This window comes from Roseateles sp. (assembly GCF_039595595.1).
Classification (GTDB): Bacteria; Pseudomonadota; Gammaproteobacteria; order Burkholderiales; family Burkholderiaceae_C; genus Roseateles.
The window spans coordinates 168,159-222,403 of sequence record NZ_JBCNLG010000008.1; the positions used below are offsets into that span (position 1 = coordinate 168,159).

40 protein-coding genes and 2 riboswitches (1 of these 42 only partly in view) are annotated in these 54,245 nt (G+C 70.9%); of the genes, 19 read left to right on the forward strand and 21 right to left on the reverse strand.

The window, feature by feature from the left end:
* From ABDW61_RS12685 to ABDW61_RS12695, 3 genes are all read left to right on the forward strand, one after another.
* Nucleotides 1-195 carry the 3' portion of a LamG-like jellyroll fold domain-containing protein gene (locus ABDW61_RS12685; protein ID WP_343639088.1) on the forward strand. It extends 4,707 nt beyond the left edge of the window, so only the last 195 of its 4,902 coding nucleotides appear in the window; its start codon lies off the left edge, out of view; the stop codon is at nucleotides 193-195.
* 159 nt (nucleotides 196-354) lie between these two features.
* A complete protein-coding gene (locus ABDW61_RS12690; protein ID WP_343639154.1) occupies nucleotides 355-2,031 on the forward strand; it encodes a GMC family oxidoreductase N-terminal domain-containing protein in 1,677 nt (558 codons plus the stop codon).
* Between the two features lie 120 nt (nucleotides 2,032-2,151).
* Complete coding sequence (locus tag ABDW61_RS12695; protein ID WP_343639090.1) at nucleotides 2,152-3,228, forward strand: porin; 1,077 nt, start codon at nucleotides 2,152-2,154, stop codon at nucleotides 3,226-3,228.
* Nucleotides 3,229-3,239: 11 nt separating this feature from the next.
* On the opposite strand, the gene ABDW61_RS12700 is transcribed toward ABDW61_RS12695, so the two are convergent.
* Entirely contained in the window at nucleotides 3,240-4,682 is a 1,443-nt protein-coding gene (locus tag ABDW61_RS12700) for an MFS transporter (protein WP_343639092.1), read from the reverse strand.
* Between the two features lie 234 nt (nucleotides 4,683-4,916).
* Here ABDW61_RS12700 and ABDW61_RS12705 point away from each other — a divergent pair, with 234 nt between their 5' ends.
* A complete protein-coding gene (locus ABDW61_RS12705; RefSeq protein ID WP_343639094.1) occupies nucleotides 4,917-5,114 on the forward strand; it encodes a hypothetical protein in 198 nt (65 codons plus the stop codon).
* A 21-nt stretch (nucleotides 5,115-5,135) separates the two neighbouring features.
* Here ABDW61_RS12705 and ABDW61_RS12710 read toward each other — a convergent pair whose 3' ends face one another.
* The 4 genes from ABDW61_RS12710 to gcvT form a co-directional block, all read right to left on the reverse strand.
* Nucleotides 5,136-6,527 carry an L-serine ammonia-lyase gene (locus ABDW61_RS12710; RefSeq protein WP_343639096.1) on the reverse strand — a complete coding sequence of 464 codons (1,392 nt, stop codon included), beginning with the start codon at nucleotides 6,525-6,527 and terminating at the stop codon, nucleotides 5,136-5,138.
* Between the two features lie 205 nt (nucleotides 6,528-6,732).
* A complete protein-coding gene (gene gcvP / locus ABDW61_RS12715; protein WP_343639098.1) occupies nucleotides 6,733-9,621 on the reverse strand; it encodes an aminomethyl-transferring glycine dehydrogenase in 2,889 nt (962 codons plus the stop codon).
* A 69-nt stretch (nucleotides 9,622-9,690) separates the two neighbouring features.
* Nucleotides 9,691-10,062, reverse strand: a complete 372-nt coding sequence (gene gcvH / locus ABDW61_RS12720) for a glycine cleavage system protein GcvH (RefSeq protein WP_343639100.1) — start codon at nucleotides 10,060-10,062, stop codon at nucleotides 9,691-9,693.
* A 74-nt stretch (nucleotides 10,063-10,136) separates the two neighbouring features.
* Nucleotides 10,137-11,270, reverse strand: coding sequence for a glycine cleavage system aminomethyltransferase GcvT (gcvT, locus tag ABDW61_RS12725; RefSeq protein WP_343639101.1), 1,134 nt, complete (start codon nucleotides 11,268-11,270; stop codon nucleotides 10,137-10,139).
* Between the two features lie 64 nt (nucleotides 11,271-11,334).
* Nucleotides 11,335-11,453: riboswitch (glycine riboswitch) on the reverse strand.
* Between the two features lie 11 nt (nucleotides 11,454-11,464).
* Nucleotides 11,465-11,568: riboswitch (glycine riboswitch) on the reverse strand.
* A 101-nt stretch (nucleotides 11,569-11,669) separates the two neighbouring features.
* Here gcvT and ABDW61_RS12730 point away from each other — a divergent pair.
* From ABDW61_RS12730 to ABDW61_RS12760, 7 genes are all read left to right on the forward strand, one after another.
* Entirely contained in the window at nucleotides 11,670-12,434 is a 765-nt protein-coding gene (locus ABDW61_RS12730; RefSeq protein ID WP_343639102.1) for a hypothetical protein, read from the forward strand.
* Nucleotides 12,435-12,554: 120 nt separating this feature from the next.
* Nucleotides 12,555-13,745: a hypothetical protein gene (locus tag ABDW61_RS12735; protein ID WP_343639104.1), complete on the forward strand. Its 1,191-nt coding sequence runs from the start codon at nucleotides 12,555-12,557 to the stop codon at nucleotides 13,743-13,745.
* A gap of 39 nt (nucleotides 13,746-13,784) precedes the next feature.
* The gene (locus ABDW61_RS12740; protein ID WP_343639106.1) at nucleotides 13,785-14,444 is read left to right on the forward strand and encodes a response regulator transcription factor; all 660 of its coding nucleotides are present in this window, start codon (nucleotides 13,785-13,787) and stop codon (nucleotides 14,442-14,444) included.
* Nucleotides 14,441-15,844, forward strand: a complete 1,404-nt coding sequence (locus tag ABDW61_RS12745) for an ATP-binding protein (protein ID WP_343639107.1) — start codon at nucleotides 14,441-14,443, stop codon at nucleotides 15,842-15,844. Before ABDW61_RS12740 ends, ABDW61_RS12745 begins: the two co-directional genes overlap by 4 nt.
* Nucleotides 15,845-15,925: 81 nt before the next feature.
* Entirely contained in the window at nucleotides 15,926-17,515 is a 1,590-nt protein-coding gene (locus tag ABDW61_RS12750) for a DegQ family serine endoprotease (RefSeq protein WP_343639108.1), read from the forward strand.
* 183 nt (nucleotides 17,516-17,698) lie between these two features.
* A complete protein-coding gene (gene xerD / locus ABDW61_RS12755) occupies nucleotides 17,699-18,634 on the forward strand; it encodes a site-specific tyrosine recombinase XerD (protein WP_343639156.1) in 936 nt (311 codons plus the stop codon).
* Between the two features lie 99 nt (nucleotides 18,635-18,733).
* A complete protein-coding gene (locus ABDW61_RS12760; RefSeq protein ID WP_343639110.1) occupies nucleotides 18,734-20,785 on the forward strand; it encodes a hypothetical protein in 2,052 nt (683 codons plus the stop codon).
* Here ABDW61_RS12760 and ABDW61_RS12765 read toward each other — a convergent pair.
* Nucleotides 20,782-21,270 carry an Lrp/AsnC family transcriptional regulator gene (locus tag ABDW61_RS12765; RefSeq protein WP_343639112.1) on the reverse strand — a complete coding sequence of 163 codons (489 nt, stop codon included), beginning with the start codon at nucleotides 21,268-21,270 and terminating at the stop codon, nucleotides 20,782-20,784. The two genes, ABDW61_RS12760 and ABDW61_RS12765, sit on opposite strands and share 4 nt — an antisense overlap.
* 117 nt (nucleotides 21,271-21,387) lie before the next feature.
* On the opposite strand from ABDW61_RS12765, the gene ABDW61_RS12770 reads away from it, so the two are divergent.
* Nucleotides 21,388-21,990, forward strand: a complete 603-nt coding sequence (locus tag ABDW61_RS12770) for a MarC family protein (RefSeq protein ID WP_343639114.1) — start codon at nucleotides 21,388-21,390, stop codon at nucleotides 21,988-21,990.
* Here the strand turns inward: ABDW61_RS12770 and ABDW61_RS12775 are convergent.
* Both ABDW61_RS12775 and ABDW61_RS12780 read right to left on the reverse strand, forming a co-directional pair.
* Nucleotides 21,969-22,553, reverse strand: coding sequence for a GNAT family N-acetyltransferase (locus tag ABDW61_RS12775; RefSeq protein WP_343639116.1), 585 nt, complete (start codon nucleotides 22,551-22,553; stop codon nucleotides 21,969-21,971). The genes ABDW61_RS12770 and ABDW61_RS12775 overlap by 22 nt on opposite strands.
* Before the next feature lie 19 nt (nucleotides 22,554-22,572).
* A complete protein-coding gene (locus ABDW61_RS12780) occupies nucleotides 22,573-24,630 on the reverse strand; it encodes a CHASE domain-containing protein (protein WP_343639118.1) in 2,058 nt (685 codons plus the stop codon).
* A 496-nt stretch (nucleotides 24,631-25,126) separates the two neighbouring features.
* Here ABDW61_RS12780 and ABDW61_RS12785 point away from each other — a divergent pair, with 496 nt between their 5' ends.
* On the forward strand, nucleotides 25,127-25,630 hold the full coding sequence (locus ABDW61_RS12785; RefSeq protein ID WP_343639120.1) for a diguanylate cyclase: 504 nt from the start codon (nucleotides 25,127-25,129) through the stop codon (nucleotides 25,628-25,630).
* Here the strand turns inward: ABDW61_RS12785 and ABDW61_RS12790 are convergent.
* From ABDW61_RS12790 to ABDW61_RS12800, 3 genes are read right to left on the reverse strand one after another with little or no spacing between them, the layout of a single operon-like run.
* Nucleotides 25,606-26,820, reverse strand: coding sequence for a carotenoid 1,2-hydratase (locus ABDW61_RS12790; RefSeq protein WP_343639122.1), 1,215 nt, complete (start codon nucleotides 26,818-26,820; stop codon nucleotides 25,606-25,608). The genes ABDW61_RS12785 and ABDW61_RS12790 overlap by 25 nt on opposite strands.
* A complete protein-coding gene (locus ABDW61_RS12795; RefSeq protein ID WP_343639124.1) occupies nucleotides 26,820-29,405 on the reverse strand; it encodes an FtsX-like permease family protein in 2,586 nt (861 codons plus the stop codon). The genes ABDW61_RS12790 and ABDW61_RS12795 overlap by 1 nt, the downstream gene beginning before the upstream one ends.
* A gap of 14 nt (nucleotides 29,406-29,419) precedes the next feature.
* Entirely contained in the window at nucleotides 29,420-30,079 is a 660-nt protein-coding gene (locus ABDW61_RS12800; protein WP_343639125.1) for an ABC transporter ATP-binding protein, read from the reverse strand.
* A gap of 171 nt (nucleotides 30,080-30,250) precedes the next feature.
* Here ABDW61_RS12800 and ABDW61_RS12805 point away from each other — a divergent pair, with 171 nt between their 5' ends.
* Nucleotides 30,251-30,634 (forward strand): hypothetical protein, encoded by a 384-nt coding sequence (locus ABDW61_RS12805; protein ID WP_343639126.1) that lies wholly within the window; start codon nucleotides 30,251-30,253, stop codon nucleotides 30,632-30,634.
* Here ABDW61_RS12805 and miaA read toward each other — a convergent pair.
* From miaA to mutL, 3 genes are all read right to left on the reverse strand, one after another.
* Nucleotides 30,612-31,571 carry a tRNA (adenosine(37)-N6)-dimethylallyltransferase MiaA gene (gene miaA / locus ABDW61_RS12810; RefSeq protein WP_343639128.1) on the reverse strand — a complete coding sequence of 320 codons (960 nt, stop codon included), beginning with the start codon at nucleotides 31,569-31,571 and terminating at the stop codon, nucleotides 30,612-30,614. The genes ABDW61_RS12805 and miaA overlap by 23 nt on opposite strands.
* Nucleotides 31,568-33,238, reverse strand: coding sequence for a pseudouridine synthase (locus ABDW61_RS12815; RefSeq protein ID WP_343639130.1), 1,671 nt, complete (start codon nucleotides 33,236-33,238; stop codon nucleotides 31,568-31,570). The genes miaA and ABDW61_RS12815 overlap by 4 nt, the downstream gene beginning before the upstream one ends.
* A gap of 84 nt (nucleotides 33,239-33,322) precedes the next feature.
* On the reverse strand, nucleotides 33,323-35,299 hold the full coding sequence (gene mutL / locus ABDW61_RS12820) for a DNA mismatch repair endonuclease MutL (protein WP_343639158.1): 1,977 nt from the start codon (nucleotides 35,297-35,299) through the stop codon (nucleotides 33,323-33,325).
* 163 nt (nucleotides 35,300-35,462) lie between these two features.
* Here mutL and ABDW61_RS12825 point away from each other — a divergent pair, with 163 nt between their 5' ends.
* Both ABDW61_RS12825 and ABDW61_RS12830 read left to right on the forward strand, forming a co-directional pair.
* Nucleotides 35,463-36,110 carry a DedA family protein gene (locus ABDW61_RS12825; RefSeq protein WP_343639131.1) on the forward strand — a complete coding sequence of 216 codons (648 nt, stop codon included), beginning with the start codon at nucleotides 35,463-35,465 and terminating at the stop codon, nucleotides 36,108-36,110.
* 225 nt (nucleotides 36,111-36,335) lie between these two features.
* Nucleotides 36,336-39,788, forward strand: coding sequence for a PDZ domain-containing protein (locus ABDW61_RS12830; RefSeq protein WP_343639132.1), 3,453 nt, complete (start codon nucleotides 36,336-36,338; stop codon nucleotides 39,786-39,788).
* 91 nt (nucleotides 39,789-39,879) lie between these two features.
* Here the strand turns inward: ABDW61_RS12830 and ABDW61_RS12835 are convergent, their stop codons facing one another.
* The gene (locus tag ABDW61_RS12835; protein WP_343639133.1) at nucleotides 39,880-41,355 is read right to left on the reverse strand and encodes an N-acetylmuramoyl-L-alanine amidase; all 1,476 of its coding nucleotides are present in this window, start codon (nucleotides 41,353-41,355) and stop codon (nucleotides 39,880-39,882) included.
* 37 nt (nucleotides 41,356-41,392) lie between these two features.
* On the reverse strand, nucleotides 41,393-41,917 hold the full coding sequence (gene tsaE, locus ABDW61_RS12840) for a tRNA (adenosine(37)-N6)-threonylcarbamoyltransferase complex ATPase subunit type 1 TsaE (RefSeq protein ID WP_343639135.1): 525 nt from the start codon (nucleotides 41,915-41,917) through the stop codon (nucleotides 41,393-41,395).
* A gap of 95 nt (nucleotides 41,918-42,012) precedes the next feature.
* On the opposite strand from tsaE, the gene queG reads away from it, so the two are divergent.
* Together queG and ABDW61_RS12850 are read left to right on the forward strand one after the other, a co-directional pair.
* The gene (queG, locus tag ABDW61_RS12845; RefSeq protein WP_343639159.1) at nucleotides 42,013-43,128 is read left to right on the forward strand and encodes a tRNA epoxyqueuosine(34) reductase QueG; all 1,116 of its coding nucleotides are present in this window, start codon (nucleotides 42,013-42,015) and stop codon (nucleotides 43,126-43,128) included.
* A 79-nt stretch (nucleotides 43,129-43,207) separates the two neighbouring features.
* Nucleotides 43,208-44,185, forward strand: a complete 978-nt coding sequence (locus ABDW61_RS12850; protein ID WP_343639137.1) for a tripartite tricarboxylate transporter substrate binding protein BugE — start codon at nucleotides 43,208-43,210, stop codon at nucleotides 44,183-44,185.
* A gap of 78 nt (nucleotides 44,186-44,263) precedes the next feature.
* Here ABDW61_RS12850 and ABDW61_RS12855 read toward each other — a convergent pair whose 3' ends face one another.
* Nucleotides 44,264-44,428: a hypothetical protein gene (locus ABDW61_RS12855; RefSeq protein WP_343639139.1), complete on the reverse strand. Its 165-nt coding sequence runs from the start codon at nucleotides 44,426-44,428 to the stop codon at nucleotides 44,264-44,266.
* A gap of 515 nt (nucleotides 44,429-44,943) precedes the next feature.
* Here ABDW61_RS12855 and aceA point away from each other — a divergent pair.
* Nucleotides 44,944-46,233 (forward strand): isocitrate lyase, encoded by a 1,290-nt coding sequence (aceA, locus tag ABDW61_RS12860; RefSeq protein WP_343639160.1) that lies wholly within the window; start codon nucleotides 44,944-44,946, stop codon nucleotides 46,231-46,233.
* 73 nt (nucleotides 46,234-46,306) lie between these two features.
* Here aceA and ABDW61_RS12865 read toward each other — a convergent pair whose 3' ends face one another.
* The 4 genes from ABDW61_RS12865 to ABDW61_RS12880 all read right to left on the reverse strand — a co-directional run.
* Complete coding sequence (locus ABDW61_RS12865) at nucleotides 46,307-48,394, reverse strand: hypothetical protein (protein WP_343639140.1); 2,088 nt, start codon at nucleotides 48,392-48,394, stop codon at nucleotides 46,307-46,309.
* On the reverse strand, nucleotides 48,391-48,567 hold the full coding sequence (locus ABDW61_RS12870) for a hypothetical protein (RefSeq protein WP_343639142.1): 177 nt from the start codon (nucleotides 48,565-48,567) through the stop codon (nucleotides 48,391-48,393). Before ABDW61_RS12870 ends, ABDW61_RS12865 begins: the two co-directional genes overlap by 4 nt.
* Before the next feature lie 121 nt (nucleotides 48,568-48,688).
* A complete protein-coding gene (locus tag ABDW61_RS12875) occupies nucleotides 48,689-51,007 on the reverse strand; it encodes a response regulator (RefSeq protein ID WP_343639144.1) in 2,319 nt (772 codons plus the stop codon).
* Nucleotides 50,998-54,245: response regulator (locus ABDW61_RS12880; RefSeq protein WP_343639146.1), on the reverse strand; the 3,248-nt coding region annotated here is incomplete at its 5' end. The genes ABDW61_RS12875 and ABDW61_RS12880, both read right to left, overlap by 10 nt.

Sequence of the window (54,245 nt, forward strand, 5' to 3'; positions counted from 1 at the left end):
GCGCTGGCGGGCAAGGGCCTCGACACGCCCACGCTGCGCGCGCTGTGGATCAACCGCCAGTACTTCCACAACGGCCAGGCTGCCTCCCTCGACGAGGTGTTGCTCACGCCTCGTCATGGCCAGGCGGCAGGCCGGTCCCAGGCCGAGCGCGATGCGCTGGCTGTCTACCTCAACTCACTGGACGGCACGCCCTGAGCCGCCCGTGCCGGGGCGGCCCGCGCGGCGCCCCGGCTTCTCTTTCCAAGGAGTATCCGCTTGAGCCTCTTCCCTCCCGAGACGGCCCGCACGGGCCCGTCCGCGGCCGGCCGTCCGCATCCACGGCCACAGCCCCCGGCGCACGCCACGGCCGCGCCGGTGGCGGGCACCTTCGACTACCTGGTGATCGGCGGCGGCACGGCCGGCGCGCTGATGTGCAAACGGCTGACCGACATCCCCCATCGCCAGACGCTGCTGGTGGAGGCGGGCGGCAAGGACCGCCATCCCTGGATCCACATCCCGGTGGGCTACCTGCACTGCATCGGCCATCCCCGCACCGACTGGCTCTACAGCACGGAGCCCGAGCCCGGCCTGAACGGGCGCAGCCTGCGCTATCCGCGCGGCAAGACGCTGGGCGGCTGCTCCAGCATCAACGGGATGATCTACATGCGCGGCCAGGCGCGCGACTACAACCTGTGGGCCAGCCTGCTGGGCGACGACGCCTGGCGATGGAGCCGGGTGCTGGAGGTCTTCAAGAAGCATGAGGACCATTTCGCCGGCGCCAGCGAATGGCATGGCGCGGGCGGCGAGTGGCGCGTCGAGCGCCAGCGCCTGCGCTGGGACATCCTGGACGCCTTCGCCGAGGCTGCGGAGCAGGCGGGCGTGCCGCGCACCGCGGACTTCAACCGCGGCACCAACGAAGGGGTGGGCTACTTCCAGGTCAATCAGCGCGGCGGCTGGCGCTGGAACACGGCCAAGGCCTTCCTGCGGCCCGCGTGCGAGGGGCGCGGCAACTTCCAGATGTGGGTCAACAGCCGCGCCACGCGGCTGCTGTGGGGCGTGGGGGAGCGCGGCCGTCCGCGCTGCATCGGCGCGGAGATCTGGGATGGGCGCCAGCGCGTGACGGTGCTGGCCCGGCAGGAGGTGATCCTGTGCGCTGGCGCCATCGGATCGCCGCAGCTGTTGCAGCTCTCGGGCGTGGGCGAGCCGTCGCTGCTGCGTCGCCTGGGCATCCCGGTGACGGTGGCCTCGCCCGGCGTGGGTGCGAACCTGCAGGATCATCTGCAGATCCGGGCGGTGTATCGCATCGAGGGCGCCCAGACGCTCAACATGCTGGCGGGCAGCCTGTGGGGGCGCGCGCGCATCGGCATGGAGTACCTGCTCAAGCGCAGCGGCCCGATGAGCATGGCGCCCTCGCAGCTGGGTGCCTTCACGCGCAGTTCCCCGACGCATGCGTGGCCCAACCTGCAGTACCACGTCCAGCCGCTGTCGCTGGACGCCTTCGGCGAGCCGCTGCACGACTTCCCGGCCTTCACCGCCAGCGTGTGCAACCTCAATCCCACCAGCCGCGGGACGGTGCGGATCCGCAGCCCCTACTTCGAGGATGCGCCGGCGATCGCGCCCAACTACCTGAGCACCGAGGAGGACCGGCGCGTGGCGGCCGACTCGCTGCGGGTGACGCGGCGCATCGTGGGGCAGCCGGCGCTGGCGCGTTACCGGCCGCGGGAATGGAAGCCTGGTGCCCAGTACCAGACCGACGAGGACCTGGCGCGGCTGGCCGGTGACATCGCCACCACCATCTTCCATCCGGTGGGCACCACGCGCATGGGGCGCGACGGCGATCCGATGGCGGTGCTGGACAGCCGGCTGCGCGTGCGCGGCGTGGAGGGCCTGCGCGTGGTCGACGCGGGCGCGATGCCGCTGATCACCAGCGGCAACACCAACAGCCCCACGCTGATGATGGCCGAGATGGCGGCGGGCTGGATCCAGCAGGAAGCGGCCGCCGATGCCGCCGCGCTGGCGCTGTGGCCGCGCAGTGCCGCCGCCGCTGGCTGAGCCGCCCTCACTCCCTACTCAAGCAACGCCCGCGCACACCCCGTGGCGCGGGTGTGGGCGCCCCTGCGCCCGCGAATCCATCACGGGGGGAAACCACCGTTCCATCGATTGGAGAACCAGATGACAAACAGACTTTTTGGGTCCGCTTCCACGCCGGCTTGCGCGATCGCGGCCGTTCTCGTGATGACCGTGCCGGCCAGCGTGTCAGCCCAGAGCAGCGTGAACGTCTATGGACGTGTCGTGGCCGGCGTCGAGCACATCGACAAGGTGCGGGATCCGGCCTCCGGCCGGGTCGAGTCGCTCACCCGCACGGCGAGCAACCAATGGGGCACCAGCATGCTGGGCTTCAAGGGGACGGAGGACCTGGGGGGCGGGCTCAACGCCTACTTCCTGCTGGAGAGCGGCTTCGGCAGCACCACCGGCCGGACCAATGGGCCGGCGTTCTTCAACCGCCGCGCGTATGTGGGCCTGGGCAGCAAGGAGTGGGGGCGGCTGCAGTTCGGCAAGAACCTGTTCAACACCAACGACGTCTGGTACCTGGATCCGACGGGTCAGCAGTTCATCAGCAGCGCGACGCTGGTGCGCGGGCGCAGCTGGGTGGGCGCGGACAACGTGATCGAGTACACCACGCCGTCCTGGGGCGGCTTCACGGCCAACGCCCAGCTCAGCCTGGGCGAGCAGGCGGGCAATCACCGCAAGCTGCGCGCCGAAGGCCTGTCGCTGGCCTATGTCCACGAGGGGCTGGAGCTGCGCGGCATCCATACCGTCCGGCGCGATGCCAACGGCCTGTTCAGCGATGTCTACAACTACTCGAAGCAGACGGTGGCCGGCGGCACCTACCGGCTGGGCGCGTCGAAGCTGTTCGCTGCTGTCGAGCACATCACGGCCGGCGCCGCGCCGGCCAACGCGCCGACGCGTCTGCGCCATGCGTGGCTGGGCGTGCGTCATGACGTGACCCCGGCGCTGACGCTGATCGGCGCGGGGTATCACGTCAGCGCCAACCGGGGCCATGGCAAGGCGGTGGTGCTGATGGCCGGGGCCGATTACGCGCTGTCCAAGCGCAGCTTCCTGTACGCCTCCGTCGGCGGCGTGAACAACTCAGGCGCGGCCAACTATGCGGCGGATGTTTCCGCCAACGGACCCGGGCCGGGCGCCGGGCAGCGCGCGGTGTACGCGGGGATGGGGCACAGCTTCTGACGGGGGGGCGGTCAGGCAGGAGTGACCGGCGCCGCCGCGCCCGCCTGCGGCGCGGGCTCCCTCAGCAGCAGCGCGAGCAGCCCGCCCGAGGCCGCGAACACGGCGCCGACCGCGAAGGCCACGCGGTAGCCTCCCGCCAGCGCCGCCGGCAGGCTCGCGCCCAGCGCCGTCAGCTCACCCGTCCGCGAGGCCGCCAGGCTCGCCAGCACCGCCAGGCCCAGCGAGCCGCCCATCATGAAGGACGTGTTCACCACCCCCGAGGCCAGACCGGATTCGCTCGGCGCGACCTCGCTCATCGCCGCCAGCAGCACCGGGTTGAAGGCCACGCCCGCGCCCAGCCCCAGCAGCAGCATGCCGGGCAGCACGTCCAGCCAGAAGCCGCCGTCCGCCGGCGCCCGCGCGAACAGCGCCAGCCCCAGCGCCGCCAGCAGCAGCCCGCCGCACAGCGGCTTGCGCAGCCCCAGCTTCATGACCAGCCGGGCCGACAGGCCGACCGAGAACGCCGCCATGATCAGGTTGGCCGGCAGGAAGCCCAGGCCGACATGCATCGCGTCGTAGCCCAGCACCAGCTGCATGTAGAGCGCCGACAGGAAGAACCACGCGAACATCGCCGCCGCCCACAGCACGCCGATCACGTTGGACACCGCCACCGAACGCAAGCGGAACAGCGACAGCGGCATCAGCGGATGCGCGACACGGCGCTCCAGCGCCAGGAACGCCGCCAGCAGCGCCACCGCCACGGCCAACAGGCCCAGTGTGCGGGCCGAGGTCCAGCCAGCCTCGTTGCCATTGACCACCGCGTACACCGCCAGCATCAGCGACAGCGTGACCGTCACCGCGCCGGCCCAGTCCAGCGTCTCGTCCGGCGCGGTGGGACCGCCGCGCTCGATCAGCCACAGGCACAGCCCGATGACCAGCGCCCCGATCGGCAGGTTCACCAGGAAGATCCAGTGCCAGCTGAGCGTGCTGGTGAGCAGGCCGCCCAGCAGCACGCCGATGCTGCCCCCGCCGGCGCAGACGAAGCCGTAGACGCCCATCGCCTTGGCGCGCTCGCCAGGCTCGGTGAACATGTTCATGATCAGCGACAGCGAGATCGCCGACACCACCGCGCCGCCCAGCCCCTGCACCGCGCGGGCGGCGATCAGCAGCGCCTGCGTGTGCGCCAGCCCGCAAGCCGCCGACGCGCCGGTGAACAGCGCCAGACCGGCCAGGAACATGCGCCGGTGACCGTACAGGTCCCCCAGCCGGCCACCCAGCAGCATGAAGCCGCCGAAGGTCAGCATGTAGGCGTTGACCACCCAGACCAGCGAGGTCTCGGTGAAACCCAGGTCCGCGCGGATCGAGGGCAGGGCGACGTTCACGATGGTCGTGTCCAGCACGATCATCAGCACGCCCAGACAGAGCACGCCGAGCGCCAGCCAGCGGCGCCGTTTCGGATCAAGGGAGGCAGTCATGGCGGATTCGCGTCCGTTCAGGGTTGAAAGCAGGACCCGTGACAGCTTCGTGAAGACAGACGGGGTTTCGTCTGACGACGATCGGGACCAACGGAAATCGACATCCTCGCATCTCCGCTGTCGGTGGATCGCCGACGCGCGCTGACGTCATCGCAGGACCCGGTGATGCGGCATCCGCGTCTGCCCACGGGCGGGAGGCGGGCGGACCATGCGTCAGATCGACAGGAGACCCGGATGAGCATCACCAAGCACGCCAAGGCCGCGAGGACCGAACCCACCAGCCTGTTCAAGACCGCGCTGTTGCTGAGCAGCCTGGCCATGGTCATCGGGCTGCTCTTCAGCGCGGTGCAGGATGCCCGCGGCGCAGGCACCGATGCAGGCGCCGACGCGGGAGCCAGCTCCGCGCCGCTGACGGCCGGCGACGGCCGCTGACGGCCCGCGCCAGGCGGCGCGTCAGCACTCGACGATGTTGACCGCCAGACCGCCGCGGGCGGTCTCCTTGTACTTCGTCATCATGTCGGCGCCGGTTTCGCGCATCGTCTTGATGACCTTGTCCAGGCTCACGTGGTGCGTGCCGTCGCCGCGCAGCGCCATGCGCGCCGCGTTGATGGCCTTGACCGAGGCGATCGCATTGCGCTCGATGCAGGGGATCTGCACCAGCCCGCCGACCGGGTCGCAGGTCAGCCCCAGGTGGTGCTCCATGCCGATCTCGGCGGCGTTCTCGGCCTGGGCCGGCGTGCCGCCCATCACCGCGCACAGCGCGCCCGCGGCCATCGAGCAGGCCACGCCGACCTCGCCCTGGCAGCCCACCTCCGCGCCCGAGATTGACGCGTTCTCCTTGTAGAGGATGCCGATTGCCGCAGCGGTCAACAGGAAGTCGACGATGCCGTCCTCGCTGGCCCCATGCACGAAGCGCGCGTAGTAGTGCAGCACCGCCGGCACGATGCCGGCCGCGCCGTTGGTCGGCGCCGTCACGACGCGGCCGCCCGCGGCGTTCTCTTCATTGACCGCCAGCGCGTACAGGTTGACCCAGTCCATCACCTGCAGTGGATCGCGCAGCGCCGCCTCCGGATGCGCGACCAGATCGCGGTACAGCGCCGCCGAGCGCCGCTTCACCTTGAAGCCGCCCGGCAGGATGCCCTCGGTGCGGCAGCCGCGCTGCACGCATTCCTGCATCACGCGCCAGATCTTCAGCAGGCCGGCGCGCGTTTCCTCGTCGGGGCGCCAGTGGCGCTCGTTGCGGCGCATGATCTCGGCGATCGAGCAGCCTTCCTGCTCGGTCAGCGCGAGCAGCTCCGCGCCGGTCTTGAATGGGTAGGGCAGCACCGTGGTGTCGGGCGCGATCTGCTTCTGCTTGGCGCCGTCGGCCAGGACTTCCTCGGTGACGACGAAGCCGCCGCCGACGGAGTAGTAGACGCGGTTCTGCAACTCGTTGCCTTCGGCGTCGAAGGCGATGCAGCGCATGCCGTTGGCATGCAGCGGCAGGCTCTGGCGCCGGTACATCACCAGGTCGCGCGCCTCGTCGAAGGCGACCACGTGGTCGCCGCCCAGCGCGATGCGCTTGTCGTTGCGGATCGCGTCCAGGATGCCAGGGATGCTTTCGATGTCGACCGTGTCGGGCTCATGACCGGCCAGGCCCAGCAGCACCGCCTTGTCCGAGCCGTGGCCCTTGCCCGTCGCACCCAGCGAGCCGTACAGCGCGGTGGCCACGCGCACCGTGCGATCGAGCACGCCCTCATGCCGCAGGCGCTGCACGAACATGCGTGCGGCGCGCATCGGCCCGACGGTGTGCGAGCTCGACGGCCCGATGCCGATCTTGAAGAGGTCGAAGACGGAGACTGCCATGGCTACCTCACTGGGTGATCGGGCGGCGAGCGTGTTTGACGCGCCCCTCCCTGGTCGAGACGCCTTGAACGCGCCGAAGGCGTCGTTCAAGGCGGGGCTCGGGTATGACGAGAGGGCCGGCGCCGGGCCGTCCCAAGCCGGCCCGCAGCCCCCTCGGGGGCGGCCCCGGCCGCGCCCGAGCGCGGCCGGGACGGGGGCTCCACGCTTATTCAGCGTACGCCGAAAGCGGCGGGCAGGAGCAGACCAGGTTACGGTCGCCGTAGACGTTGTCCACGCGGCCCACCGGCGACCAGTACTTCACGTGGCGCAGCGCCGGCACCGGATAGGCCGCGTCGTCGCGGCTGTAGCCGTGCGTCCACTCGGTCTTGAGCAGGCTCTCGGCGGTGTGCGGCGCGTTGACCAGCGGGTTGTCGGTCTGCGGCCAGGCGCCGGATTCGACCTTCGCGATCTCCTCGCGGATCTGGATCATCGCGGCGATGAAGCGGTCCAGCTCGAACTTGGATTCGCTCTCGGTCGGCTCGACCATCAGCGTGCCCGCGACCGGGAAGGACAGCGTCGGCGCGTGGAAGCCGTAGTCGATCAGGCGCTTGGCGACGTCCTCGGCCGACACGCCGCTGGTGTCCTTCAGCGGGCGCAGGTCCAGGATGCACTCGTGGGCCACGCCGCCGCCCTTCACACCGGCGACGTTGCCGCTGAAGTGGATGTCGTAGTGGTCGGACAGGCGCGCGGCCACGTAGTTGGCCGACAGGATCGCGGTCTCGGTCGCGGCCTTCAGGCCGGTCTCGCCCATCATGCGGATGTACATCCACGAGATCGGCAGCACCGCCGCGTTGCCCAGCGGCGCGGCGGAGACGGCGCCGATGGCGGTCTTCTCACCCAGGCCGGCCGAGCGGTGCGCCGGCAGGAAGGGCACCAGGTCCTCGACCACGCAGACCGGGCCGACGCCCGGGCCGCCGCCGCCGTGCGGGATGCAGAAGGTCTTGTGCAGGTTCAGGTGGGACACGTCGCCGCCGAACTGGCCCGGCGCGGCGATGCCCACCAGCGCGTTCATGTTGGCGCCGTCCACGTACACGCGGCCGCCATGCTCATGCACCAGCGCGCAGATCTCCTTGACGTGCGTGTCGAAGAGACCGTACGTCGACGGGTAGGTGATCATGATCGCCGCCAGCTTGTCGCTGTGCTGCTCGCACTTGGCTTTCAGGTCGGCCAGGTCGATGTTGCCTTCCTTGTCGCACTTGGTGACCACCACCTGCATGCCCACCATCTGCGCCGACGCCGGATTGGTGCCGTGCGCGGACTCGGGGATCAGGCAGATCTTGCGGTGACCCTCGCCGCGCGACTCGTGCCAGGCCTTGATGATCAGCAGGCCGGCGTATTCGCCCTGGGAGCCGGCATTGGGCTGCAGCGAGACGCCCGCGTAGCCGGTGGCCTGGCACAGCCAGGACGTGAGCTGCTGGTCCAGCTGGGCGTAGCCCTGCAGCTGGCTCTGCGGCGCGAACGGGTGCACCTGCGCGAACTCGGGCCAGGTGATGGGGATCATCTCGCTGGTCGCGTTGAGCTTCATCGTGCACGAGCCCAGCGGGATCATGCTGCGGTCCAGCGCCAGGTCCTTGTCGGAGAGCAGGCGGATGTAGCGCAGCATCTCCGTCTCGGAGTGGTGGATGTTGAAGATCGGATGCGTCAGGTAGGCGCTGGTGCGCGCCAGCGCGGCCGGCACCAGCGTGGCGGCCGAGGCGCCGGCGAAGGCGTCGGCCACGGGCTTGCCTTCGGCGAAGACCGTCAGCAGCGCCTGGAGGTCGGCGCGGGTGGTGGTCTCGTCCAGCGTCAGGCTGATGCTGTCCTCGCCGGCGCGGCGCAGGTTCATGCCGGCGGCGACGGCCGCGGCCAGCACCGGGCCGGTGTGCGCGCCGGTCTTCACGTGCAGGGTGTCGAACGCGGTCTCGTGGACCAGCGTCAGGCCCAGCGCCTTCAGGCCCCGCGCCAGCACGGCGGTGTAGGCGGCGACGCGCTGCGCGATGCGCTTGAGGCCCTGCGGGCCGTGATAGACCGCGTACATGCTGGCCACCACGGCCGGCAGCACCTGCGCCGTGCAGATGTTGGAGGTGGCCTTCTCGCGGCGGATGTGCTGCTCGCGGGTCTGCAGCGACAGGCGGTAGGCGGGCTTGCCGTGCGCGTCGACGGACACGCCGACCAGGCGGCCCGGCAGCGAGCGCTTGAACTCGTCGCGGCAGGCCATGTAGGCGGCGTGCGGGCCGCCGGCGCCCATGGGCATGCCAAAGCGCTGCGTGGTGCCGACGGCGATGTCGGCGCCTTGCTCGCCGGGCGAGGCGATCAGCGTCAGCGCCAGCAGGTCGGCCGCGGCCACCAGCAGGCCGCCGTGCGCGTGGACCGCCTCGGCGATCGCCTGCAGCGGCCGCACCACGCCGGTCACGCCGGGGTACTGGACCAGCGCGCCGAAGCACTCGGCCTGGCCGGCCTCCTCGGCCTTGCCGACCTGCACCGTGATGCCCAGCGGCTCGGCGCGGGTGCGCACGACTTCCAGCGTCTGGGGCAGCACGTCGTCGGCGACGAAGAAGGTCTGGCTCTTGCTCTTGGCCATGCGGGCGGCCAGCGTCATCGCCTCGGCGGCGGCGGTGGCCTCGTCCAGCATCGAGGCGTTGGCGATGGCCAGGCCGGTCAGGTCGCAGACCATGGTCTGGAAGTTGACCAGCGCCTCCATGCGGCCTTGCGAGATCTCGGCCTGGTAGGGCGTGTAGGCGGTGTACCAGGCCGGGTTCTCGAGGATGTTGCGCAGGATCACGCCCGGCGTGACCGTGCCGTGGTAGCCCTGGCCGATGAAGCTCTTCAGGATCTGGTTCCGGCCCGCGATGGCCTTGAGCTCGGCCAGCGCCTGCGCTTCGGTCACGGGCTCGGGCAGGTCCATCTTCGCGGCGCGCTTGATGGCGGCCGGAACGATGGCGTCGATCAGCGCGGCGCGCGACGCGGCACCGATGGCCGACAGCATCAACTGCTCGTCATGGGCGTCGGGACCGATGTGACGGGCGTGGAACTCCGAGGCGTTCTCGAGCTCGGCGAAGGAGGGCAGGGCGGACATGGCGGGGCGATCCTGGAGAAAGAGCTCCCTCTCCCGCTGTGCGGGAGAGGGCTGGGGTGAGGGCGGGGCTTAGGAGTTCTTCACCAGCTCGTCGTAGGCCGTGGTGTCCATCAGCCCGTCGAGTTCCGCCGGATTGGACAGCTTGACCTTGAAGAACCAGCCGGTCTTGAGCGGGTCGGTGTTGGCCAGCGACGGATCGGCGCGCAGCGCCTCGTTGACCTCGACGATCTCGCCCGACACCGGGGCATAGACGTCGGCGGCGGCCTTGACCGACTCGACCACGCCGGCCACTTCCTTGGCGGCGAAGGACTTGCCGACCTCGGGCAGGTCGACGAAGACCACATCGCCCAGCGCGTCCTGCGCATGGACGGTGATGCCCACGGTGGCGATGCCGTCGGTGGTGTCGACCCATTCGTGGTCGGGCGTGTACTTGATGCTCATGGAGAGGCTCCGTGGAATCGGAAGGGTGAAGGGGAAATCGTCCCGGAGGACGGGAGGGGATCCGGGATCGCGGATCAGCCGCGGAAGTATCCGTTCGGCGTGAACGGCGTGGAAGAGACCGTCATCGGGGTGCGCTTGCCGCGGACCTCGGCGAAGAGCTCGGTGCCCAGCGCCGCGTACGGCGTCTGGACGTAGGCCAGCGCCACCGGCTTGCCGACCGTCGGACCCAGCGTGCCGCTGGTGACGACGCCGATCTCCTGACCGTCGGCGTTGACGAGCCTGGCGCCCTCGCGCACCGGCATCCGTTCGGAGCTCACCAGGCCGACCCGCTTGCGCGCGGCGCCTTCGGCGAACTGGCGGTCGATCACGGCCGCGCCGGGATAGCCGCCGGCGCGGGCGCCGCCAGCGCGGCGGACCTTCTGGATCGCCCAGGTCAGCGAGGCCTCGACCGGGGTGGTGGTGGTGTCGATGTCGTGGCCGTAAAGGCACAGGCCGGCTTCCAGGCGCAGCGAGTCGCGCGCGCCCAGGCCGATGGGCATCACCTCGGGCTGGGCCAGCAGCTTGCGGGCCAGCTCCACGCTGCGCTCGGCGGCGACGGAGATCTCATAGCCGTCTTCGCCGGTGTAGCCCGAGCGGGTCACGAACGTGGGGATGCCGTCCAGGTCGAAGAAGCCGCCGGTCATGAAGACCAGCCCGGCGACGCCCGGGTTCAGGCGCGACAGCGCGGTCACCGCCTGCGGGCCCTGCAGCGCGAGCAGCGCCTGGTCGGGCAGCGGACGCACCTCGCAGCGGCCCGACAGGTGCTTGCGCATGTGGGCGATGTCCTGGTCGCGGCAGCCGGCGTTGACCACCACGAACAGCCCGTCGGTGCGGCGCGCGACCATCAGGTCGTCGAGGATGCCGCCGTCGTCGGCGGTGAACAGCGCGTAGCGCTGCTTGAACAGGCCCAGGTCGACGATGTCGACCGGCACCAGGGTCTCGAGCGCCGCGGCGGCGTCGTCGCCCACCAGCAGCACCTGGCCCATGTGGGAGACGTCGAACAGGCCGGCCTTGGAGCGGGTGTGCTTGTGCTCGGCCATCACGCCGGCGGGGTACTGGACCGGCATGTCGTAGCCGGCGAAGGGCACCATCTTGGCCCCCAGTTCGAGGTGCAGCGCGTGCAGGGGGGTCTTGTGCAGGGGCGTGTTCAGGTTCTGATCGGCGGACATGTCTCGCTCCGAGGGCATTCGTCATGACCACCCGACTGTGAACCGATCACGTCCGGGTGGGGGAGATGCCCTCGCTGTCCGCTTTACCTGAGAGATTGGCCGTCGGCGGTTGACCGGCGGCTTGCCCCTTCGGTGGACGGGCTCGACCGGTGGTCCGCCCCGCCTCTCTCCAGTGAGGAACGCCCGGCATCGCGGGCGTTTCGTCAGTCCTTTTGCCTGAGCGTTCGCAGCGTGGGATCACCAGTGCCACTGCGCCTTCGGCGGCTCCCGCGAGGGAGCTCTCTCCTGACTGGCGCGCATTGTAGTCATGGAATCAAGGGACCGAACCGGCGATTTCCCCCGGCCACCCAACCAGCCTGCATCGCCCGCCGGGCGGTCCGTTCCCGAGGAGGGCATTCGATGCCTGGATCCGTTGCGCACGGCGCTCTGCCGCCCCTTTCGTTTCGGCCGCCGACAGAGTTGGAGCAGGATTCCCGAACGAAGCAGCCCACGGCCGAAGCCGAGACACCCGCATTACAGACTTCATCCATGCAGCGCCGGGCCTTCGTCCACTCCTGCAAGGGTGGGCCCAGCCGGCCGGTCGTCGTTGGACAGATCTTCAAGCGAGCGGCTGGGGCTCAGGCGCCCTTGGCGCAGCCGGAGGCGGTGAACGACGCCGGGCCGGTGGCGTCGCGGATGCTGTCGCACATCGCGCCGCCGGCCTTGCCGAAATTGACCCGTGAGGATGAACGCGAGCTCTATGAGCGTGTCGGCGTCCAGCTGGCGCTGCTCGCCCAAGGCCTGAGAAAGCCGCTCTCGTGGAAGGAACGGCTTCTGCCGCGGTGTCTGCGCCGCCAACCCGTCCCCGAGAGGAACGAGGTGCTCAGTCGGGTGCGGTCCATCGGCGACGCGGTGATTCGACTGGCCGATGCCAAGCCGGATCCGGCCGGATATCAGGTGGCGTTCTCCAGGCTGGTCCAAGCCTGGGTCACAGGCGGCCACGACCGGAGCCGGCCACGGGAACGCGAGCACTGGCGCTGGCGCACGAACGACCCGAAGGGCAGCTTCATGGCCGCCTCCAAAGCCCTCAGCAAAGCATGTGGCGACGTGCGCCACCCGTACCCGCAGCCCAGCCAGAACCTCCAGGAGGCGCGCCGTGTGCTGATGACGTTGATGCGGACGTGACCCCGGCGCAGGCGCGGTGAAGGGCGGGCTCGGGCGGGCTCGGGCGGGCCGGCGCGGATTGGCGCCCGAAATGGCGCGGTGGCCGCGGCGTCCGATCGCGAAGGTTGTCGGATGGGGTGGTTGCCGATGCCGACTGACGGGGCAAGCCGGCGGATCGGATGCCGGGTTCGAAAGAGGAGGCATGCCATGACGTCATTGACTGCGAACGTCGCCAGGTTGTTCGGGTGCGTTTCGGCGGAGCCGGAGGAGGATCTGCCGCATGCAGGCGCGGCCGGTTCCCCACAGGAGATCCGCGCCGGCCTGGCCCGGTGCCTGGCCACGGTCCTGAAGCCTTTGAGAGACGGCGCGCCTGTCGAGCCGGGCGCGTCCGCGCTTTCCGGCAGACCGCCGGTCATTGATCTCGCGCGCACGGACATGAGCGACAGCGAGCGGCTCGCGCGTCTGGCCGAGACGATGCTCGTTCATGGGGCGGCCAGCATGGTCGTGCCGGCGCGCAAGCCGGACTCGCCGGACGCCAAGCAGGCGCCGACGGTGGCGCAGTGGCTGCTCTCGGGCAGGCGCTCGGCGCGCATCGTCTCGTGCGAGGACCCTGGCGAGGGCATCCTCACGATCGAGAGCCGTCCCCGCCCGGCGTGTTCACCGTCGACCGCCAGCGTGATCGAGCTTCTCGTCGAGTTCAACGGACATCGTTTCGAATCGGCGATGCTGGTCCATGGCTTGCCGACGAGACCGGCGACACGCTGGGTCCCACCGTCGCCGGTGATCCGATGCCCGGCGGATCAGGCCGCGCGGCCCATGCAGCACGCCCAGGCCGTGCAGGCTGCGCGGCCTCGATCCGCGCCTGGCATCGCGGTCACGCCCGCTCCTCCCGAGCCGGACTTCGCCGCGTTGACCGAGCTGCTCGGACGGATGAAGGCGCCGACCGGCGTGAAGGGCTGGTGGCGGCGGACCGTCGGGCCCAAGGCCAAGCCTGACGAGGTCGTCGAACTCGCGCGGGCCCTGGCGCGGCCGGCGATGGCCCAGTGGCGCGCCCGGGCCGAAGGGCGCGATGAAAGCGAGCTTCGCCATGACATGCTGCACTGGTGCAAGGCCCTGTTCCGCGAATGCTTCGAGGCGTCGTCCCCATGCTCGCGCAAGCGATGGGTCAGCCGCGTCCATGGCGACGGGACCGGCGCATTCCTGGCCGCGCGGCAGGCACAGGGGCGCCGGCTCTATGAGGTGCTGCGCGATCCGCGCGCATCCCGGGAAACCGTCGATCAGGAGGTCGGCACATTCATGGTGCTCGAAGCGCTGAGGGCCGCCGCGGCCTGACGCCCGCGGTTCGCGCGCGGCGCGTGCACAATCGCGCCCATGCGACTCCTGCTGGTGGAAGACGACTTGATGATCGGCGAGCAGCTGCTCGAGCTGCTGCGCGCCGAGGGTTATGCCGTGGACTGGGTGCGTGACGGCGAGATCGCCGACACCGCGCTGCAGTCCCAGACCTACGACCTGGTGCTGCTGGACCTGGGCCTGCCCAAGCGCGACGGCATGAGCGTGCTGCAGGCGCTGCGCGGCCGCAAGCAGACGGTGCCGGTGCTGATCGCCACCGCGCGCGACGCCACCGCCCAGCGTGTCGCCGGCCTGGACGCCGGCGCCGACGACTACGTGCTCAAGCCCTTCGAGCTCGACGAGCTGCTGGCCCGCATCCGCGCGCTGCTGCGCCGCGCCGCCGGCCGCGCCGAGCCGGTCTATGAGCACATGGGCGTGAGCATCAATCCCGCCACGCGCGAGGTCACCGCGCACGGCCACCCGGTCACGCTGTCGCAGCGCGAGTGGGCGGTGCTGGAGCCGCTGATCGCGCGCCCCGGCATCGTGCTCTCGCGCCAGCAGCTCGAGGAAAAGCTCTATGGCTGGAAGGACGAGATCAGCAGCAACGCGGTCGAGGTCTACATCCACGGCCTGCGCAAGAAGCTGGGCGCCGAGCTGATCCAGAACGTGCGCGGCGTCGGCTACCGCGTGCCCAAGGAATGAACGCGGCGTCGGAGGACGGCGCGCCTCGCCGCCCCCGGTTCATGCTGCTGCCGCGCTCGCTGCGCTACCGGCTGCTGCTGTTCCTGCTGGCCGCGATGCTGAGCAGCGCGCTGATCCAGGGCATGAGCGCCTATCGCAACGCGCTCATGGAGACCGACGAGATCTTCGACTACCAGATGCAGCAGGTGGCGCTGTCGCTGCGCGCCGGCATGGGCACGGGCCTGCCGCTGCCGCTGGGCGAGGAACAGAGCATCGACCTGATCGTGCAGGTCTGGGGCCTGGACGGCACCCCGCTGTACCGCTCGGCGGGCCCGGACTGGCTGCCGCAGCGCGCGGTGCTGGGCTTCTCCAACGTCGCGCTGCGCGGCAAGCGCTATCGCGTCTTCGCGGTGCAGGGGCGCTTCCAGGTCGTGCAGGTGGCGCAGGACATCGCGGTGCGCCAGCGCATGGCCGGCCAGCTCGCGTGGCGCACCGTGCTGCCCACGGCGCTGATGCTGCCGATGCTGGCGCTGGTCGTGTGGTGGGTGGTGTCGCACTCGCTGGCGCCGCTGGAGCGCGTGCGGCAGCAGCTCTCGCGCCGCGCCGCGCAGGACCTGGCCCCGGTCGACGAGGAGGACCTTCCCGCCGAGATCCAGCCGCTGGTCACCGAGCTCAACGCGCTGCTGGACCGGGTGCGGCAGGCCTTCGAGCAGCAGCAGCACTTTGTCGCTGACGCGGCGCATGAGCTGCGCTCGCCGCTGGCGGCGCTGAAGCTGCAGCTGCAGTCGCTGCGCCGCGCGCCGGACGACGCGTCGCGCGCGCAGGCGCTGGAGAAGCTCGGGCTGGGCATCGACCGCGCCTCGCACCTGATTGAGCAATTGCTCGCGCTGGCGCGCCAGGACAGCGCCAAGGCGCAGGCGCCGGCGCTGCCGATCGCGCTGGACGCGCTGTGCCGCGACGCGGTCGTGGACGCGGCCACGCTGGCACAGGCGCGCGGCATGGACCTGGGCCTGGGCCGCTGCGATCCGGCGCTGGTCGACGGCCATCGCGAGGCGCTGACCATGCTGCTGCGCAACCTGCTCGACAACGGCATCAAGTACGGCCGCAGCCGTGTCGACCTGAGTCTGGAGCGCAGCGGCGGCATGGCGCTGCTGGTGGTCGAGGACGACGGCCCCGGCATCCCCGATGCCGAGCGCGGCCGCGTGTTCGACCGCTTCTATCGCTCCGAGGCGCAGGCGCAGCAGGCGCCGGGCAGCGGCCTGGGCCTGGCGCTGGTGCGCAGCATCGCCGACGACCACGGCGCGGCGCTGCGGCTGGGGCACAGCACGGCGCTCGGAGGCTTGCGGGTGGAGCTGGCCATGCCGCTGTCCAGGGCCGTGACCGCGCTGCCGGCGAGCCCGCCCGGATTAAGAGCGACCTAAGCCTAGGTCCTCACACTTCAAGCCATCGGATCGGCGCCGACCTGTTCGGTCCCGCCGGCCGCAGCGAATCTGGAGGTTCAGATGGCTCAGCAAGTGGAGAAGATGATTCCGGTGAAGAAGCTCGTGTGGGCGCTGGCCGCGGCCGGCGTGTTGGGGGCCGCTGGCGGTGCGCTGGCGATGCGCAACGCCAAGATCATGCCGGTGGCGGATACGCAGCCGGCGGCGACCGCGGCGGCCTCGGGTGACACCCAGGTCGCAGCCGTCACGACGCCGCTGGCGAACGCGGCGGCACCAGGCGCGGCACCTGCGGCGAACTACACGCCGCCCCCCGCCGGCATGCCTGACTTCGCGCAGATCGCCGCGGCGCAGGGGCCCGCGGTGGTCAACATCAGCGTGTCGGGCACCGTCAAGACGCGCGCCGCGCGCGGGCCGCAGATCGATCCCGACGATCCCTTCTACGAGTTCTTCCGCCGCTTCGGCGTGCCGGGCATGCCCGGCGGTCCGAACGGCGGCGACGGCGGCAGCCGCGAGATCCGCGGTCAGGGCTCGGGCTTCATCGTCAGCAACGACGGCATCATCCTGACCAACGCCCATGTGGTGCAGGACGCGCAGGAGGTGGTGGTCAAGCTGACCGACCGCCGCGAGTTCCGCGCCAAGGTGCTGGGCAGCGACAAGTCCACCGACGTCGCGGTGCTGAAGATCGACGCCAAGAACCTCCCCACCGTGCGCCTGGGCGCGACCCGCGACCTGCGCGTCGGCGAATGGGTGCTGGCGATCGGCTCGCCCTTCGGCTTCGAGAACAGCGTCAGCGCCGGCGTGATCAGCGCCAAGGGGCGCTCGCTGGGACCGGACGAGAGCCGCGTGCCCTTCCTGCAGACCGACGTCGCGATCAACCCCGGCAACTCCGGCGGCCCGCTGTTCAATGCGCGGGGCGAGGTGGTGGGCATCAACTCGCAGATCTACAGCGCGTCGGGCGGCTACCAGGGCCTGTCGTTCGCGATCCCGGTGGAAGTGGCGAACAAGGTCCGCGCCCAGATCGAGAAGGGCGGCAAGGTGCAGCACGCCAAGCTCGGCGTGATGGTGCAGGAGGTCAACCAGGGCTTCGCCGACTCCTTCAAGCTGGACCGCCCGGAAGGCGCGCTGGTGGCCAACGTCGAGGACAACGGACCGGCGGCGCGCGCGGGGCTGCGCTCGGGCGACGTGATCCTGGGCTTCAAGGGCCAGAAGATCGTGTCCAGCGGCGACCTGCCGGCGCTGGTCGATCAATCGCTGCCCGGCGACAAGGTCGATGTCGAGGTGTGGCGCGCCGGCAAGCGCGAGACGCTGAGCGTCACGCTGGGCGATGCCAACGAGAAGGGCGCCAAGCTCGCCAAGGGCGAGGGCAATGCCGACTCGGCGCACGGGAAGCTGGGCCTGGCCCTGCGGCCGCTGCAGCCGGAGGAGCGGCGCCAGCTCGGCGCGCGCGAGGGCCTGCTGATCGAGGAAGTGGGCGAGGGCAGCGCGGCGGCGCGCGCCGGCGTCCGGCCAGGCGACGTGCTGCTGGCGATCAACGGCACGCCGGTGCAATCGGTCGATCAGGTCCGCGGCGCGGTGCAGGGCGCGGAGAAGTCCGTCGCGCTGCTCGTGCAGCGCGGCAGCGACAAGATCTTCGTGCCTGTGCGCATCGGCTGATCCGGGCGCTTTTCCTCCCTCCTCTTTCTTCTGCTCCCAACCAACCGCTGCCTGTGGCGGTTGCTCCGTGGGGCCCGCGCGTGGTGGCGCGGGCCCCTTTTTTTGCGCCGCCACCGGCGGCCGCGTGCTGGCATCATGCGCGCCATGCCGACGCCGTCCCGATCCGCCGCCAACGACGCCTCGATGTCCTCCGAGGGCGATGCGCTCGCGCGCTCGCCCGAGCGGGAGCAGAGCCAGCGCGCCATTGACGCCTTCATCGAGTCGCTCTGGATCGAGGAGGGCCTGTCGCGCAACACGCAGCTCGCCTACGGCCGCGACCTGCAGCTCCTGGCCGACTGGCTGGCCGCCGAGCCGCGCCGCCGCGCGCTCGACCAGACCGAAGAGCTCGACCTGATGGGCTACGCCGCCGCGCGCCACGAGGGCGGCAAGGCGAGTTCGGCGAACCGGCGGCTGTCGGTGTTCAAGCGCTACTTCCGCTGGGCGCTGCGGGAGCACCGCATCACGCGCGATCCGACGCTCAAGCTGATCACTGCCAAGCAGCCGATGCGCGTGCCCAGGACGCTGACGCAGCAGCAGGTGGAGGGGCTGCTGGAAGCGCCCGATGTCGGCACCGCGCAGGGGCTGCGCGACCGCGCCATGCTGGAGCTGATGTATGCGAGCGGCCTGCGCGTGACCGAGCTGGTGACGCTCAAGAGCGTGCACGTGGGCCTGCGCGAGGCGGTGCTGCGCGTGACCGGCAAGGGCGACAAGGAGCGCATGGTGCCCTTCGGCGAGGAGGCGCATGCGTGGCTGATGCGCTATCTGCAGGAGGCGCGGCCGCAGCTGCTGAGCGCGCGCGGCACCGACGACCTGTTCCTGAGCCGCCATGGCCAGGCGATGACGCGCGAGACCTTCTGGCGCATCGTCAAGAAGTACGCGGCAATCGCGGGCATCACGACGCCGATCTCGCCGCACACGCTGCGGCACGCCTTTGCCACCCACTTGCTGAACCATGGCGCCGATCTGCGGGCGGTGCAGCTGTTGCTGGGGCATGCGGATCTGTCGACGACGCAGATCTACACGCATGTGGCGCGGGAACGCCTGAAGGCGCTGCACGCGGCGCATCATCCGCGCGGCTGAACGCGGAGCGCCGATGCCCGAACCCGGGCGCAGCGGCAGGACACACAAGGCGCATCCCAGCACCTCGCCGCGACCCGCCAAGGGCCGCCAATTGTTCGCATGGCCTACCCTTCGTTCCTTCAGCCGTTCGGCGCGATGCCGAACCCGATGCCCTACGACCCGCTGGCCCTCGGGCTTGGCGGTTTCCCGTACCAACCCTGGCCTCCCGGCGTGGATCCGGCCCTGGCCTCACCGATCGCCCTTGCTGCGGCGGGTGTGGGGAACTGGCTGGCCGGCATCGTTCCTCCGTTCGTCAACGCGCTGATGACGCCGGCCTTCGGCAGCTTCCCGTCGCTGATGCAGACCGCCTGGCCGCAACCGGCGATGGACCCGAAGACCTCGCAGGACGCGATCGCGTTTGCCAGTCTCCTGAGCCAACAGAGAGTCACCGACCTGATCGCAGCCGAAGGTCAAGTGCCTGCTCCGGTGTTGACGCAGCTGCGCCATCCCGGACAGTCGGTGCAGTGGAGTGTTCCAGGCCCGGACGGCCAACTCGTGACGGCGAAGCTCCATCGCCTGGCCCCACCGACCGATGACTGCGGCTGGGTGCTACAGGCGGACGTGTATGAGGGCGATCAGCGGAAGTCATCGCAGCAGGTGCGGGTGTACGACATCAGGGCGAACCGGGCGCGTCCGACGGACTTCCGGGAGGCTGTGGCCCGAATCTGGGGGCCGATCAACCAACGTGCCTCCGAGGGAGACGATGTCCGCGTCGGGGTGGCCTGCACCGACGGCCTGGGACTCTCCACCGCCACCACCGTGGTGTCGCAACAAGTGAATCGCCAGCGAGAAGCGAGGCGCGAGCTGACCGAGGGGGGCGGCGGCACGTTCATCCCCCGAGGGGGGCACGCGCAGGAAGACGCCGATTACGAGAGATTCTTTCGGCAAATGCTAGGCCCGAATTTTCCCCGGGACCTGGAGTCCCTCCTGAAAGATCTCCCGCTTCCGACGCCCGCGCGCGGCCATGAGGGAAGCCGTCGTCCGATGCTCTCGCGCGCGACCTCCGATTCGAATATGTCCGACGCCGATTACGACTCCGGTTACGAGTCCGACGGTGAATTCACCGCCGCCGACAAGGACGAAGATTATCTTCCGCGCCTGCTGCGACTTCGCAGTGCCGACCCGCGTCCAACAATGAGCGAGAGCGGCACGCAGACGGAGGGTGTGTTGAAAGACTCTGCAGCACCCGCACCCGCACCCGCACCCGCACCCGCACCCGCGCGGCCGCCCGCAGCGGCCCACCCGCCCGCGTCGGCACTTGCGGCGCTTCAGGAACAGCCGCCTCCCGCAGACCTGCAGCCGCCCCTCGTGCCGATGCCCATGCCGATGGTCCCGGAGAAGGCACTACCGCCCGTATCGTCCTCGCGCCGGGATCCGCCGGCCAGAGGCGTGAGGTCCCAGCGCGAGATCGAGAAGCAGAGGGCTGAGCTGAGTCGCGGGATCGATGTGCTCTCGAAGGCGGCCAGCGATTTCCGGGTCAAGCACTTGCCGGATGTGCCGGCCGGCGATCCGGGTGCTGAGCCTGACAGGAAGGGGCTTGGGCGCTCCAGTTCGGTGCCTGATCTTCGTGCCGCTACCCCTGCGTTGACGCGCGCGCTCGGGAAGGCGCGAAGCGAGTCGGACCTCCAAACCCTTGGGCAGCCGACAAAGCCGGGGCTCGTGACACGCGAGATGACCGAGTTGTTCCGCGCGATCGACTTGTTCTCGACCCCGCGTTCGCGGATCAAGCGCGCTTTCGGCCTGGCGGCATCGGACCCGCTGGGTGACATGATGGAAAAGAGGATCGCGCCGCTGATCGACCGCATCCGGGAAAAGGTGCCGCCCAATGCCCCGAAACGACCGGACGCGTACGTCCTGGAGACGCTTTCCAAGGCGGCGCAGAACGCCTTCGGCGCCTTGCCCAGCGACCAGCAGGGCAGGCTGCGCAAGGCATTCGCCGACAACCATGACGTCCTTCGAGCCGTGCACAAATCGAGAGATCGAGCGCTGACATTCATGAGCGCGCCTGACGGGGATGTGACGAGCGCGGCATTCCGGAGCGCCGCTCGCCGCCAGGCAGCGCTGACCTACACGATCGCCGCGCTGGAGCAAGCCTCGAAAGCCCGTGTTTAAGCCACCGGCAGCCCCGCCGGCGGCTTGATCTCCTCCAGGCAGATCATCGACCGCACGTCGGCGACCCCTTCGAGCTGCATCAGCTTGTCGGTGAGGAACTTGGACAGCGCCTGCAGGTCGCGCGCGACCACCTTGAGCAGGTAGTCCGAGTCCCCCGACACGGTGTGGCATTCCAGGATCTCGGGGAAGTCGCGGATCAGCGACTCGATCTCGCGCACGCGGGCGAAGGCCTGGGCGGTGATGTTCAGGCTCACGTAGGCCGTCACCCCCAGCCCCAGCGCCAGCGGCGCGACATCGGCCCGGTAGCCGCGCAGCACGCCGCGCTCCTCCAGCGCCCGCACCCGGCGGAAGCACTGCGGCGCCGACAGATGCACCCGCGCCGCCAGGTCCACGTTGGACATCCGCCCGTCGCGCTGCAGCTCGTGCAGGATCCGCAGGTCGATCGCGTCCAGCGCGGGAAAGGCCTTCTTGTCCATCTTGTTCATCAGCGGCATCGTGGCGAGAAATCGTTGCGATTCTATGGATCCGAATGAACAAAGTGTGCGTTCCGGAGCGATGGCCTCGCACTCGGGCGGTGCCGCCTTCGGCGAGAATCGCGCCCCATGGATCACAGTTTCCTCTCCGCCCTCATCCTGCTGCTGCTGGTGCTGGACCCGCTCGGCAGCCTGCCGATCTTCATCCCCATCATGCGGGCCGTGCCGCGCGAGCGCCGCCTGAAGGTCGCCCTGCGCGAGGTCGGCATCGCCTTCGCCGTGCTGCTCGCGTTCATGTTCCTGGGCGAGGGATTCCTGCGCCTGATGCACCTGTCCGAGCGCTCGCTCGAGGTCGCCGGCGGCGTGATCCTCATCATCATCGCGATCCGGATGATCTTCAGCCACGCCGGCGAGTCCGCCTACGGCATGGAGACCGGCAAGGAGCCCTTCATCTTCCCGCTGGCCGTGCCGCTGCTGGCCGGCCCCTCGGCGATGGCGACGGTGCTGCTGCTGGCCTCGCGCCAGCCGGACCGCGTCGCCGAATGGATAGGCGCGCTGTTCACCGCGATGGTGATCTCGTTCCTGGCGCTGATCCTGGCCGACCGCATCCGCAAGCTGCTGGGCGACTCGGTGGTCTCGGCGCTCGAGAAGCTGATGGGCCTGGTGCTGACCGCCATCGCGGTCGAGATGATCCTGTCGGGTCTGAAGCGCTACTTCGTCGGCGGGCTCTGATCGGCGCAGGCGGCGATCTCCGCCGCCGCCTGGGCCGAGGCTGGCCAGGCGCGCCACTCGTCGGCGGTCATGCCGTAGAGCGCGCCGTCGAAGTCATACCAGTGCTCGATGCCGCGAAAGCGCATGCCCAGCTTCTGCATCACATGCGCGGAGCCGCTGTTGGCCTGGTCGCAGAACGCCACCAGCTGCGGCGCCTGCAGCTCGTCGATGGCGAAGGCCGCCATGCGGCGCGCCGCCTCCGACGCATAGCCGCGGTCCCAGCGGTCGCGCCGCAGGCGCCAGCCGAGCTCGTGCGGATTGGCGCGGTCGCGGCCGATGTGCTGCACGCAGCCGGCGCCGACGATCTGGCCGCCGTCGCGCTCCAGGAAGGTCCACCAGCTGTAGCCCCATTCCGCCCAGCGCGCCTTGACGCGGTCGATCATCGCCTGCGTGTCCTCCAGGGTGTCGGGCTTGCCGGTGATGTAGCGCATCACCTCGGGATCGCGGTTCATCTCGAACAGGCCCGTCAGGTGCGCGTCGGTCATCGGCTCCAGGCGGAGCCGGGGAGTGAGCAGGATGGTCATCGGGCGACTGTATGCCGGCTCAGCGCGCATGACTCCGGTCATCCCGGCGCGCCCCGTCCTCCGGGGACGGCGCGGGCGAGGGGCGTGACGGCCCCGCGCCCCGGCGCAGCGCGGACAGGTCGAGCTCCTGCGGCGGCGACGCGCCATCCAGCCAGCGGATGCGGCAGCGTCCGGCCCGTTTGGACTCGAACATCGCCTGGTCGGCGCGGCTGAGCAGCACCTCGGCATCGACGCCGTCGAGCGGGAAATGCGCGACGCCGATGCTGCTGCCCACCTGAACGACCGCGCCCGAGGCCAGGCGCACGGGCTCCAGGATCGCGCGCAGCAGGCGCTCGCAGATGGCGCGGCTCGCGCCCGGGCCGGCCAGCGGCGTCAGCAGCACGACGAACTCGTCGCCGCCCAGCCGCGCCGCCGTGTCCGACGCCCGGATCCCGTCCGACAGCCGCGCCGCCACCGCCTGGAGCACCTCATCGCCGGCGTCGTGACCATGCGTGTCGTTGACCGCCTTGAACCCGTCCAGATCCAGGAAGGCCACCGCCACGGTCCCGCCTTGCCGCTGCATCGCGCCCATCGCCTGGCGCAGCCGGTCGGCCAGCAGCGCCCGGTTGGGCAGGCCCGTCAGCGCGTCGTGGAAGGCGGCATGCTCGACGCTGGCCTCATGCGCCTTGCTCTGCGTGATGTCGACCATCATCCAGAGGGTGGTGCCGGGTTCGCGCTCGCCCGGCAGCGCCACGCCGTGCAGATCGACCCAGAACAGCTCGCCGTCCTTGCGCCGCATCTGCACCTGGCTGCGGTAGTGGCCGCCGCGCATCAGCACCGGGTAGGCGTTCTCGCCGAGCGCCTCGTAGGTGGCGGCGTCGACGTAGAGGTCGCGCACCGCCAGGTCGCGCATCTCCTCCGCGCTGTAGCCGAACATCCGGCCCAGCACGCGGTTCTGCCAGACGATGCGGCGCTCGCGCAGCTTGGCGATGGCGATGATCTCGGTGTCCAGCATCGCCTGCTGGTCCAGCATCAGCAGCCGCAGGTCCTCGGTCATCGTGTCGGCGAGCGCCTGGGCACGGACCCGGCCCGCGGCGAGCAGGTAGGTCGTGGCCCCCAGCAGCAGCGTCAGCAGCGTGCCGAAGAGTCCTGGCCCCCAGCCGGCCGCGTCGATCACGTCGCGCTCGTAGGCGGTGGTCAGCGCCGCCTCGACGCGGAAGGCGCGCCCCGCGATCACGATGCGGCGTTCGTCGGCCACCACCCGGGTGGCGAAGCCGGGGCGGCTGTCCGGCGCGGCATCCAGCGGCTGGATGCCGGTGGCGGAATCCAGCAGCAGGTCCTCGGTCCCGGTGTGGTCGTCGACCAGCAGCCGGAAGTCCAGCGGCGCCGCCGCCAGCCCTTCCTTGAGGCCGGCCAGGATCTCCTGCGCCACCAGCGGCGCGTAGAGCATGCCCAGCAGCGCCTGCCGGCGCTGCTCGGGCGAGACGGGGTCGGCGCCGTCGCGGAACACCGGCACCAGCAGCAGCATCCCGGGCCCGTGCGCGTGGTCCTGCACCAGCGGCACCGGGGCGGACAGCGTCGCCTCGCCCGAGGCGATCGCGCGCTCGATCGCCTCGCGGCGCACGCGTTCGGAGCCCAGGTCGAAGCCCCAGGCGGCGTAGTTCTGCGACAGCGGCTCGATGTGGGCGACGACGAAGAGATCCGGCGCCTGGCCGCTGCTGCGCACCGAGAACTGCGGCGCGCCATCGGCCCGCTGCGCGGCGATGAAGGCGGGCAGCTCCTCGCGCGGCACGCGCGGCACGAAGCCGAAGCCGCGCACCCCCGGGAACTCGTGCGCCAGGTCGCGGCTCTGGACGTAGGTGCGGAAGGCCTGCCGGTTGACCCGTCCGCGCAGCGCGGCGATCGTGCCGCGGGCGCCCTTGAGGCCGTACACCGGCGGCACGAAGCGCTGGACGACATCGCGCTGCAGCCGGTCGAGCTGGGCGTCCAGCACGCCATTGGCCTCGGCCACGACGTGATTGCGGTTCCACAGCATCGCGCTGAGCGTCAGCACCATGCCGGCGATCAGCACCAGCAGCGCGCCGACGACCGCGGTCATCGGCAGCTCCCGGGCGGCGCGCTCGTCCGGCCCGGGCGGCGCGGCCGGGAAGGCGGGCGGGGAGGGTGAGGCTGGATCGATGGCGGGCTCTGCGGCCGGCTCCGGAGGCATCCCTGAAGAGGCGTTCATCGGCGGTGCGGCGGGGCCGCGAGCACGGAACAGCTGACAACTGTAGGCCACTGCCCGTGCGCCGACACCGGCGTCCCTGCGGGCGGTCCGGATTCGTTACATCTGGCGTGACGCGCGCGGGCGGGGCGGCCTATCCTCTCCCTCGGTCAAGGGGGTCGCAGAGGGGCCAGGGGACGCCCCCCCGCGCAACAGGGGGCGGCGCGCGGCTTGCTCCTGTGCTGCAATCCAGATTCATCTCCGGCGAGGCGGCGGTATGGCTCAAGACTCGGACAGGGGCCCAGGGGCCTGGTGGCACTCCCTGCGGCGGCGCTGGCAGGCGCGCCGCGATCCGCCGGCGCGTGTCGCCGCGGCCGACGAGGCACAGCTGATGGACGGTCTCAAACGCGAGGCCGCCCGCGCCCAGCGGCACCGCCACGACGGGGTGCTGATGCTGCTGGAACTCGATCCCTGGGCGCGCATGCAGCAGCAGTACGGCCAGGACTGCATCCAGGCGCTGGACGAGCGGCTCGATCAACTGGTGCGCCAGCAACTGCGCGGCGGCGACTGGCTGCTGGCGCTGCCGCGCGGCGTCTGGGCCGCGTATCTCCCTTGCACCGATCCGCTGGGCGCGCTGGATGCGGCCGACCGCGTGCGGGCGCGGGTCGCGACGCTGGACTACCGCTGGCAGGGGCAGGCCTTGCCGCTGAGCGCGAGCCTGGGGCTGGCGCATTGGCAGGACTGGCGGCGCGAGCCGCAGCAGGGCGCGGACCAGCTCCTGCAGCAAGCGCGCCAGGCGCTGGCGATGGCACGCGGCGCCGGCTGCAACTGCGTGCGCGCCTATGCGGCGATGCCGTCGGGGCGCAACCGCTACAGCGGCACGCGGCCGGCGTAGCCGGTCATCTCCAGGTAGCCCCAGCCGAGCGCGCGGCCGGTCTCGTCGGTCAAGCGCGCGACGCCTTCCCAATACGGGAAGCCGGTGCTGCGTCGCGTGTCGATCTCCTGCGCCGCGTAGGCCGCCTCGACGAGGAACACCCCCTTGGGCGTGCGGATGCGCCACTTGACCGGATAGCGGGCGAGGCTCACGGGGCTCTGCCAGACAGCGAGCGGCTCGAAGGCCAGTTGCTGCTGGAAGTCCGTCTGCGCGCCGCCCCGCGAGGCCGGCTCGCGCCAGCTGCCGCCGGTCCAGACGACGCGGCCGTCCTGCGCGCGCATCTGGAACAGCGTCAGCGCCGTGCCGTCGTCCAGGTTCAGCCCCAGCCAGTCCCAGCCGGACGCGCGGTCGGGCGCGGTGTCGCCGCCGCGGCCCAGGTACTGGTTGCTCCATTCGTGGTCGAGCCAGGCCCGCGCCTGCACCTCGCGCGTGCCGCCGTCGCGCAGCGCGAGGCGGCCGGAGCCGCTCAACTGCGGCTCGCTCACGTAGCGGCTCGCCTGCTGTTCGTCCGGTCCCTTGCGCGACCAGCCGGCCTGTCCCTGCAGCAGCGGTTCCCGCAGGGCGTCCAGCGTCAGCTCCAGCGCGAAGCCGCCCGCCTCGCTGGGCATCAGCAGCGTGTAGCGGCTGCGGCCGTCCGGACCGTCGACGCGGCGCAATTGCCAATCACCCAGCCGCACGCGCGTGTCCTCGGTCTCGGTCCGCGCGTTGGCAAAGCCGTGACGCAGCACCCGCTGGTCGTGCAACAGCCGCTGGCGGCCGAGGTCCGACACCGCCGCGTGGCCCAGCAAGATCTGGCCCGGCGCGAACGCCGATGACAGCGGGCGCGTCAGGTCGTTGCGCACCCGGAAGAAGGTCAGCTGGAAGCCGAAGTCGGGGCGGCCCAGCGGGCCTTGCGCCGGCGGTCTGGACTTCGCCTCACGCAGCACGCCGGTGACGTACCACCACTCGACGCGCGTCGCCGGATGCGAGCCGTGATCGCGAGGAAAGCGCAGCGGCTCGGCGGACAGCGGCGCCGTGCTGGACGGCGGGTTCGCGACACTCCCTGCACCCGCTGGCGTCTGGGCCCGCGCGATGCGCGGCGCGAGCGCCGCCTGCGCCATCGACAACCCGGCCGCGCCCAGTCCGGCCAGCCATGGACGCCGTCTGATCATCACCAGTCCTCCCGCACCGCGCGCAGCGCCTCGCCCTGGCCCGCGCTCAGCGCGCGCGCGCTGGCCCAGGCCGCCGTCGCGGCGGTGGCGAGCAGGCTGGCCGCCAGCAGCGCGGCCACACGCCAGCCGGGAATGGACCAGTCCATGCTCCAGTGGAAGCTCTGCGGATTGAGCCGGAACACCAGCACCGCGCTGATCGCCAGCCCCACCAGCAGCCCCATCGCCGCACCGGCGGCGGCCTGCAGCAGGCTTTCCGCCAGCACCAGCCGGCGCAGCATCGCGCGGGTCAGGCCCAAGTGCAGCAGCAGGCCGAATTCGCGCCGCCGCGCCAGCAACTGCGCCGACAAGCTGGCCGCCACGCCGAACAGCCCCAGCCCGAGTCCGACCGCCTGCAGCCAGTAGGTGATCGCGAAGCTGCGATCGAAGATCGCCAGCGAGAAGCGGCGCAGCTCGCCGGCCGAGGCGATCTCCAGCGACTCCGGCGCGCCCGAGGCCTCGCGCAGCGCCTGCTGCGCCGCCACCGGATCGGCGCCCGGTCTGAGCCACAGTGCCAGCTCGGTGATGGCCGTGTCGCCGCTCAGACGCTCCCATTCGCGCCGGTCGATCAGCACCGCGCCGGTCTGCCGGCTGTAGTCGCGCCAGATCGCCTTGACCGCCACGGGCAGCTGCCGGCCCTCGAGCCGCAGCATGAAGCGGTCGCCGGGCGCCAGGCGCAGTTCGTCGCGCATGGCCTCGTTGATGTAGACCGGCTGCACGCCCGGGGGGAGCGCCACGGCCTGGCCCTGCAGCGGCAGGCGGTGGTCCAGCGGGCGGGCCAGCAGCGTCGTGCTGCCGGACATGCCGCGCACCGTCACGCCGACCGTGCGGGTGCGCTGCGCCGCGACCCGCTCGACGGCCGGCAGCGCCGCCGCCGACGCCGCCAGCCCCGGCGTCATCGGCTGGCCTTGCTGGGCGCTGTCGCGCGCGGTCTGACGCGCGTAGAGATCGGCCGGCAGCATGTCGCTGAGCCATTGATCGAGCGAGGCGCGGAAGCTCGCCACCATCACGAGCATCGCCACGGCCAGCGCCAGCGCGACCAGCACCCCGGCGATGAGGCGGCCGGCCTCGCCCGCCTGGTCGCGGGCGCGCTCGACGGCCAGCAGCGGCAGCGCCCGGCGCGCGGCCCAGCCGCGCAGCAGGCCGGTGATCGCGCGCAGCGCGAAGGGCACGGTGCCGAGCGCGCCCAGCAGCAGCGCCGCCATCGCGGCGTAGGGGCCCAGCGGAATGCCTTCGATGGGGCGCATCCAGGTCAGCGGCAGCGCGCAGGCCAGCAGCGCCGGTCCGATCCACCACCAGCGTCCCGCGTCGCCGCCGCTGCCCAGGCCCTTGAGCACCTGCGCGGCCGGCAGGCGGCGCAAGCGCGCCAGCGGCAACGCGCTAGCGCCCAGGCTCACCAGCGGTCCGAGCGCGAGCAGTCCCGCGATCGAGACCGGTGTCGTCCGCAGGGCCGGCCGTCCGCCTTCCAGGCCCATGAGGCCGCTGCCCAGGTCCCCGCCGAGCGCGTGCAAACCCAGTTCGGCCAGGCCCACGGCCAGCGCCAGTCCGAGCACCGCGCCGGCCAGTCCGAGCAGCAGCGCCTCCGACACGAGCAGCGCGAGCCGCTGCCGAGCGCTCATGCCGAGCACGCCCAGCAGCGCCAATTGGGGCAGCCGCTGCGCGACCGACAGGCTGTGCACGGCGAAGACCATGAAGGCGCCCACGAACAGCGCCATCAGCGACAGCACGCCCAGATTCAGCCGGTAGGCGCGGGTCAGGCGGCGGGCCTCGTCGGCCTGCTGGCGGGCCTGGTCCTGCGGCGCGCGAGCGATGACGCCCGGCGGCCAGGCGGCCGGCACCGCGCGGCCCGGCGCCATGCGCAGCAGGATCGCGTCGAGCTGGCCCGGCCGGTGCAGCAGTTGCTGGGCCCAGGCGATGTCCACGATCACCAGCGCCTGCTGGCGGTCCGGCACCCGGCCCACGACCGGCAGCGGCGCAGGCTCGTCGGGCAGGTCGACGCGAAGCGCCCTCGGCGCGCTGTGACCTTCGTCGTAGCCGAGCCTGCGCCAGGCTGCGTCGCTCACCATCAGCGCCGGCTCGCGCAGCGCGCGGCCCAGATCCGCGCCATCGATGCGGGGCAGCCATTGCGGATGGAAGGCGCCCAGCTGCACCAGGTCCAGGCCGATCAGCCGCACGCGCTGCCACTGGCCGTCGCGCGCCTGCAGCCGGATGCTGGCGTCGAGCCGCGGCGCCAGCGCGGCCACGTCGTCGCGCGCGGCCAGCGTGCCGTAGAAGAAGTCCGACAGCGGCGCGGCGCCTGGCGCGGCGCTGAGTTCCGTGTCGGCCTGGGCACTGCTCTGGCGCGCGGCGGATTCGAATTGCGCCAACGCCGAGGCATTGATCCAGTGCACCGCGCCCGCGAGCGCCAGACCCAGCGCGATCGTCAGCAAGGCCGCGAGCTGCCGTCCCCATTGCAGGCGCAGCGCCGGCCAGGACAGCTGCCACCACCAGCCCCAGGCTTGGCGCAGCGCGCCGGGCGGGGCAGCGGGACGGGGAGTGGCTCCGGTCATCGCGCGGGGACCCGTCAGGCCTCGATCAGGCGGCCGTTCTCCAGCCGCAGACGGCGGTCGGCGAGTTCGGCGGCATGGGCGGAATGGGTGACCAGCAGGCAGGCGGCATTCTGCTCGCGCAACTGCTGCCGCAGCAGCCGCATCACCTGGTCGGCATGCGCGGGGTCGAGGTTGCCGGTCGGTTCGTCCGCCAGCACCAGCACCGGCCGGTGCACGAGGGCCCGCGCGATCGCCACGCGCTGCAACTGACCGCCTGACAGCTGCCGCGGCAGATGCCGCGCGTGCGGCGTCAGGCCGACGGCCTCGAGCATCGCGGCCACCCGCGCCGGATCCGGCCGGCCCTGCAGCAGCAGGGGCAGGCCGACGTTGTCCTGCACGCTGAGGTGGGGCAGCACGTGGAAGGCCTGGAAGACGAATCCGAGCTCTTCGCGCCGCAGCCGGGCCTGGCCCGGCTCGTCCAGCGCCAGCACATCGCGGCCCTGCAGCACGACCTGGCCCCGGTCCAGCGGCTCCAGCGCCGCCAGCCCATTGAGCAGCGTCGACTTGCCGCTGCCCGATTCGCCCAGCAGCGCCAGCATCTCGCCGCGATGCAGCGTCAGCGAGAGATGCTCGAACAGCGTCTGTGAACCGTAGCGCTTGGTGAGGCCGGAGGCGGTCAGGAGGGGAACGTCCATCGTCGATCGCGGGAGGTCGATCGGCGGATTGTGGCGTCAGACCGGCGCCGTGGCCCTGTGTCGAGGAAGTTCCTCGATCAAGGATCGCCCGGCCGACGCCCTTGTCAGGGTTTGCAGATGCATCCCGCATCGGGGTCGGCCCCGCCGATCGCGTTGGCCCACTCTGTCGACATGAGAACCGTCCCGTCCGAGCCACTGTCTCGCATCGACATTGAATCGAACAGCAGCCATGTCGACACGGGCGCTTTGAGCGCGGTGATCCTGCTGGTGAATGAAGTGCTTGCGCGGCGCGAGTTGATCAAGACCGGCGCCTCGCCCGCGGCTGTCCGCGCGGCCGGACGGTCGCCGGCAGAGCGCCTGCAAAGCATGACTCTGGACCTGTTCCTGCACGGGAGCCCGCTTGCCAGCGACCGCAAGTCATGGATCGATGACGGCTTGAGAAAGATCGAGGAGGTCTTCGCTCCCCACTCGCCACGCCCCGCGTCCCATGAACCGCCGGTGGCGAGTCGCGCTGGCGCCGTGAGGCGCCGGGTCAATCCGGAGCGTGCGCGCTGATCGCCGCGGCGATCAGCCGATCGAGGGCATCGGGCGCCTCGGCCGGCACGATGCGCCGGGCCGGCATGCCGCGCAGCCAGGTGATCTGGCGCTTGGCGAGCTGGCGAGTCGCCGCGGTGCCCAGCTCCTGCAGCGCCGCCAAGTCGGGCGAGGCCTCGTTCGCGTCGAGCAGCTCCCACGCCTGCCGGTAGCCGACGCAGCGCATCGAGGGCAGGCCCAGATGCAGATCGCCCCGGGCGCGCAGGCGGCGCACTTCGTCGACGAAGCCCTGCTCGAGCATCAGCGCGAAGCGCAGCGCCAGCCGTTCATGCAGCCAGGCGCGCGCGGCGTCGGAGGGCTCGAGCGAAATCAGCGGCCAGTCCACGCCCTGCGAGCGCTGGCGGCGGTAGAGCGCCGACATCGGCTCGCCGCTGAGCAGGCAGACCTCCAGCGCGCGCTGGATGCGCTGCGAGTCCAGCGGCGCCAGGCGCGCGGCCGTCTCGGGATCGAGCGCCGCCAGCCTGGCGTGCATCGCCGGCCAGCCTTCGCGGGCGGCCTCGGCGTCGAGCCGGGCGCGCAGCGCGGCATCCGCTTGCGGCAGCTCCGACAGCCCGTCGAACAGCGCCTTGAAGTACAGCATCGTGCCGCCGACCAGCAGCGGCCGCGCGCCACGGGTCTGGATCTCGGGGACCAGGCGCATCGCGTCGCGCACGAACTGCGCGGCCGAGTAGCTGGCGGTGGGCTCGAGGATGTCGATCAGATGGTGCGGCACTTCGGCAAGCTCGCCGGGCGACGGCTTGGCCGTGCCGATGTCCATGCCGCGGTACACCAGCGCGGAATCCACGCTGATGATCTCCACGCGCTGCCGGCGCGCGATGGCCAGCGCCGCGGCGGTCTTGCCGCAGCCGGTCGGGCCGGCCAGGCACAGCGGGCTCAGGTCCGCGGCCAGTGCGCTCAAAAGCGCTCCCACGGCGCGAGGTAACGCCACTGGCCCGGCGGCAGCTGGCCCAGCGGGATCCGGCCGATGCGCACGCGCTTGAGCGCCAGCACCTTCAGACCGACCAGCTCACACATGCGGCGGATCTGGCGCTTGCGGCCCTCGCGCAAGACGAAGCGCAACTGGTCCTCGTTGGCCCAACTGACCTTGGCCGGCTTGAGCTGCACGCCGTCCAGCTCCAGGCCGTGGTTCAGCAGCGCGATCGCCTTCGGATCGAGCTGGTGCTGCGGGTGGCGCTCGGGGTCGCCGTTCTCGACGGCGACGCGGACCAGGTATTCCTTCTCGACGTCGGAGTCCTCGCCGATCAGGTGGCGCGCGATGCGGCCGTCCTGCGTGAGCACCAGCAGGCCGGTGGAGTCGATGTCCAGGCGCCCCGCGGGCGCGAGCTGGCGGCCGTGGCCCGGCGCCCAGTGGATCTTCGACGGGTCCTCGCTCCAGTGCGTGTCGGCCTTGACCAGCACCGAGGCGGGCTCATAGCCGTCCTCGGCCTGGCCGGAGACGTAGCCGATCGGCTTGTGCAGCAGGATGGTGACGCGCTGCGCCTGCTGCTCGCGGGCGGCCGGATCGACGGCGATCACGGCGTCCGGGCCGACGCGCTGGCCCAGCGTCGCCGGCTGGCCGTCGACGGTGACCCAGCCGGCCTCGATCCATTCGTCGGCCTCGCGGCGCGAGGCCAGACCCAGTTCGCTCATGCGCTTGGACAGGCGCTCGCCGGCATCCGGATCGGCCAGGCGCACGGGCGCGGGCTGGCGCGGCGCGTCCGGGTGGCGCGGACGGTCGGTGCGCTCGGCGCGCTCCTCGCGCTCGGCGCGGGCGTGGACGTTGGAGGCCGGAGCGTGGCGATCGCCGGCCGGCGCGCGGCGCATGCGCTCGTCGCCGTGGCGGGAGCCGCCTTCCGAGCCCTGGCGAGCGCCTTCGGGGCCGCGGCCATGACGGTCGCCATGACGGTCGCCATAGCGGTCGCCGCCGCGGTCATCGCGGCGCGGGCGGTCGCCGAAGTTGCGATCGCCTTGTGGCCGGTCGCCGTAGGCGCGATCGCGCGGCGGCCGGTCGCCGTAGGGACGATCTCCATGCGGACGGTCACCGCGCGGCTGGTCCCCGTGCGGGCGGGCCGGGCGATCACCGTAGCGATCGCCACCCCGATCGTCGCGGCGGGGACGGTCGCCTTCGAAGCGCGGGCGGTCGCCGTCAGGGCGGCGGTCGCTGCCTTCACGCGGGCCTCTGTCCTGACGATCACCATGGCCGCCCTGGCGCGGGCCGCGGTCCTGACGATCGCCGTAGCCGCCTTGGCGCGGGCCGCGGTCCTGACGATCGCCGTAGCCGCCTTGGCGCGGGCCGCGATCCTGGCGGTCGCCGTAGCCGCCTTCGCGCGGCGGGCGGTCGCCGGGACCGGCGCGGCGCTCGTCGCGGCCTTGCGGCCCGCGGCGCTCGTGGCGGCCTTCCTCGGCGCGGCGCTGCTGGAACGCGGCCTCGCGCTCGGCGCGGTCGGCCTGCGCCTGGGCCAGCGTCGGACGCGGCTTGTTGACGCCCTGTCCGCGCAGCGGGGCGCGCCGCTGCGGGGCGTCGGTCTTGCCGCCCGCGGACTTGGCGCCGGCCGGATTCTTCTTGTTGAGCTTGAGCGTGGCCATGTCGGTACTGCTTCTGGTGAAAGGGGTCGCTGTCGGCGACGGAGTGACGGGGACGGACGGGTCGAGCGCGGTGAGTGCCTGAACTCAGCGGCCGCGCAGGAACAGCGCGTCGAGGTCGCGGATCGTGAGCTGGCGCCAGGTCGGACGGCCATGGTTGCACTGGTCGGCGCGTTCGGTGCGTTCCATATCGCGCAGCAGCGCGTTCATCTCGTCGATCGTCAATTGTCTGTTGGCGCGCACCGCGCCGTGGCAGGCCATCGTGGCGAGGATCTCGTGCTGGGCGCGTTCGATGGCGTGGCTGGCGTCGAACTGCGCGAGCTCGGCCAGCACGCCGCGCGCCAGTTCGACGACGTCGCCGCCGGCCAGCAGCGCGGGGCGCTCGCGCACGGCCAGCACCTTGGCCGACAGCGGCGCGATGTCCAGGCCGAGGCGGCGCAGCGTGTCGGCATGGGCCTCGGCGGTGGCGATCTCGGCGGGCGTGGCGGCGAAGGTGACCGGGATCAGCAGCGGCTGGGCGTCGATGCGCGTTTCGCCGAGCGCGGACTTCAGGCGTTCGTAGACGACGCGCTCATGCGCCGCGTGCATGTCGACGATGACCAGGCCCTGCGCGTTCTCGGCCAGCACGTAGATGCCCTGGATCTGCGCGATGGCGCGGCCCAGCGGCCATTCGCCGGCCTGGCTCGCGGGCAGGGGAGCGGCCGAGGCGGCCCCCGGCATCGACAGGCTGGCGGCAGGGAACGACGGCAGGCCGCCGGCAGGGGCGGGCGCGTAGAGCGCCTCGGCCTGTTCGAGCGCGAGCGCGGTCTGGGCGCGGGTCGGAATGGGCGCGCGCCAGCCCTCGGGGCCGGCGAAGCGCGCGGATGGCGCGTGATACGGGGCGGGCGGCTCGTAGGCCGCGGCGCCCGAGGCGGAGGGACCCGCGGCGGATGGTTCGGCGCCGTCCATTGGGCGCTCCCAGGCGGGCGTGCCGGTCCAGCGCTGGCGGCCGCCAGCCTCGGCGGGGGCGGGCAGGGCGGCGGCCTGCTGGGCCTCCTCGCTGCGGGACAGCGCGAGCGCGGCCTCGACGGCGCGGCGCACTTGCTGGTGGATCTCGCGGCCGTCGCGGAAGCGGACCTCGATCTTGGTCGGATGGACGTTGACGTCGACCAGTTCGGGCTGAACGTCGAGGAAGAGCACGTAGCTGGGCTGGCGGTGGCCATGCAGCACGTCGTCGAAGGCGGAGCGGATCGCGTGGGCGATCAACTTGTCGCGCACGTAGCGGCCGTTGACGTAGACGTACTGCATGTCGGCGCGGCTGCGCGCGGCTTCGGGCAGGCCGACGCGGCCGTGGATGCGCATCGGGCCGACCTCGGCGAAGACCTCGCGGCTTTGCGCGATGAACTCCTCGTTGAGGACTTCGGCGATGCGCTGGGGCAGGGGCGCCGAGCGCCACTGGTCGACCAGCTTGCCCTCGTGCCAGACCGCGAAGCCGACGTCGGGGCGGGCCAGCGCGTGGCGGCGCAGCGCCTCGAGGCAGTGGGCGAGCTCGGTGCCTTCGCTCTTGAGGAACTTGCGGCGGGCGGGGGTGTTGAAGAACAGCTCGCGCACCTCGACGGAGGTGCCGCGGGCGCGGGCGGCGGGGCTGAGCTCGCCGGTGCGGGCCTCGAGACGCCAGGCATGGGCGGCGCCGTCGTGGCGGGAGACGATGGCCAGTTCGGCGATCGAGGAGACGGCGGCGAGGGCTTCGCCGCGGAAGCCCATGGTGGCGACGGCCTCGAGGTCGGAGAGGCTGCCGATCTTGGAGGTGGCGTGGCGCTTGATGGCGAGCGGCAGTTCGGCGTCGGGGATGCCGTGGCCGTCGTCCTCGACGATGAGGCTGCGGATGCCGCCGGCGATGAGCTTGAGCTGGATCTGGCCGGCGCCGGCGTCCAGGGCGTTGTCGACGAGTTCGCGCACGACCGAGGACGGGCGTTCGACGACCTCGCCGGCGGCGATCTGGGAGATCAGTTCATCGGGGAGTTCGCGGATCGCGCGCCGCGCCGCGGAGGCGGCGAGGTCGAGGCCGGCCGCGGAATTCGCCATCGGGGCGAGGGTGTCGTCCATGGGGGCGGATTGTAGAAGGGTCGGCCGGCCGGCACCGGGCCGGCCCGGCTTTCCGTGCGGTCGGGCACACAGCATTTCCCGGTCACCGCGGGCGACGTTTCTTCACGAGTGCATCAGGAACCGCCCGCCATAATCCGCGCCCATGGATCTGCTGCAATTCCTCCTCGACTTCATCCTGCACGTCGACAAGCATTTGGCCGAGTTCGTCACTGCCTATGGCGTGTGGGTCTACGCGCTGCTGTTCCTGATCGTGTTCGTCGAGACCGGCCTGGTCGTCATGCCCTTCCTGCCGGGGGACTCGCTGCTCTTCGTGGTCGGCGCGCTGTGCGGGACCGGGATGATGAATCTGCCGCTGGCGATGACGGTGCTGCTCGTGGCGGCGATCCTTGGCGACCAGTGCAATTACGCAATCGGGCGTCATTTCGGGCCGAAGGTCTTCCAGTGGGAGCAGTCGCGCTTCTTCAACAAGCGCGCCTTCGACGCCGCTCACGAGTTCTATGAGAAGCACGGCGGCATCACCATCATCCTGGCGCGCTTCATGCCTTTCATCCGGACGTTCGCGCCCTTCGTGGCCGGTGTGGCCGCGATGACCCGCAGCCGCTTCACTGCCTACAACGTTGCTGGCGGCGCGATCTGGGTCATCGGTCTCACGCTGGCGGGCTACCTGTTCGGCAACATCCCGTTCGTCCAGACCCATCTGTCGAAGATCATCTGGGCGATGATCCTCGTCCCTGGCCTGATCGCGCTTTATGGTGGCTGGCGCGCCTCCCGCGCCAAACCCGCGGTCTGAAACCTCGTACACCACGAGCGGTCGGGGACGGTGGGGCTTGGGGTTCAGGCGCTTGCCGCCTGCGGCCCCATGCCCCAGCGGCCAACGCCCCGGCCGAAGCAGTAAAGGGCGCCCCCGCAAAGGGAAAACACCGACCCGCCCAGCGCGCAAACCCCTGGGGTGCGTTTCGTCACGGTGACATCGGAGGGCTATTCTCGCCCGCTGCTTTTCACCGTCGAACAGCCCATGCAACTCAGCACTCTCAGCAAGGCCGTCACCCTGGCCCTGAGCCTGACCGCCGTGATCGCGGCGGCGCCGTCGCAAGCCCAACCGGCTCAATCGGCTCAATCGGCTCAACAGGCCGCATCCGCGGCTCCCGCTCCCGTCGTCACGATGCTGCTGCGCGAGCCCGCCATCTCGGCCCGCCATCTTGCGTTCGTCTACGGCGGCGACCTGTGGATCGCCAACCGCGACGGCAGCCAGCCGCGCCGTCTCGCCGGACAGGCTGCGCCCGAGTTCGCGCCGCGCTTCTCGCCGGATGGGCAGTGGATCGCGTTCTCGGCGGGCTACGACGGCAACACCGATGTCTACGTGATCGCCGCGGCCGGCGGCCAGCCGCGGCGCCTGACCTGGCACCCCGCCGCCGATCAGGTGACCGGCTGGAGTGCCGACGGCAAGCGCGTGCTGTTCGCCTCCAATCGCGAGGTGCTGAACAACCGCAGCAAGCAGCTGTTCGAGGTGCCGCTCGAAGGCGGTTTCGAGCAGAAGGTGATGGAGGCCGTCGCCTACGAGGGCGTGTGGTCGCCCGACGGCACGCGGCTCGCGTACCGGCCCTACCAGGCGGCCTACAACGGCACCAGCGGCTGGCGCCAGACCCGCGGCGGCACGACGCCGCCGATCTGGATCCTCGATCCCAAGGGCAAGACCTGGGAGCAGATCCCGCACGTCAACGCCACCGACAACAACCCGATCTGGATGGGCGACGAGGTCGTCTTCATCTCCGATCGCAATGACGGCGCGGCCAACCTCTTCGCGTTCAACACGAAGACCAAGGCGCTGCGCCAGCTGACGAAGGAAACCGTCTGGGACGTGCGCAGCGCCGACGGCCGTGACGGGCGCATCGTCTACGAGGCCGGCGGCCAGCTCAAGGAGATCGGGCTCGAAGGCGGCACCGCGCGCGTCATCAGCGTGGCGTTGAACGAGTCGAGCCCCCAGGCCCGCGTGCAGTGGAAGGATGCGTCCAAGTCCATCACCAATGCGGCGCTGTCGGCCACCGGCAAGCGCGCGGTGATCACGGCGCGCGGCGAGGTCTTCACGGTGCCGGTCAAGGACGGCGCCGTGCGCAACCTGACGCAGACCTCGGGCGTGCGCGAGAAGGACGCGATCTGGAGTCCCGATGGCCAGCAGGTCGCCTATGTGTCGGACGAGCCGGGCATGCGCCATCAGGTCGTGATCCGCGACCAGCTCGGCGATCAGGCCGACAAGCCCACCCGCAAGCTGCTGCTGCCCGAGACCGGCTACTACACGCTGCTGGACTGGTCGCCCGATGGCGCCCGCCTGGTGCTGCAGGACAACCACCTCAACCTGTACCAGATGCCGCTGCAGGGCGCGCAGGCGGGCAAGCTCGCCAGGATCGACACCAGCGAGCGCCGTGCCGGCTTCGACGTCAGCTTCTCGCCGGATGGACGCTTCCTGGCTTACACCGTGGTGGGCAAGAACTTCTTCAGCCAGATCAAGGTCATCGACTTCCAGAACGGTCAGCAGCACCTGGTCACCGACGGCCTGAGCCACGCCAACCTGCCGGTGTTCTCGACCAAGGGCGACGTGCTGTTCTTCGCCGCGTCGATCAACTCGGGGCCGGCGCAGGTGGGCCTGGACATGTCCACGCAGGAGCGCTCGCTGCGCATGGGTCTGTACGCCGCCGTGCTGCGCGCTGACGGCAAGTCGCCGCTGGAGCCCAAGGCGGGCGACGAAGAAGGCAAGGGCGCCAGGGACAAGAAGGACGGCGACGCCGACAAGGCGGGCAAGGACAAGGACGGCGTCAAGGATTCGGCGGAAGACAAGGATTCGAAGGGCGGCGAGGACGCGAAGTCCGGCAAGGACGACGGCAAGGACGCCAAGCCCAAGGCCAAGCCGGTGCGCATCGACTTCGCGGGCCTGAAGGATCGCATCGTCGGTCTGCCGGTGGCGACCGCGCGCTACGACAACCTGGGCGTCGCGGACGACGGCGCGCTGTTCTACATCGAGCGCAAGCAGCCGGGCGTGTCGATCGACGCCGAGGGCGGCGACGGCGGCAAGGGCGAGCTGTACCGCTTCGACTTCGAGGAGAAGAAGGCCAAGCTGGTCAAGCCGCAGGTGCAGGACTACAGCCTCAGCGCCGACGGCAAGAAGATCCTGCTGAACCTGGGCGGCGGACGGCTGGAGGTGGCCGACGCGCGCGAGAAGCTCGACACCAAGAGCCTGGACCTGTCGGGCCTGCGCACGCGCATCGATCCGCGCGCGGAGTGGCGCCAGATCTTCGACGAGACCTGGTGGATGGAGAAGGAGTTCTTCTACGACCCCAAGCTGCATGGCCTGGACTGGCAGGGCGTGTACAAGCGCTACGCCCCGCTGGTGGCCGGCGTGCAGCGCCGCGAGGACCTGAACGACCTGCTGGTGGAGATGATCGGCGAGCTGCAGGTGGGCCACAACCGCATCGGCGGCGGCGACGTGCAGCAGGAGGCCAAGGTGCCGGTGGGGCTGCTGGGCGCGGACTTCAGCGTCGAGGGCGGCAAGTACCGCATCAAGCGGATCTTCAAGGGCGATCGCTGGGATCCGTATCTGAAGGCGCCGCTGGCCGCGCCGGGCGTGGGCGTGAAGGAAGGCGACTACCTGCTGGCGGTCAACGGCCAGCCGGTGGACGGCGCGCACAACCTGTACCAGCAACTGGAGAACACGGTCGGCAAGCAGGTGCAGTTGACGGTGGCCGCCAGCGCGAACGGGCAGGGCGCGCGGCGCGTCACGGTCGAGCCGATCGCCACCGAGGGCCGGCTGCGCCAGTGGGCCTGGATCGACCACAACCGCGAGGAAGTGGATCGCCTGAGCGGCGGCAAGATCGCTTACGTCTACATGCCGGACACGGCGGGGCCGGGCTTCCAGCACTTCAACCGGATGTTCTTCGCGCAGGTCGACAAACCGGCGCTGATCGTCGACGACCGCCGCAATGGCGGCGGCCAGGCGGCGAACTATGTGATCGAGCTGCTGAACCGCGGCTATCTGGGCAGCTGGAAGGACCGCGACGGCCTGATCTATGACACGCCGGCCGGCGCGATCTACGGGCCCAAGGCGATGCTGATCGACCAGGACGCGGGCTCGGGCGGCGACTTCATGCCGTATGCGTTCAAGCGCACGGGGTTGGGACCGCTGATCGGCAAGCGGACCTGGGGCGGGCTGATCGGGATTTCGGCGAACCCGGGGCTGATCGATGGCGGCTTCCTGGTGGTGCCGTTCTTCCGCTTCTTCACGCCGGAAGGCGAATGGCGCATCGAGAACGAAGGCGTCTCGCCGGACATCGACGTGGACCTGGATCCGGTCGCGGTGAACGCCGGCCGGGACGTGCAGCTGGAGGCGGCAGTGGCGAACGTGCTCGAGCGGCTGAAGTCGTGGAAGCCGATCCAGCGCACCGTGGCCCCGCCGATGCCGACACAGCTCGGCAAGTGAGCGTCGATCACCGCGCGCGGCTCTTCGAGCTCGCGCGCGGAACTCCTTCAAGTCCAGCAAGGCGAAGGTGCGCCGCCGCGCCTGAGCGCGATCACAGCGCCCGATGCCTCGCTGCCAGCGGCGGGTTCTTCGCGAAGTAGCGCGCGATGCCCGTCGCCAGCGCTTTGACCAGGTCATCCTGGTAGTCCGGATCGCGCAGCCGGGATTCCTCCTCCGGGTTGGAGATGAAGCCCGTCTCCACCAGGATCGATGGCACGTCCGGCGCCTTCAGCACCGCGAAGCCCGCCTGCTCGACGCTGCCCTTGTGCAGCTTGGCCAGCTTCCCGATCTGCCCCAGCACCTCGCCGCCCAGCTTCAGGCTGTCCTTGATCTGCGCCGACGTGCTCATGTCCAGCATCGCCCGCAGCACGCCCTCGTCCTTCACCGCCTTGCTGTTGACGCCGCCGATCACGTCGGCCGCGTTCTCCTTGTCCGCCATCCAGCGCGCGGCCGTCGAGCTCGCGCCGCCGGTGGACAGCGCGAAGACCGATGCGCCCCGCGCCTTCGGCGTGATGAACGCGTCCGCGTGGATCGACACGAACAGGTCGGCCTGCACCCGCCGCGCCTTGCGCACCCGCTCGCCCAGCGGGACGAAGAAGTCCGCGTCGCGCGTCATCATCACGCGGATGCGCGGGTTGGTGTTCAGCCGGTCGCGCAGCTTCTTGCCGATCGCCAGCACGATGTCCTTCTCGCGCAGGCCCGAGGGGCCGATGGCGCCGGGATCCTCGCCGCCGTGCCCCGGATCGATCGCGATCACGATCAGCCGGTCCAGCTTGGCCTGGCTCATCTCCGGCGCGGCCTCCTTCAGCGGCGGCGCCGGCGGCGGCGGGGTCTCGATCTTCGCGATGGCGCTCGCCGGTCTCGCGGGCGCCGGGGCCGCTGCGCTGGCCGCCGTCGCGGCGGCCGAGGCGGCCGTCTGCGGCCGGTCGATGCGGCCGATCAGCTCGCCCAGCGCGTCGTTGACCGACTGCGCGGCCGCCGACTCGGCGGCTTCCTTTTCGCGCACGAGATCCAGCAGCGGGTCGCGCTCGCGGGTCGGATACAGGTCCAGCACCAGCCGGTTCTGGTAGGCCGCCACCGGCTCGATCGTGAACACCTGCGGCGCCACCGCCTGCTTCAGGTCGAGCACGATGCGCACCACGCGCGGCTGGTTCTGGCCCACGCGCACGCCGGCAATGTACGGATCGTCCGGCTTGACCTTGCCCAGCAGCTCCTTCAGCCCGGCGTTGAGTTCCAGGCCGTCGATGTCGATGACCAGGCGGTCCGGATTCGCGGCCATGAAGCTCTTGGCGGCCAGTTGGCGGTCCGACTCGATCGTCACGCGGGTGTAGTCCGAGGCCGGCCAGACCCGCACCGCGACGATGTTCGCGGCACTGGCCGCCAGCGCCGGCAGGGCGGGCAGGACAGGGAAGCTCAGCACCACCGCGCCCATGCGGCGCAGCGCCTTGCGGCGATCGCGCGAGGGCGGCGCGGCATCGTCCGGCAAGGGCGCCGGATCGCCGTTGGACGGGGAGGGCAGGCCGGTCATGTCTCCATTCATGTGAGGCGGGGCGGTCGCGGACGGATCATTCGGAAGCGGCGGCAGGCCCGGAAGCGGCGGCCAATTGCCGCTCGAGCTCCTCCAGCAGGGCCCGGCCGCGCGGCGTGTGGGCTTGGGCTCGAACGTCGCGGCTGTCGTCGGCGTTGACCTCGAGCACCAGTTTGAGGTCGGGCGGCGGCAGCATGCCGGCCGCCTTGTCGGGCCATTCACTCAGCTTGAGCCCCGGCGCGGCGAACAGGTCGCGCAAGCCCGCGTCCTCCCACTCGCGCGGATCGCTGAAGCGGTAGAAGTCGAAATGGTGCGCGGGCAGGCCGCCCAGCCGCGGCGGGGCGTAGTCTTCGACGACGGCGTAGCTCGGGCTCTTGATGCGGCCGGTGACGCCCAGCGCGCGCAGCAGGTGGCGCACCAGGCTGGTCTTGCCCGCGCCCAGTCCGCCATCGAGTTCGATGCTGAGGTCGGTGATCTGGGGACAGCGGGCCAGCGCCTGCGCGAAGCGTTCGCAGGCGGCCTCGTCGGGCCAACGGAATGGGCGGGTTTCTAGAATGCTCAACAGCGATGAATTCCTTGATCAACACCCCGCGGCCCGGCGCGTCCGGCGACGCGACCCCGAGCCCCTCCCGAGACCCCGACGCGCTGGCCGCGCTGATGGTCGAGGTCCGCGCCTGGGCGCATGAGCTGGGATTCTCACAGATTGGGGTGGCCCACGTCGATTTGAGCGATGCGGAGGCCGGCCTGCAGGCCTGGCTGGCCGCCGGCTTCCATGGCGAGATGCAGTACATGGCGGCGCACGGCCTCAAGCGCGCGCGCCCGGCCGAGCTGGTCCCCGGCACGATCAGCATCCTGACCGCCCGCATGGACTATCTGCCCGAAGCCGCGGGCGCCGAGTGGCAGGCGCGCGAATGGGCCGCGTTGCGCGAGCCCGCGCGCGCGCAGGTGTCGCTGTACGCGCGGGGCCGGGACTATCACAAGGTGCTGCGCCAGCGGCTGCAGCAACTGGCGGACCGCCTGCAGCAGCGCCTGGGGCCGACGGGGCATCGCGTGTTCACCGACTCGGCGCCGGTGCTGGAGGTCGAGCTCGCCAGCCGCTCCGGCATCGGCTGGCGCGGCAAGCACACGTTGACGCTGCATCGCGACAGCGGCTCGATGTTCTTCCTCGGCGAGATCTACCTGGACCTCGCGCTGCCGCCCAGCGAGCCCGTCACCGCGCACTGCGGCCAGTGCCGCGCCTGCCTCGACGCCTGTCCGACCGGTGCGATCGTCGCCCCGTACCGGCTCGACGCGCGGCGCTGCATCAGCTATCTGACGATCGAACAGGACGGGCCGATCCCGCTCGAGTTCCGCGAGGCCATCGGCAACCGCATCTACGGCTGCGACGACTGCCAGCTCGCCTGTCCCTGGAACAAGTTCGCGCGCAGGAACGCGCTGCCTGATTTCGAGTGGCGCGAGCCGCTGGGCGACGCCACGCTGCTCGAGCTCTGGGCCTGGGACGAGGCGGCCTTCCTGCGCCGCACCGAGGGCTCCGCCATCCGCCGCATCGGGCATGCGCGCTGGCGGCGCAATCTCGCGGTCGCGATGGGCAACGCGCTGAGGCAAGACCTGGCCCCGCAGACGCGCGCGGCGATGACCGCGGCGCTGACGTCGGCGCGGCCGGACGCGTCGCCGCTTCTGGCCGAACACATCGACTGGGCACTGGCCCGGGATCGCGGCGCTGCGGCCGGGGAGGGCGCGAGTGGCCGCGCGGCCGGTGAGGTCTCTACGTAGTTCCGCTAGCGCGCTGTCACCGACGAGATACTTAAGCTGTCCTGATCGATCCATCCCCCTTCCGGAAGACGAGGAGAACATGAACCGTCGCTCGATCCTTCAACGCGGCCTGATGCTGGGCACGCTCTCGCTGTCGTGCGCCGTGGCGCTCGCCCAGTCGTATCCCACGCGGCCGGTGAAGCTGGTGGTCCCGTTCGCGCCGGGCGGCACGACCGACATCGTCGCCCGCGTCGTCGCGCAGCACATCGCCGGGCCGCTGGGCCAGACCATGGTCGTGGAGAACAAGGCCGGCGGCGGCGGCATCATCGGCGCCAACGACACCGCCAAGTCCGCGCCGGACGGCTACTCGCTGGGCGTGGCCACCGTCTCCACGACGGCCACCAACCCCGCGATCAATCCCAAGACGCCGTACAACCCGCTGACGGACTTCACGCCCATCATCAACCTGGCGGCCACGCCCAACGTGATCGCGGTGCATCCGTCCTTCCCGGCCAAGGACTACAAGGCCTTCGTCGCCGAGCTGAAGAAGAACCCGGGCAAGTACAGCTACTCGACCTCCGGCACCGGCGGCATCGGCCACCTGCAGATGGAGCTCTACAAGAGCCTGACCGGCGTCTTCGTCACCCACATCCCGTACCGCGGCGCGGGCCCCGCGCTGAACGACACGGTCGCCGGCCAGGTGCCGATGATCTTCGACAACCTTCCTTCGGCGCTGCCCTTCATCAAGGACGGCCGCCTGATCGCGATCGCGGTGGCCGCGCCGCAGCGCCTGGCCGTGCTGCCCAACGTCCCGACCTTCAAGGAACTCGGCCTGGAGCCGGTGAACCGCATGGCGTACTACGGCATCCTCGGGCCCAAGAACCTGCCCAAGGACGTGGTCGCCAAGATCCACGACGCCGCCCGCAAGACCGTCGAGATGCCCGAGGTCCGCAAGCGCATCGAGGAGACCGGCTCCATCGTCATCGGCAACACGCCGGAGCAGTTCACCGAGCAGATCAAGGCCGAGTACGCGGTCTACAAGAAGGTCGTCGAGACGCAGAAGCTCAAGCTCGACTGAAGCCGGACCGGCCGGATGCCGGTTCGTCAATAGAAAAAGGGGCGCCCCGAGGGACGCCCCTTCGTCATTGCGGCGGGTTCAGAAGAGGCCGCCCGTCAGCGACTTCGTGACGGTTCCCAGCAGGCCGTTGGAGGTCGTGTTCGTCAGCGAGCCCAGGGCAGCCGACAGACCACTCTGCGCAACGCCACCGCCCCCGCCCAGGCCCAGCAGCTTCGAACCCGCACCGATCAGTGCACCAATCATGGTTTTCTCCTAAGAGAGGCCGCCGCGACTTCCGGAACGTCGCCATGGTGCCGCGAGACACGGCCGGGGTTCCGGCACGCGGCGGCCTGGAATCAGGTCGCGGCACAGAGCGGTAGTGCAGGGGCCGGGGCGTTTCGAGTCGCTCTCCGAAGTGCTGACGGCAACCGCGCGGATGACCCTGGTGAGGGGTTGTCCAGCAATTTCGTGCGGTGAAAGCGAAGCCGACGATCGGCGCCTGCGAATTCCGGGTGTATTTCAAATCATGAAATCAGCTTTGCGGCATGCAAAAACCGCCCGTGCTGCACCGCCGCAAGATTTCTCATGATGGAAGAGCTACTCTCACGATCCGGTTTTTGGTTCACAAATGATTGATTTATAAGGAGTAAAAAATCAGTCTTATATAAGACATTCACATCCACGAGCGCCGCCAAGCCGCCTAGATTTGAGCCCATCGGTTTTCGATTTTTTCCCTTCCTCAGCAACTTCATTCGAACCAGGAGCTCACCATGACGACCTTGACCCGCGAACAGCAGATCGCCGCCCTCGACAAGGACTGGGCCGAGAACCCTCGCTGGAAAGGCATCCAGCGCGGCTACACGGCGGCGGACGTGGTCCGGCTGCGCGGCTCGCTACCGATCGAGCACACGCTGGCCAAGCGCGGCGCGGAGAAGCTCTGGAGTCTGGTCAACACCGAGCCCTTCATCAACGCGCTGGGCGCGCTGACCGGCAACCAGGCCATGCAGCAGGTCAAGGCCGGCCTGAAGGCGATCTACCTGTCGGGCTGGCAGGTCGCCGGCGACGCCAACAGCAACGGGGAGATGTATCCCGACCAGTCGCTGTACTCGGTGGACTCGGTGCCCAAGGTCGTCAAGAAGATCAACGCCACCTTCAAGCGCGCCGACGAGATCCAGTGGAGCGAGGGCAAGAACGACATCGACTACTTCGCACCCATCGTCGCGGACGCGGAGGCCGGCTTTGGCGGCGTGCTGAACGCCTTCGAGCTGATGAAGGCCATGATCGAGGCGGGCGCCTCGGGCGTGCACTTCGAGGACCAACTGGCCGCCGCGAAGAAGTGCGGCCACATGGGCGGCAAGGTGCTGGTGCCGACGCGTGAAGCGGTGGCCAAGCTGGTCGCGGCGCGCCTGGCCGCCGACACCATGGGCGTGCCCACCGTGCTGCTGGCCCGCACCGACGCCGAGGCGGGCGACCTGGTCACCAGCGACATCGACGACAACGACAAGCCCTTCTGCACCGGCGAGCGCACCGTCGAGGGCTTCTTCCGAACCCGCAACGGCCTGGACCAGGCCATCAGCCGTGGCCTGGCCTACGCGCCCTACGCCGACATGATCTGGTGCGAGACCGGCAAGCCCGATCTGGCCTTCGCCAAGGCCTTCGCCGAGGCCATCCACGCCAAGTTCCCGGGCAAGCTGCTGGCCTACAACTGCTCGCCCAGCTTCAACTGGAAGAAGAACCTGGACGACGCCACCATCGCCAAGTTCCAGCGCGAGCTCGGCGCGATGGGCTACAAGTTCCAGTTCATCACGCTGGCCGGCTTCCACAGCCTGAACTACTCGATGTTCAACCTGGCCTACGGCTATGCGCGCAACAACATGAGCGCGTTCGTGGAGCTGCAGGAAGCCGAGTTCGCGGCCGCCGAGAAGGGCTTCACCGCGGTGAAGCACCAGCGCGAGGTGGGCACGGGTTACTTCGACGCGGTCACCACCACGATCGAGGCACAGGCGTCGACCGCGGCGCTGAAGGGTTCGACGGAGGACGAACAGTTCTTCGACGCGAAGCACGGCTGATCGCCGCGCGCGTCCCCGCGTGAGCGGGGAGGAATGAACCGGAAGGGGCTGCCGCGAGGCAGCCCTTTTTTTGTCATCCCGCGGCGGGCACGAGTGGGCCGCTTGCGTCGTGACGCCGCTTCGCGTGGGCCAGATCCGCGAGCGCGTCGCCGCTGTCGGCGCGGCCGAACAGGTTGGCGGGCTCCAGATGGCGGGCCAGGGCCTCGTTGTGCCGCCGCAGGTAGGCCGCGTAGGCCTCGGCGTTCCCGTTCACGAGCTCGAAGAAGGCGGCGTCGTCCTGCAGGCGCGCGCGCAGGCGGCCGTCCGCGCCGCGGAACAGCGCCTGGACGGCCTGGTCGGCGCTTCGGGTCAGGTCGCGAGCGGTCTTGAACAGCACCTCGCGCCGGAACTCCGGCAGGGCCTCGATGAGGGCCGCCACCGGGTGGCGCTGGAGCTGGAGGTGCAAGCGCTCGTGGAGCTGCAGCGCGGAGCCCTCGAACCAGCTCAGCGGATAGCTGCGCTCGCGCAGACCGTGCAGCTGCTTGACGCCGTCGCCGAGCAGCGTGGCCGATCCGCCGCGCGCCCGGTTGCGCGCGCGCAGGCGCTCAAGGCGCTGGCTGGCCGAGACACGCGGCTCGGTGCTGTGCAGGTCCTCGGCCTGGAGCACGTCCAGGATGTCGCGCCACATGCGCGTCTGCACCGCCAGGGCCTGATGCTTGAGGTAGTCGCTGGAGACGCCATCGAGGAGGGTGTCGATTGACGTCGCGCGCAGCCGATCGCCGAAGTCCTCCTGGCGGAGTCTGGCCTTCACCGGCTCGTCCGCGCCGTCGCCGGCGTAGCGGGCCTGCCGTGCCTCGTTGAACGCGGCGCCCACGCTGGCCGCCACGGTCAGCGCGGCACCGGGCACGGCCAGCGCCATCGTGACCGGCGCCGCCGCGCCGGCCGTCGCGAGGGTCGCGATGCTCGAGCCGGCCATGATGGCCTGACCCGCCGCCAGGCCGGCGTCGCAGATCTGGCTTCGAACGCTGTCCGCCGAGCGCGACCGGACGTCCTGCTCGAAGACGCGGGCAGCGGGTCCCGGCAATTGAGGGGCGAGCGCACGCACGGCTTGCGCATCCTTGAGGAGCTGACGGCGCTGGGCATGGTGGACGCGGCCGCTGAGGACACCCGAGGCGCCCTGCGCCAGCTGCGCGCCGAGCAGGATGCCGCTGGCGGTGGTCTCGAACGCCTGCGCGGCCGTGCAGGCCGCGGCTTGGCCGGCGATGTGCCCCGCCGCGGCCGACGCGGCGGCGCCCGCCTCCGATGCGGCGGCTCCGGACGACACCGCCATGCCGGCCGCCATGCCGGGCATGCCGGCGCCGGTGAGCAGCGCCGGCGTGCGGGCGCGTTTGGTCAATTGCCGTTCGCCTTCCGCCTTGCTCAGCCGCTGGGCGCGATAGGCGAGCTCCTGACCCGGCCACGGCGCATGGCGCTCGCCGCGATGAGCGAGGATCGCTTCCGCTTTCCGGTTGAACGCCTTGCTCAGCTTGCCGTTGCCGGGCTTGTGCTGCCGCTTGTTGGCGAAGTTGTGCTTGAGCAGCGCGAGAAAGCCTTGCTGCCGCTTGAGCTGCCGCTCCTCGAAGCGGGCGGCGCCCTGGTCATGCAGCGACCTCAATGCGTCGAGGTCGGCGTCCGAGACGCCACTGCCCGGCGTGCCACCGCGGCTCAGGGCGTCGATCATGCGGCTCTGTTCGTCCAGGCACTTGCGCACCTGGGCGGGATAGACCCGCGCGTAGCCGGCGCGGGCGGACTTCACCGCTTCCTTGGCCGAGAGCGCCACCAGCGGGAACAGCAGTCCGAGCAGGCCGATCTCCACAAAGGGCTGGCTGGCGTCGGACAGCGTGGCGGGGATGGCGCCCGCGATGTCATCCGGGCCGTCCAGGTTCTTCACCTTCGCCAGGATCCGCAGCGCCGATGGGAGGTTGGCGCCGGAGAAGTCGTCGATCACGCGCGGGCCGGAGGAGAACCGGCACCGGCCCAGCGTCACGCCGGCGGAGTCGCCGCCGAGCGGCGCGAAGCGCAGGCGGCCGCGCGGCGGCGCACCCGCCGAGGCCTGGATCGATGGATCGGCCTGGCCGCCAGGCCGCGGCGGGGCGAGCAGGGGCGCGCCCGGTCCGCAGGGCGCGGGTACGGGTGCCCTCACTTGAAGAGCGTGTGCATCGAGTTGCCGGCCACCTGGCTGACCCCGTTCGCCACCGTGGAGATCAGCGGGCCGATGAGAGGCAGCTTGCCCAGGGTCTTGGAAACGCCGTTGGCGGCGGCGTTGACGCCACCGACGGCAGCGCCGGTGGCGAGCAGGGGAAGCAGGAAGGCCATGGCCATCGTCCTTGTGCAGTGAAGGTCCGATGTAGTGCCTGGGTGTCAGGCCTTGTTCCGCGGCCTTCTTCAACGGTCTTGTGCCGCAGCCTTGTTCCGCGCGTGTGTTCCGCGCGCCTGTTCAGCGGGTCGAGGCCTCCGCGGCGTGCGAGGCGCGGTCACGCTGGCGCCATTCCTGGATCAGTTCGACGACGGCGTCCGGATCGGCCGGTTTGACCAGGTGCACGTCGAAGCCGGCCTCGTGCGCACGGCGGCGATCGTCCTGCTGACCGTAGCCGGTGAGCGCGATGAGCAGCCAGCGATCGCCGCCGGGCAAGGCGCGCAAGCGGCGCGCGACCTCGTAGCCATCCAGGCCGGGCAGACCGATGTCCAGCAGCACGACGTCCGGCGGGTGGGCGGATGCGGCATCGAGCGCGGCGGGTCCGTCGAGTTCCACCTGCGTGGCCAGGCCCGCCAGCTCGAGGAAGACCGCCATCGAATCGGCCGCGTCGCGGTTGTCGTCCACGACCATGACGCGGCAGTCGTCATCGCCGGTCAGCGCCGGCGGCGCGGAGATGGCCGGGGCCTGCGCCAGCGAGCCCGCGGCCGCCGCCGTCCCGCCTGCCGGGGCCACCGGTTCCTCGGCGGGCGCGGCGGACGCGGCGGGCAGGCGCACGGCGAACTCGGAGCCTTGGTCCGGCCCGTCGCTGCGCGCCTCGACCGTGCCGTGATGGAGCTGCACCAGGCGCTGGACCAGCGTCAGGCCCACGCCCAGGCCGCCCTGGTTGCGGTCCAGGCCGCGCGGTCCTTGCTCGAACAGGTCGAACACATGCGGCAGCAGCGTTGGCGCGATGCCCCGGCCGTTGTCGCGCACGCTGATCAGGAAGGCGGCGCCGGTGTCGTCGCCAGCGGTATCGGGCGTCAGCGTCAACGCGATGTGGCCCTCCGGCGCGGTGTATTTGCTGGCGTTGTGCAGCAGGTTGGTGACGACCTGGATCAGCCGCGCCGCGTCGCCGCGCACCGGCGCCGGGCGGTCGGGGAGCGAGAGCCGCAGCTGCTGGCGGTGCGCGTCGATCAGCGACTGCACCGGCTCCACGGCCTGGCGCACGACGTCGCGCAGATCCAGCGTTTCGGTCTTGAGCACGATCTTCCCCTGGCTGATGCGCGCGACGTCCAGCAGCTCGTCGACCAGCCGCGTCAGATGCTTGACCTGGCGGTCGGTCACGGCGACGGCGCTGGCCAGGCGCGTGTCATCGGCCTCGCCGGCGCGGCGCGCCTCGGGGTCGGACAGCCGGCGCATCAGCTCGATCGCGTTGCGGATCGGGGCGAGCGGATTGCGCAGTTCATGCGAGAGCATCGCCAGGAACTCGTCCTTGCGGCGGCTGGCCTCGAGCAGGCCCGCCTCGGCCTGGCGGCGTTCGACGATCTCGGCCTGCAGCGCGCCGTAGAGCCGCGCGTTCTCGAAGGCGATCGCGGCGCGGCCGGCCAGTTCCTCCAGCGTCGGCCAGTCCGGCGGCTGATGCGGATCGGTCAGCATCAGCCCGCCGAGCGCCCGTTCGCCGGCCACCAGCGGCAGCACGACGCCGCTGGCCGTGTCGCGGCGCAGCAGCGCGCGCGACGCGTCGCTGTCGTCGCCCGGTCCGGGCGGCTCCGGTGGCGCGCCTCCCGGCTGCAGCGCCGGAATCATCTGCTCGAGCGCGTTGCGCGTCGCGTTGTAGAGCACCTCGGAGAGCATCTGCGCGCGGCCCTCGATGAACAGCGGCGGCTCGCCGGCGGCGATGGGCGCGTCGCAGCGCAGCACGCGTTCGTGGCCATGGCCCGCATCGCGCAGCCACAGCAACGCGCGCGGCGCGAAGCGCGGCACCAGCAAGGCCAGCAGACGCCGCATCGCGACCTCGGCATCGAGCGAATCGGCCAGCTCGCGCCCCGCCTGCGCGAGGAAGATCGAGCGCCGCGTGTTCTCCTCGGCGGCGCGCTGCGCGGCCTCGGCGCGCGCGATGGCGATGCGCTCCAGCGCCTGCTGCCGCAGCCGCTGCTGCATGATGAACAGGTCGACGAAGACCCGCACCTTGCTGCGCAGCACGTCGGGGATGACCGGCGAGAGGATGTAGTCGACCGCGCCCAGCGAGTAGCCCTGCGCCGTCTGCAGCTCGTCGGCGTAGGCGGTGACGAAGATGATGGGCGTGTGGGCCGAGCGCCGGTAGCCGCGGATCAGCCGGGCCGTCTCCAGTCCGTCGATGCCCGGCATGTTCACGTCCATCAGGATCACGGCGAACTGCTGGCGCAGCACCTCGCGCAGCGCCTCGCTGCCCGAGCGCGCGATGACCAGGTGCTGGTCGAGGTCGGCCAGGATGGTTTCGAAGACCAGCAGCTTCTCGGGCAGGTCGTCGACGATCAGGATGCTGGCGCGCTCGGCGGCGTCCGGCGTGGCGTAGCCGTCGAAGAGGGCGCTCAGTGGCATAGCCAGCCCCGCAGCACGGTCAGCATGTTGGCCGGATCGACGGGCTTGGAGAGGTAGTCCCAGGCGCCGGCCTCGATGCATTTCTGGCGGTCGCCCTTCATCGCCTTGGCGGTCACCGCCACCATCGGCAGGTCGCGGCCGCGCGGCAGGCGACGGATCTGCTGCATGGTCTCCAGGCCGTCCATCTCCGGCATCATGATGTCCATCAGCACGATGTCGATCGACGGGTCCTCCTGCACCAGCCGGATCGCCTCGCGGCCGTTGTCGGCCGAGACGATCACCATCCCGTGGCTGTCGAGCACCGTCGCCAGCGCGAAGATGTTGCGCATGTCGTCGTCGACGATCAGCGCCTTCTTGCCGGCCAGCGGGCAGCGCGCCTGCTGCGCGTCGAGCAGCGCCTGGCGCTCCCCGTCGCCCATGTCCGCCGGCGCCCGGTGCAGCGCCAGCGCCAGCGCGGCCAGCGCCGCGTTCGTGTCCGCCGCGGTGCGCACCGGCAGGCCCTGCGGCCGCGACCAGCGGTTGCCGCCGCCCGCGTCATCGGCGCTGGTCGCGCCCGGCGCCGCGGGGGCCGCCGCATCGAGCGCCACCACCGCCAGTGGCAGCGTGCCCGGCCGGCGCTCCAGCGCATCGAGCACGTCCTGCGGCCCGAACGGGCACCAGGCCGCGTCCACCAGCAGCGCGTCGACGCGCGGCAGCACCTCGCGGGCCTCGTCGGCGGTGCGCACGATCACCGGCTCGACGTCATGCGCCAGCGGCGCGAGCAGCGCCAGACTGCCCGGTCCGTCGGGCATCGCCACCGCCAGCCGGCGCACGGGCCGGTCGAGGTAGCGCTGCAGATCGCGCAGCGCGCGGTCGACGTCGTCGCGCGACTGCAGCGGCTTGGACAGGAAGCCCAGCGCGCCGGCCTGCAGCGCGCGCTCGCGCGCGTCGTCGGTCGAGACCACGCACACCGGCAGGTGGCGCGTGTCGGGGTCGGACTTGAGCCGGTCCAGCACGCGCCAGCCCTGCATGTCGGGCAGGAAGATGTCCAGCGTGATCAGCGCCGGACGGAACTCCTGCGCCATCGCGAGCGCCCCCGCGCCGGTCGTCGCCACCAGGCCCTTCATGCCGCCGTGGCGCGCCGCCTCGAGCAGCACGCGGGCGAAGGACAGGTCGTTCTCGACGATCAGCAGCACCCGGTCGCCGCTGCCGATGTCCTCGCGGTCGTCCTTGGCCACGTTGGCGAAGACGATGCTGTCGGGCGCCGTCTCGAGTGACGCGGGCGCCGGGTCGCGCGGCGGCGGGGCCGCGGCCGCCGGGGCGCGGCGCGCCGCCGCGCGCTGGACCGCCGCCTCGGCGAGCTCCGCCGCGCTGATCGACGCCGGCGTGCCGGTCTTGAGTTCGTCCCGATGCGCCGCGTCCGCCGCGGCGCTGGCCGGGGTCGCGTCGCTCGCGGCCGGGCGTTGCCGCCCGGTGCGCGCCGGCGTGTAGTGCTGCGGCAGGTACAGCGTGAAGGTGGAGCCGCGGCCGGGCGCGCTCACCAGCTTGATCTCGCCGCCGAGCAGCCGCGCCAGCTCGCGGCTGATCGCCAGGCCCAGACCCGTGCCGCCGTACTTGCGCGAGGTCGAACCGTCCGCCTGCTGGAAGGCCTCGAAGATGATCTGCTGCTTGTCCGAGGAGATGCCGATGCCGGTGTCCGTCACCGAGAACGCGATCACCTGCCCCGCGTGGTTGAGCACCTCGTGATCGGCGGACCAGCCATCGGTGGCCGCGCTGACGTTGAAGGTGACCTGGCCCTGGTGCGTGAACTTGAAGGCGTTGGACAGCAGGTTCTTGATGATCTGCTGCAGCCGCTTGACGTCGGTCACCAGCGACTTGGGCAGCGGCTGCTCCATCTCGATGGCGAAGCCCACGTGCTTGGATTCCGCGAAGTGGCGGAAGCTGCGCTCCACCGAGCGCTGCAGCTCGTCCAGGCGCAGCTCGCTGACGTCGACGGCCACGGTCCCGGACTCGATCTTGGACAGGTCCAGGATGTCGTTGATCAGCATCAGCAGGTCGTTGCCCGAGGCGTGGATGGTCTTGGAGAACTCCACCTGCTTGAGCGTCAGGTTGCCCTCGCTGTTCTTGCAGAGCTGGTCGGACAGGATCAGCAGCGAGTTCAGCGGCGTGCGCAGCTCGTGCGACATGTTGGCGAGGAACTCGGACTTGTACTTCGAGGTCAGCGCAAGCTGCTCGGCCTTCTCCTCGAGCGCCTGGCGCGCCTGCTCGACCTCGGTGTTCTTGCGCTCCACCTCCTGGTTCTGGTGGGCCAGCAGCTGCGCTTTCTCCTGCAGTTCGCCGTTGGTCTGCTGCAGTTCCTGCTGCCGGCGCTGCAGCTCTTCCGCGAGCGACTGGGACTGGATCAGCAGGTCCTCGGTGCGCGTGCTGGCCTCGATCGTGTTGATCACGATGCCGATCGATTCCGTGAGCTGGTCCAGGAAGGCCTGGTGGGTGGAGCTGAAGCGCTCGAGCGAGGCCAGCTCGAGCACGCCGCGCACCCGGCCCTCGAAGATCACCGGCAGCACCAGCACCTCCATCGCCGCGGTCTCGCTCAGGCCCGAGGCGACGCGGAAGGCGCTGCCCGGCACGTTGGGCAGCAGGATCTTCTCCTGGTCCAGCGCGCACTGGCCCACCAGCCCCTGGCCGAGCGAGAGCTCCTTGCCGTGCGTGGCCAGCCCGCCGGAGGCGTAGCTGGCGATCAGCTTCAGGCGCGGCATCTCGCCGCGCATGTTGAGCACGTAGAACTCGGCCTGCTGCACGCCCACCACGGGCGCGAGCTCGCTCAGGATCAACTGGCCGACGGTGACCAGGTCCTTCTGGCCCTGCAGCATGCGGCTGAACTTGGCCAGGTTGGTCTTGAGCCAGTCCTGCTCGGTGTTCTTCTGCGTCGTGTCCTTCAGGTTGCGGATCATCTCGTTGATCGTGTCCTTGAGGGACGCGACCTCGCCCTGGGTCTCGACGGTGATGGAGCGCGTCAGGTCGCCCTGCGTCACGGCGGTGGCGACCTCCGCGATCGCGCGCACCTGGGTGGTGAGGTTGGCGGCGAGTTCGTTGACGTTCTCCGTCAGGCCCTTCCAGGTGCCGGAGGCGCCGGGCACCTTGGCCTGGCCGCCGAGCTTGCCCTCGACGCCCACCTCGCGCGCCACGGTGGTCACCTGGTCCGCGAAGATGGCCAGCGTGTCCGTCATCGAGTTGATGGTGTCGGCCAGCGCGGCGATCT

Bases quoted from the DNA above. Each gene is read 5' to 3' on its own strand.
- ABDW61_RS12750 (WP_343639108.1), top strand. From the start codon at position 15,926: ATGGCTCAGCAAGTGGAGAAGATGATTCCGGTGAAGAAGCTCGTGTGG.
- ABDW61_RS12745 (WP_343639107.1), top strand. From the start codon at position 14,441: ATGAACGCGGCGTCGGAGGACGGCGCGCCTCGCCGCCCCCGGTTCATG.
- ABDW61_RS12800 (WP_343639125.1), bottom strand. From the start codon at position 30,079: ATGGACGTTCCCCTCCTGACCGCCTCCGGCCTCACCAAGCGCTACGGT.
- ABDW61_RS12780 (WP_343639118.1), bottom strand. From the start codon at position 24,630: ATGACCGCGGTCGTCGGCGCGCTGCTGGTGCTGATCGCCGGCATGGTG.
- queG (WP_343639159.1), top strand. From the start codon at position 42,013: ATGGTCGAGGTCCGCGCCTGGGCGCATGAGCTGGGATTCTCACAGATT.
- ABDW61_RS12710 (WP_343639096.1), bottom strand. From the start codon at position 6,527: ATGGCAGTCTCCGTCTTCGACCTCTTCAAGATCGGCATCGGGCCGTCG.
- mutL (WP_343639158.1), bottom strand. From the start codon at position 35,299: ATGGCGAATTCCGCGGCCGGCCTCGACCTCGCCGCCTCCGCGGCGCGG.
- ABDW61_RS12740 (WP_343639106.1), top strand. From the start codon at position 13,785: ATGCGACTCCTGCTGGTGGAAGACGACTTGATGATCGGCGAGCAGCTG.
- ABDW61_RS12875 (WP_343639144.1), bottom strand. From the start codon at position 51,007: ATGCCACTGAGCGCCCTCTTCGACGGCTACGCCACGCCGGACGCCGCC.
- ABDW61_RS12775 (WP_343639116.1), bottom strand. From the start codon at position 22,553: ATGACCATCCTGCTCACTCCCCGGCTCCGCCTGGAGCCGATGACCGAC.
- ABDW61_RS12700 (WP_343639092.1), bottom strand. From the start codon at position 4,682: ATGACTGCCTCCCTTGATCCGAAACGGCGCCGCTGGCTGGCGCTCGGC.
- gcvT (WP_343639101.1), bottom strand. From the start codon at position 11,270: ATGTCCGCCGATCAGAACCTGAACACGCCCCTGCACAAGACCCCCCTG.
- ABDW61_RS12770 (WP_343639114.1), top strand. From the start codon at position 21,388: ATGGATCACAGTTTCCTCTCCGCCCTCATCCTGCTGCTGCTGGTGCTG.
- ABDW61_RS12870 (WP_343639142.1), bottom strand. From the start codon at position 48,567: ATGGCCTTCCTGCTTCCCCTGCTCGCCACCGGCGCTGCCGTCGGTGGC.
- ABDW61_RS12805 (WP_343639126.1), top strand. From the start codon at position 30,251: ATGAGAACCGTCCCGTCCGAGCCACTGTCTCGCATCGACATTGAATCG.
- ABDW61_RS12765 (WP_343639112.1), bottom strand. From the start codon at position 21,270: ATGAACAAGATGGACAAGAAGGCCTTTCCCGCGCTGGACGCGATCGAC.
- ABDW61_RS12790 (WP_343639122.1), bottom strand. From the start codon at position 26,820: ATGATCAGACGGCGTCCATGGCTGGCCGGACTGGGCGCGGCCGGGTTG.
- ABDW61_RS12705 (WP_343639094.1), top strand. From the start codon at position 4,917: ATGAGCATCACCAAGCACGCCAAGGCCGCGAGGACCGAACCCACCAGC.
- ABDW61_RS12760 (WP_343639110.1), top strand. From the start codon at position 18,734: ATGGCCTACCCTTCGTTCCTTCAGCCGTTCGGCGCGATGCCGAACCCG.
- ABDW61_RS12830 (WP_343639132.1), top strand. From the start codon at position 36,336: ATGCAACTCAGCACTCTCAGCAAGGCCGTCACCCTGGCCCTGAGCCTG.
- ABDW61_RS12730 (WP_343639102.1), top strand. From the start codon at position 11,670: ATGCCTGGATCCGTTGCGCACGGCGCTCTGCCGCCCCTTTCGTTTCGG.
- gcvP (WP_343639098.1), bottom strand. From the start codon at position 9,621: ATGTCCGCCCTGCCCTCCTTCGCCGAGCTCGAGAACGCCTCGGAGTTC.
- ABDW61_RS12825 (WP_343639131.1), top strand. From the start codon at position 35,463: ATGGATCTGCTGCAATTCCTCCTCGACTTCATCCTGCACGTCGACAAG.
- xerD (WP_343639156.1), top strand. From the start codon at position 17,699: ATGTCCTCCGAGGGCGATGCGCTCGCGCGCTCGCCCGAGCGGGAGCAG.
- ABDW61_RS12815 (WP_343639130.1), bottom strand. From the start codon at position 33,238: ATGGCCACGCTCAAGCTCAACAAGAAGAATCCGGCCGGCGCCAAGTCC.
- ABDW61_RS12855 (WP_343639139.1), bottom strand. From the start codon at position 44,428: ATGATTGGTGCACTGATCGGTGCGGGTTCGAAGCTGCTGGGCCTGGGC.
- ABDW61_RS12785 (WP_343639120.1), top strand. From the start codon at position 25,127: ATGGACGGTCTCAAACGCGAGGCCGCCCGCGCCCAGCGGCACCGCCAC.
- gcvH (WP_343639100.1), bottom strand. From the start codon at position 10,062: ATGAGCATCAAGTACACGCCCGACCACGAATGGGTCGACACCACCGAC.
- ABDW61_RS12850 (WP_343639137.1), top strand. From the start codon at position 43,208: ATGAACCGTCGCTCGATCCTTCAACGCGGCCTGATGCTGGGCACGCTC.
- ABDW61_RS12795 (WP_343639124.1), bottom strand. From the start codon at position 29,405: ATGACCGGAGCCACTCCCCGTCCCGCTGCCCCGCCCGGCGCGCTGCGC.
- ABDW61_RS12695 (WP_343639090.1), top strand. From the start codon at position 2,152: ATGACAAACAGACTTTTTGGGTCCGCTTCCACGCCGGCTTGCGCGATC.
- ABDW61_RS12835 (WP_343639133.1), bottom strand. From the start codon at position 41,355: ATGACCGGCCTGCCCTCCCCGTCCAACGGCGATCCGGCGCCCTTGCCG.